Source organism: Nocardia sp. NPDC057440 (genome assembly GCF_042802915.1).
In the GTDB taxonomy this organism is placed as follows: domain Bacteria; phylum Actinomycetota; class Actinomycetes; order Mycobacteriales; family Mycobacteriaceae; genus Nocardia.
Window position 1 is genome coordinate 176,926 of sequence record NZ_JBHVDF010000009.1, and the last position, 54,838, is coordinate 231,763.

At 67.5% G+C, this 54,838-nt stretch carries 54 protein-coding genes (2 of these 54 running past the window's edge); 28 read left to right on the plus strand and 26 right to left on the minus strand.

Annotation, left to right across the window (positions count from 1 at the left end):
• Positions 1 to 1,406 carry the 5' portion of a DEAD/DEAH box helicase gene (locus ACFU4Z_RS20325; protein ID WP_379065135.1) on the minus strand. The gene continues 388 nt to the left of window position 1, outside the view, so 1,406 of the gene's 1,794 nt are visible here — the first part of the coding sequence; its start codon is at positions 1,404 to 1,406; its stop codon lies beyond the left edge, outside the window.
• 62 nt (positions 1,407 to 1,468) lie between these two features.
• Here ACFU4Z_RS20325 and ACFU4Z_RS20330 point away from each other — a divergent pair, with 62 nt between their 5' ends.
• Together ACFU4Z_RS20330 and ACFU4Z_RS20335 are read left to right on the plus strand one after the other, a co-directional pair.
• Entirely contained in the window at positions 1,469 to 2,323 is an 855-nt protein-coding gene (locus ACFU4Z_RS20330) for a carbon-nitrogen hydrolase family protein (RefSeq protein WP_379065137.1), read from the plus strand.
• An 11-nt stretch (positions 2,324 to 2,334) separates the two neighbouring features.
• Positions 2,335 to 2,958, plus strand: a complete 624-nt coding sequence (locus ACFU4Z_RS20335) for a phosphoribosyltransferase (protein WP_379065139.1) — start codon at positions 2,335 to 2,337, stop codon at positions 2,956 to 2,958.
• A 13-nt stretch (positions 2,959 to 2,971) separates the two neighbouring features.
• On the opposite strand, the gene ACFU4Z_RS20340 is transcribed toward ACFU4Z_RS20335, so the two are convergent.
• From ACFU4Z_RS20340 to ACFU4Z_RS20360, 5 genes are read right to left on the minus strand one after another with little or no spacing between them, the layout of a single operon-like run.
• Complete coding sequence (locus ACFU4Z_RS20340; protein WP_379065141.1) at positions 2,972 to 3,496, minus strand: gamma carbonic anhydrase family protein; 525 nt, start codon at positions 3,494 to 3,496, stop codon at positions 2,972 to 2,974.
• Between the two features lie 19 nt (positions 3,497 to 3,515).
• Positions 3,516 to 4,286, minus strand: a complete 771-nt coding sequence (locus ACFU4Z_RS20345; RefSeq protein WP_379065143.1) for an ESX secretion-associated protein EspG — start codon at positions 4,284 to 4,286, stop codon at positions 3,516 to 3,518.
• Positions 4,283 to 5,572 carry a hypothetical protein gene (locus ACFU4Z_RS20350; RefSeq protein ID WP_379065145.1) on the minus strand — a complete coding sequence of 430 codons (1,290 nt, stop codon included), beginning with the start codon at positions 5,570 to 5,572 and terminating at the stop codon, positions 4,283 to 4,285. The genes ACFU4Z_RS20345 and ACFU4Z_RS20350 overlap by 4 nt, the downstream gene beginning before the upstream one ends.
• On the minus strand, positions 5,565 to 5,966 hold the full coding sequence (locus tag ACFU4Z_RS20355) for a hypothetical protein (RefSeq protein WP_379065147.1): 402 nt from the start codon (positions 5,964 to 5,966) through the stop codon (positions 5,565 to 5,567). The genes ACFU4Z_RS20350 and ACFU4Z_RS20355 overlap by 8 nt, the downstream gene beginning before the upstream one ends.
• Before the next feature lie 15 nt (positions 5,967 to 5,981).
• Positions 5,982 to 6,716, minus strand: coding sequence for an alpha/beta hydrolase (locus ACFU4Z_RS20360; protein ID WP_379065148.1), 735 nt, complete (start codon positions 6,714 to 6,716; stop codon positions 5,982 to 5,984).
• A 108-nt stretch (positions 6,717 to 6,824) separates the two neighbouring features.
• On the opposite strand from ACFU4Z_RS20360, the gene ACFU4Z_RS20365 reads away from it, so the two are divergent.
• Positions 6,825 to 7,724, plus strand: a complete 900-nt coding sequence (locus ACFU4Z_RS20365; RefSeq protein WP_379065150.1) for an SMP-30/gluconolactonase/LRE family protein — start codon at positions 6,825 to 6,827, stop codon at positions 7,722 to 7,724.
• A 27-nt stretch (positions 7,725 to 7,751) separates the two neighbouring features.
• On the opposite strand, the gene ACFU4Z_RS20370 is transcribed toward ACFU4Z_RS20365, so the two are convergent.
• Positions 7,752 to 8,240 carry a winged helix-turn-helix transcriptional regulator gene (locus tag ACFU4Z_RS20370; protein WP_379065152.1) on the minus strand — a complete coding sequence of 163 codons (489 nt, stop codon included), beginning with the start codon at positions 8,238 to 8,240 and terminating at the stop codon, positions 7,752 to 7,754.
• Between the two features lie 52 nt (positions 8,241 to 8,292).
• Between ACFU4Z_RS20370 and ACFU4Z_RS20375 the strand changes: the two genes are divergently transcribed.
• Entirely contained in the window at positions 8,293 to 9,684 is a 1,392-nt protein-coding gene (locus ACFU4Z_RS20375; protein WP_379065154.1) for an MFS transporter, read from the plus strand.
• A 196-nt stretch (positions 9,685 to 9,880) separates the two neighbouring features.
• On the opposite strand, the gene ACFU4Z_RS20380 is transcribed toward ACFU4Z_RS20375, so the two are convergent.
• Positions 9,881 to 10,843, minus strand: a complete 963-nt coding sequence (locus ACFU4Z_RS20380) for a helix-turn-helix transcriptional regulator (protein WP_379065156.1) — start codon at positions 10,841 to 10,843, stop codon at positions 9,881 to 9,883.
• A gap of 97 nt (positions 10,844 to 10,940) precedes the next feature.
• Between ACFU4Z_RS20380 and ACFU4Z_RS20385 the strand changes: the two genes are divergently transcribed.
• A complete protein-coding gene (locus ACFU4Z_RS20385; RefSeq protein ID WP_379065158.1) occupies positions 10,941 to 12,092 on the plus strand; it encodes an epoxide hydrolase family protein in 1,152 nt (383 codons plus the stop codon).
• 164 nt (positions 12,093 to 12,256) lie between these two features.
• Here ACFU4Z_RS20385 and ACFU4Z_RS20390 read toward each other — a convergent pair whose 3' ends face one another.
• Positions 12,257 to 12,964: a hypothetical protein gene (locus ACFU4Z_RS20390; protein ID WP_379065160.1), complete on the minus strand. Its 708-nt coding sequence runs from the start codon at positions 12,962 to 12,964 to the stop codon at positions 12,257 to 12,259.
• Between the two features lie 197 nt (positions 12,965 to 13,161).
• Here ACFU4Z_RS20390 and ACFU4Z_RS20395 point away from each other — a divergent pair, with 197 nt between their 5' ends.
• Positions 13,162 to 14,334, plus strand: a complete 1,173-nt coding sequence (locus ACFU4Z_RS20395; RefSeq protein WP_379065162.1) for an acyl-CoA dehydrogenase family protein — start codon at positions 13,162 to 13,164, stop codon at positions 14,332 to 14,334.
• Positions 14,335 to 14,343: 9 nt separating this feature from the next.
• Positions 14,344 to 15,471 carry an acyl-CoA dehydrogenase family protein gene (locus ACFU4Z_RS20400; RefSeq protein WP_379065164.1) on the plus strand — a complete coding sequence of 376 codons (1,128 nt, stop codon included), beginning with the start codon at positions 14,344 to 14,346 and terminating at the stop codon, positions 15,469 to 15,471.
• Between the two features lie 55 nt (positions 15,472 to 15,526).
• Here the strand turns inward: ACFU4Z_RS20400 and ACFU4Z_RS20405 are convergent, their stop codons facing one another.
• The gene (locus ACFU4Z_RS20405) at positions 15,527 to 16,006 is read right to left on the minus strand and encodes a hypothetical protein (RefSeq protein ID WP_379065166.1); all 480 of its coding nucleotides are present in this window, start codon (positions 16,004 to 16,006) and stop codon (positions 15,527 to 15,529) included.
• Positions 16,007 to 16,377: 371 nt separating this feature from the next.
• Here ACFU4Z_RS20405 and ACFU4Z_RS20410 point away from each other — a divergent pair, with 371 nt between their 5' ends.
• The 3 genes from ACFU4Z_RS20410 to ACFU4Z_RS20420 all read left to right on the plus strand — a co-directional run bounded on the left by ACFU4Z_RS20410 (position 16,378) and on the right by ACFU4Z_RS20420 (position 18,391).
• The gene (locus ACFU4Z_RS20410; protein WP_379065168.1) at positions 16,378 to 16,590 is read left to right on the plus strand and encodes a hypothetical protein; all 213 of its coding nucleotides are present in this window, start codon (positions 16,378 to 16,380) and stop codon (positions 16,588 to 16,590) included.
• A gap of 95 nt (positions 16,591 to 16,685) precedes the next feature.
• Positions 16,686 to 17,519 carry a GNAT family N-acetyltransferase gene (locus ACFU4Z_RS20415; protein ID WP_379065170.1) on the plus strand — a complete coding sequence of 278 codons (834 nt, stop codon included), beginning with the start codon at positions 16,686 to 16,688 and terminating at the stop codon, positions 17,517 to 17,519.
• Positions 17,520 to 17,581: 62 nt separating this feature from the next.
• Positions 17,582 to 18,391 (plus strand): hypothetical protein, encoded by an 810-nt coding sequence (locus ACFU4Z_RS20420; RefSeq protein WP_379065172.1) that lies wholly within the window; start codon positions 17,582 to 17,584, stop codon positions 18,389 to 18,391.
• Positions 18,392 to 18,449: 58 nt separating this feature from the next.
• Here the strand turns inward: ACFU4Z_RS20420 and ACFU4Z_RS20425 are convergent, their stop codons facing one another.
• From ACFU4Z_RS20425 to ACFU4Z_RS20435, 3 genes are all read right to left on the minus strand, one after another.
• Positions 18,450 to 18,590: a hypothetical protein gene (locus tag ACFU4Z_RS20425; protein WP_379065174.1), complete on the minus strand. Its 141-nt coding sequence runs from the start codon at positions 18,588 to 18,590 to the stop codon at positions 18,450 to 18,452.
• Between the two features lie 48 nt (positions 18,591 to 18,638).
• The gene (locus ACFU4Z_RS20430) at positions 18,639 to 20,435 is read right to left on the minus strand and encodes a protein kinase (RefSeq protein WP_379065176.1); all 1,797 of its coding nucleotides are present in this window, start codon (positions 20,433 to 20,435) and stop codon (positions 18,639 to 18,641) included.
• Between the two features lie 148 nt (positions 20,436 to 20,583).
• On the minus strand, positions 20,584 to 22,275 hold the full coding sequence (locus ACFU4Z_RS20435; protein ID WP_379065178.1) for a protein kinase: 1,692 nt from the start codon (positions 22,273 to 22,275) through the stop codon (positions 20,584 to 20,586).
• 151 nt (positions 22,276 to 22,426) lie between these two features.
• On the opposite strand from ACFU4Z_RS20435, the gene ACFU4Z_RS20440 reads away from it, so the two are divergent.
• The 4 genes from ACFU4Z_RS20440 (at position 22,427) to ACFU4Z_RS20455 (ending at position 26,977) form a co-directional block, all read left to right on the plus strand.
• A complete protein-coding gene (locus ACFU4Z_RS20440) occupies positions 22,427 to 23,197 on the plus strand; it encodes a deoxyribonuclease IV (RefSeq protein ID WP_379065180.1) in 771 nt (256 codons plus the stop codon).
• Positions 23,198 to 23,326: 129 nt separating this feature from the next.
• On the plus strand, positions 23,327 to 24,259 hold the full coding sequence (locus ACFU4Z_RS20445; protein WP_379065182.1) for a TauD/TfdA dioxygenase family protein: 933 nt from the start codon (positions 23,327 to 23,329) through the stop codon (positions 24,257 to 24,259).
• A 165-nt stretch (positions 24,260 to 24,424) separates the two neighbouring features.
• Complete coding sequence (locus ACFU4Z_RS20450) at positions 24,425 to 25,636, plus strand: CaiB/BaiF CoA transferase family protein (RefSeq protein WP_379065184.1); 1,212 nt, start codon at positions 24,425 to 24,427, stop codon at positions 25,634 to 25,636.
• Positions 25,637 to 26,056: 420 nt separating this feature from the next.
• Complete coding sequence (locus ACFU4Z_RS20455) at positions 26,057 to 26,977, plus strand: hydroxymethylglutaryl-CoA lyase (RefSeq protein WP_379065187.1); 921 nt, start codon at positions 26,057 to 26,059, stop codon at positions 26,975 to 26,977.
• A gap of 109 nt (positions 26,978 to 27,086) precedes the next feature.
• Here the strand turns inward: ACFU4Z_RS20455 and ACFU4Z_RS20460 are convergent, their stop codons facing one another.
• Entirely contained in the window at positions 27,087 to 27,689 is a 603-nt protein-coding gene (locus ACFU4Z_RS20460) for an MlaD family protein (protein ID WP_379065189.1), read from the minus strand.
• A gap of 136 nt (positions 27,690 to 27,825) precedes the next feature.
• Between ACFU4Z_RS20460 and ACFU4Z_RS20465 the strand changes: the two genes are divergently transcribed.
• Entirely contained in the window at positions 27,826 to 29,181 is a 1,356-nt protein-coding gene (locus ACFU4Z_RS20465) for a cytochrome P450 (protein ID WP_379065191.1), read from the plus strand.
• Positions 29,182 to 29,260: 79 nt separating this feature from the next.
• Positions 29,261 to 29,842, plus strand: coding sequence for a TerD family protein (locus ACFU4Z_RS20470; RefSeq protein WP_379065193.1), 582 nt, complete (start codon positions 29,261 to 29,263; stop codon positions 29,840 to 29,842).
• A 62-nt stretch (positions 29,843 to 29,904) separates the two neighbouring features.
• Here the strand turns inward: ACFU4Z_RS20470 and ACFU4Z_RS20475 are convergent, their stop codons facing one another.
• Genes ACFU4Z_RS20475 through ACFU4Z_RS20515 form a run of 9 tightly spaced genes read right to left on the minus strand, consistent with a single transcriptional unit; the run spans position 29,905 to position 37,833 of the window.
• Positions 29,905 to 30,390 carry a glutathione peroxidase gene (locus tag ACFU4Z_RS20475; protein ID WP_379065195.1) on the minus strand — a complete coding sequence of 162 codons (486 nt, stop codon included), beginning with the start codon at positions 30,388 to 30,390 and terminating at the stop codon, positions 29,905 to 29,907.
• On the minus strand, positions 30,387 to 31,619 hold the full coding sequence (locus ACFU4Z_RS20480; RefSeq protein WP_379065198.1) for a cytochrome P450: 1,233 nt from the start codon (positions 31,617 to 31,619) through the stop codon (positions 30,387 to 30,389). The genes ACFU4Z_RS20475 and ACFU4Z_RS20480 overlap by 4 nt, the downstream gene beginning before the upstream one ends.
• A gap of 31 nt (positions 31,620 to 31,650) precedes the next feature.
• The gene (locus ACFU4Z_RS20485; RefSeq protein WP_379065199.1) at positions 31,651 to 33,258 is read right to left on the minus strand and encodes a succinic semialdehyde dehydrogenase; all 1,608 of its coding nucleotides are present in this window, start codon (positions 33,256 to 33,258) and stop codon (positions 31,651 to 31,653) included.
• The gene (locus tag ACFU4Z_RS20490; protein WP_379065201.1) at positions 33,255 to 33,677 is read right to left on the minus strand and encodes a hypothetical protein; all 423 of its coding nucleotides are present in this window, start codon (positions 33,675 to 33,677) and stop codon (positions 33,255 to 33,257) included. Before ACFU4Z_RS20490 ends, ACFU4Z_RS20485 begins: the two co-directional genes overlap by 4 nt.
• Before the next feature lie 8 nt (positions 33,678 to 33,685).
• A complete protein-coding gene (locus tag ACFU4Z_RS20495; protein ID WP_379065203.1) occupies positions 33,686 to 35,032 on the minus strand; it encodes a hypothetical protein in 1,347 nt (448 codons plus the stop codon).
• Positions 35,033 to 35,037: 5 nt separating this feature from the next.
• Positions 35,038 to 35,589, minus strand: coding sequence for a nuclear transport factor 2 family protein (locus tag ACFU4Z_RS20500; RefSeq protein WP_379065204.1), 552 nt, complete (start codon positions 35,587 to 35,589; stop codon positions 35,038 to 35,040).
• Positions 35,589 to 35,813: a ferredoxin gene (locus ACFU4Z_RS20505; RefSeq protein ID WP_379065206.1), complete on the minus strand. Its 225-nt coding sequence runs from the start codon at positions 35,811 to 35,813 to the stop codon at positions 35,589 to 35,591. Before ACFU4Z_RS20505 ends, ACFU4Z_RS20500 begins: the two co-directional genes overlap by 1 nt.
• Positions 35,810 to 36,628 carry an SDR family oxidoreductase gene (locus ACFU4Z_RS20510; RefSeq protein WP_379065208.1) on the minus strand — a complete coding sequence of 273 codons (819 nt, stop codon included), beginning with the start codon at positions 36,626 to 36,628 and terminating at the stop codon, positions 35,810 to 35,812. The genes ACFU4Z_RS20505 and ACFU4Z_RS20510 overlap by 4 nt, the downstream gene beginning before the upstream one ends.
• Positions 36,628 to 37,833: a cytochrome P450 gene (locus tag ACFU4Z_RS20515; protein ID WP_379065210.1), complete on the minus strand. Its 1,206-nt coding sequence runs from the start codon at positions 37,831 to 37,833 to the stop codon at positions 36,628 to 36,630. Before ACFU4Z_RS20515 ends, ACFU4Z_RS20510 begins: the two co-directional genes overlap by 1 nt.
• A gap of 290 nt (positions 37,834 to 38,123) precedes the next feature.
• On the opposite strand from ACFU4Z_RS20515, the gene ACFU4Z_RS20520 reads away from it, so the two are divergent.
• From ACFU4Z_RS20520 to ACFU4Z_RS20545, 6 genes are all read left to right on the plus strand, one after another.
• Positions 38,124 to 39,593: an aldehyde dehydrogenase gene (locus ACFU4Z_RS20520; RefSeq protein ID WP_379065212.1), complete on the plus strand. Its 1,470-nt coding sequence runs from the start codon at positions 38,124 to 38,126 to the stop codon at positions 39,591 to 39,593.
• Positions 39,594 to 39,610: 17 nt separating this feature from the next.
• Positions 39,611 to 40,363, plus strand: a complete 753-nt coding sequence (locus ACFU4Z_RS20525; RefSeq protein ID WP_379065215.1) for an SDR family oxidoreductase — start codon at positions 39,611 to 39,613, stop codon at positions 40,361 to 40,363.
• Positions 40,360 to 41,286: an NAD(P)-dependent oxidoreductase gene (locus ACFU4Z_RS20530; RefSeq protein WP_379065218.1), complete on the plus strand. Its 927-nt coding sequence runs from the start codon at positions 40,360 to 40,362 to the stop codon at positions 41,284 to 41,286. Before ACFU4Z_RS20525 ends, ACFU4Z_RS20530 begins: the two co-directional genes overlap by 4 nt.
• On the plus strand, positions 41,283 to 41,741 hold the full coding sequence (locus ACFU4Z_RS20535) for a carboxymuconolactone decarboxylase family protein (RefSeq protein ID WP_379065220.1): 459 nt from the start codon (positions 41,283 to 41,285) through the stop codon (positions 41,739 to 41,741). The genes ACFU4Z_RS20530 and ACFU4Z_RS20535 overlap by 4 nt, the downstream gene beginning before the upstream one ends.
• 155 nt (positions 41,742 to 41,896) lie before the next feature.
• Positions 41,897 to 43,363 carry an FAD-dependent oxidoreductase gene (locus ACFU4Z_RS20540; protein ID WP_379065222.1) on the plus strand — a complete coding sequence of 489 codons (1,467 nt, stop codon included), beginning with the start codon at positions 41,897 to 41,899 and terminating at the stop codon, positions 43,361 to 43,363.
• A gap of 11 nt (positions 43,364 to 43,374) precedes the next feature.
• Complete coding sequence (locus ACFU4Z_RS20545) at positions 43,375 to 43,953, plus strand: TetR/AcrR family transcriptional regulator (protein ID WP_379065224.1); 579 nt, start codon at positions 43,375 to 43,377, stop codon at positions 43,951 to 43,953.
• A 130-nt stretch (positions 43,954 to 44,083) separates the two neighbouring features.
• Here the strand turns inward: ACFU4Z_RS20545 and ACFU4Z_RS20550 are convergent, their stop codons facing one another.
• Entirely contained in the window at positions 44,084 to 47,179 is a 3,096-nt protein-coding gene (locus ACFU4Z_RS20550; protein WP_379065226.1) for a tetratricopeptide repeat protein, read from the minus strand.
• A gap of 67 nt (positions 47,180 to 47,246) precedes the next feature.
• On the opposite strand from ACFU4Z_RS20550, the gene ACFU4Z_RS20555 reads away from it, so the two are divergent.
• The 3 genes from ACFU4Z_RS20555 to ACFU4Z_RS20565 all read left to right on the plus strand — a co-directional run bounded on the left by ACFU4Z_RS20555 (position 47,247) and on the right by ACFU4Z_RS20565 (position 49,714).
• Positions 47,247 to 47,810: a carboxymuconolactone decarboxylase family protein gene (locus ACFU4Z_RS20555; RefSeq protein ID WP_379065228.1), complete on the plus strand. Its 564-nt coding sequence runs from the start codon at positions 47,247 to 47,249 to the stop codon at positions 47,808 to 47,810.
• Positions 47,811 to 47,861: 51 nt separating this feature from the next.
• Positions 47,862 to 48,503 carry a hemerythrin domain-containing protein gene (locus ACFU4Z_RS20560; protein WP_379065230.1) on the plus strand — a complete coding sequence of 214 codons (642 nt, stop codon included), beginning with the start codon at positions 47,862 to 47,864 and terminating at the stop codon, positions 48,501 to 48,503.
• 143 nt (positions 48,504 to 48,646) lie between these two features.
• Positions 48,647 to 49,714 (plus strand): pyridoxal-phosphate dependent enzyme, encoded by a 1,068-nt coding sequence (locus ACFU4Z_RS20565; protein WP_379065232.1) that lies wholly within the window; start codon positions 48,647 to 48,649, stop codon positions 49,712 to 49,714.
• Here the strand turns inward: ACFU4Z_RS20565 and ACFU4Z_RS20570 are convergent.
• Positions 49,657 to 50,748 (minus strand): substrate-binding domain-containing protein, encoded by a 1,092-nt coding sequence (locus ACFU4Z_RS20570; protein ID WP_379065234.1) that lies wholly within the window; start codon positions 50,746 to 50,748, stop codon positions 49,657 to 49,659. The two genes, ACFU4Z_RS20565 and ACFU4Z_RS20570, sit on opposite strands and share 58 nt — an antisense overlap.
• Before the next feature lie 53 nt (positions 50,749 to 50,801).
• On the opposite strand from ACFU4Z_RS20570, the gene ACFU4Z_RS20575 reads away from it, so the two are divergent.
• The 3 genes from ACFU4Z_RS20575 to ACFU4Z_RS20585 all read left to right on the plus strand — a co-directional run bounded on the left by ACFU4Z_RS20575 (position 50,802) and on the right by ACFU4Z_RS20585 (position 54,689).
• On the plus strand, positions 50,802 to 51,242 hold the full coding sequence (locus ACFU4Z_RS20575; RefSeq protein ID WP_379065236.1) for a MarR family winged helix-turn-helix transcriptional regulator: 441 nt from the start codon (positions 50,802 to 50,804) through the stop codon (positions 51,240 to 51,242).
• Positions 51,243 to 51,334: 92 nt separating this feature from the next.
• Entirely contained in the window at positions 51,335 to 52,111 is a 777-nt protein-coding gene (locus ACFU4Z_RS20580; protein ID WP_379065238.1) for an ABC transporter ATP-binding protein, read from the plus strand.
• Positions 52,112 to 52,160: 49 nt separating this feature from the next.
• Positions 52,161 to 54,689: an ABC transporter permease gene (locus tag ACFU4Z_RS20585; RefSeq protein ID WP_379065240.1), complete on the plus strand. Its 2,529-nt coding sequence runs from the start codon at positions 52,161 to 52,163 to the stop codon at positions 54,687 to 54,689.
• A 61-nt stretch (positions 54,690 to 54,750) separates the two neighbouring features.
• Here the strand turns inward: ACFU4Z_RS20585 and ACFU4Z_RS20590 are convergent, their stop codons facing one another.
• A protein-coding gene (locus ACFU4Z_RS20590) for a hypothetical protein (RefSeq protein WP_379065242.1) crosses the window boundary here: on the minus strand, positions 54,751 to 54,838 show its 3' end. Its footprint extends 125 nt past the window's final position; 88 of the gene's 213 nt are visible here — the last part of the coding sequence; its start codon lies off the right edge, out of view; the stop codon is at positions 54,751 to 54,753.

The following is a 54,838-nucleotide window of genomic DNA, read 5'->3' on the forward strand; positions in this document are numbered from 1 at the left end:
GCGCGCTCGCGCGGTTCGCGGCGCGCGCGTTCGGGCTCCGGCGGTTCCGGCTGCATCAAGAAGTTGTCGCCGTCGCGGGAGAGCACGGCCAGCGCGGCCGCGATATCGACGAGCGGAATATCGTGCTCGCGTTCGTAATCCTCGATGAGCCTGCGGAACAGCTGCAGGTTCGACGAGGTCAGGCTCTCGGTGATGTTGTCACCGAACTTGGCGACGCGCTGGGCGTTCACGTCGTCCACGCTCGGCAGCTGCATTTCGGTCAGCGGATGCCGGGTGGCGCGCTCGATCGACTTGAGCAGGTGCCGTTCTCGCGGTGCGACGAAAAGCAGTGCCTCACCGCTGCGCCCGGCGCGCCCGGTGCGGCCGATGCGGTGCACGTAGGACTCGGTGTCGTGCGGAATGTCGTAGTTGACGACATGCGAGATGCGCTCCACGTCCAGACCGCGCGCGGCGACGTCGGTGGCGACCAGGATGTCCAGCGCACCGGACTTCAGCTGTCCGATGGTGCGCTCACGCTGGTTCTGCGCGATATCACCGTTGATGGCGGCCGCGGAGAAGCCGCGGGAGCGCAGCTTTTCGGCGAGCTCCTCGGTGGCCTGCTTGGTGCGCACGAAGATGATCATCGCCTCGAACGACTCGACCTCGAGGACCCTGGTCAACGCGTCCAGCTTGCGCTGGTGGGACACCTGCACCCAGCGCTGGGTGATGTTGGTCGCGGTCGAAGTCTTCGACTTCACGGTGATCTCGACCGGATCGTTCAGGTACTGCTTGGAGATCTTGCGGATCGCCGCGGGCATGGTCGCGGAGAACAGCGCGACCTGCTTGGTCGACGGGGTGTCCTTGAGGATGCGCTCGACGTCCTCCTGGAAGCCCATCTTCAGCATCTCGTCGGCCTCGTCGAGCACCAGGTACTTCAGCTGCGACAGGTCCAGCGTGCCCTTCTCCAGGTGGTCGATCACCCGGCCCGGCGTGCCGACGACCACGTGTGCGCCGCGGCGCAGGCCCGAGAGCTGGACGCCGTAGGCCTGGCCACCGTAGATCGGCAGCACGTGCAGCCCGGGAATGTGGGTGGCATAGCGGCCGAAGGCCTCGGCCACCTGGATCGCCAGTTCGCGGGTCGGGGCGAGCACCAGGGCCTGCGGAAGTTTGCCGGAGGTTTCGAGACCCATCAGGATCGGGATCGCGAACGCCGCGGTCTTACCGGTGCCGGTCTGGGCGAGGCCGACCACATCGGCGCCGGACAGCAGTGGCGGAATCGTCGCAGCCTGAATCGGCGACGGCGACTCGTAACCGACATCGGCGATGGCCGCGAGGACGCGGTCATCGATCCCGAGATCGGCGAAAGTCGGGCCGTCGTTGTCCCTGTCGTTGTCGCCAGGAACGCTGTCGACCTGATTGGTACTCATTGACCAGGAGTTTACTGCCTCCCGGTAGCCGTCCCGGCCACCGGCCCAATACCGTGAGATCTATGCAACCCGATAGTGCGTCCGTGCATCAGAGCCCGGCGACGTCCGCGCTGGATGTAGCGGTCGTCCAGTTTGCGCCGGGAACCGATCCCGCGGCGAACCTCGCCGCGCTGCGCGAGCACGTTCGCGCGGCTCGGGAACGTGGGGCGAAAGTGGTGATCGCGCCCGAATACTCGATGTTTGCCGTGTCTCGCCTCGACGAGCGCGTTGTGGCCGTCGCCGAACCGTTGACCGGGCCGTTCGTCACCGGCCTCGGTGCGATCGCGCGTGAATTCGGTGTGCATCTGGTGGCCGGAATGGTGGAGCGAGTGGCGGCGGGCGCGGATCGGATCCGCAATACCCTCGTCGCCATGGCGCCCGATGCGAGCCTGGTCGCGAGGTATCGGAAGGTGCACCTCTACGACGCGTTCGGACACCTCGAATCCGACATCGTCGAACCGGGGGAGATCGAGACGCCCGCCACATTCGTCGTCGACGATGTGATGTTCGGCATGCAGACCTGTTTCGATCTCCGATTCCCCGAGGGCAGCCGTCGCGTCGCGGCGGCGGGCGCACAGGTGCTGGCGCTGCCCGCACAGTGGATTCCCGGCCCGTCGAAGGTGGACCAGTGGACGACGCTGCTGCGCGCCCGCGCGATCGAGAACACCGTGTACGTCGCGGCCGCCGATCAGTGCGCGCCACGCGGCGCGGGCGCGTCGATGATCATCGATCCCACCGGCAGCGTGCTCGCCGAACTCGGCGACGAGCCGGGTGTGCTGAGCGCCGGCATCGACCTCGACTACCTGGCGACAGTGCGCACCACGAACCCGAGCCTGGCATTGCGTCGATTCACCATCGCCGAGCGGGTACCGGAGTAGCGTTCTATTGGATGATCTACACCGATCGGGCGTCGGCCGGTCGTGCGCTGGGTGCTGAGTTGGCGCACCTGCGTGCGTCGGACCCGCTGGTGCTCGGGCTGCCAAGGGGCGGTGTTCCGGTGGCCGCCGCGGTGCGGGATGTGATCGGCGGCGATCTCGATATCCTGCTTGTCCGCAAGCTCGGTGTGCCGTGGCAGCCGGAGCTGGCGATGGGCGCCATCGGCGCGGGCGGGGTTCGGGTGCTCAACCGGGATGTCTTGGACCACACGGGGATCACGCCGCAGCAGCTCGCCGAGATCGAGGACGTCGAGCGCGTCGAACTCGAACGCCGCCGCCTGGTGCTGCGCGGTGACGCCGAGCCGATCGCGATGGGCGGGCGCACGGTCGTGATCGTGGACGACGGCATGGCGACCGGAGCCACCGTGGTGGTCGCCTGCCGCATCGTGCGGCAGGAACAGCCCGAGCGGATCGTGGTCGCCGTGCCGGTGTCCTCGGCGGAGGCGCTGCAGCGCGTCGATGTGGAGGCCGACGAGGTGATCTGTCCACTGGTGCCGCGCACGCTCGGCGGGGTCGGCACCGCCTACCGGGACTTCCACCAGCTCGAAGACGAGGAAGTCACGGCACTGCTGTCCTGACCGGCGTGCCCGGTCAGACCTCGGTGATGCCCTTGCGATGACGCTGGGCCAGGTCCGCGTAGAAACCAGGGTTGAGCTTGACCCAGCCCTCGGCCGGGGTGCCCGCGATCGGCTTCTTGACCTGGGCGGGTGCGCCCGCGGCAAGGACGCCCTCGGGGATCTTCGCGTGCGCGGGCACCAGGGAGTGTGCGGCGATCATCGTTCCCGCACCGATCTCGGCCATGTCGAGGACGGTACTGCTGTTGCCGACAATGGCTTCCGCACCGACCGACGCGCCGTGGAACACCACGCTGTGCGCGATCGTCGCGCCGGGGCCGATCTCCATCGGTACGTCCGGCGGGACGTGCAGCACCGCGTTGTCCTGGATGTTGGCGCGTTCCCGGATGATGATCGGGGCCAAATCCGCGCGCAGCACCGCGCCGTACCAGATGGACGCGCCTGCCTCGACCCGTACGTCACCGATGAGCGTCGCGTTGGGCGCGACGAACGCGGTCGGATCGACTCGGGGTCGTTTGCCTTCGAATTCGTAGAGGGGCACGTGCCCACCGTAACGAAGCTCACCAGCGGTCGGCGTAGGCGATCCGGCGTTCGGCCGCGGTGACCATCGGGCTCAATTGCGCGGTGAACACTTCCGCGGTCACCGGCACGATGTCGACATCCGCGCCCGTGCGCACGGCGTATCGGCCGTCGCCGACCACATCGATCCAGCACAACACGCCGAACGGGCGCAGTTCGTCGTCGGCGCGGCGCAGCGAGACCACGATCTGGCCGATGCCGTCGCGGGGCTGGTTGAGCAGTCGCCGCATGCGCGAGGGCGTCGATGGACCGGCGACCGGCATGGTCACCAGGTCGCGGCTGTCCTCTTTGACGCGGGTCTGCGACGCGGTCATCCGGGTGATCGCGCCGGGGGTGTTCTCCGGCAGCATCGAAATTACCCTGGCGGAAAGGTTTTTCGCGGCGCCGACGAACAGCCGGATGTCACCACCGCGGTCCGGTGTCGCGGCGGCGCGCTGGGCGGCGACGACCGCGATCTCACCGGTGGACACGCCGAGCACCCGGACCGGCCGGATCGCGGCGGCTTCGGAACTCCTATCGTCGCGCTCCCCGAACACCTCGACGCGCACGGTCGGCCGGGCCAGTAGCCGCAACGCCGCCTCCAGATCGGCGTCGAGCGCGCGGTCGCCCCAACGGTTCAGTGCGGGCAGTTGCGCCGCCCGCTCGGTGCTGTCGCGGGCCGAGAGCCGGACAGCGAGGGGATAGGGAATCCGATCGCCGTCGGTGCGCGCCCACGCCAGCGCGAACTGGTCGGGCGTGAGCGTCCAGCTCACTCGTACTCGCTCCACTCGCCGAGCACCGGGGGTGTCGTCGGATCCATCGCACCGATCAATTCGCCTGCCTCGTCGGCAGGTTCGAGGAAGGTGAGCTCGTCGTCGACGAAGTGCAGATCGTCGTCGTCCTCGTAGTCCGATTGCGCGGCCCGCTGTGGCGAGCCCGCGGATTGCCTGGGCGTGTCGGCGGCGGCGAGCGCGCCGCCCATCATGCCGCCCATCGCGCCCGCGCCGATCCCGGTGACAGCATCGCTGTTGGACTCCTTGCGGCGCTCCTCGCGCTTGCGTTCGTCGTCGGCGGCCGTCGCGTTGCCGCCGGAGCCGGGCACGGTCGGCGCCGCCGCGGTCGCGGCGACAACCGGTGTGCCGGAAGCTGTTCGAGGAGCTCGATCCGGGGTGATCGCCGCAGGACCCGACGCCGGTTGCTCTGCTGCGGCCGCGACAACTCGTGGCGCGGCAGGTGTCGTGTCGACGCCGCCGGTGGCAGCGGCGGCGCTGCCGAGCGAACCGGCTGCCGGGGAAACCGCGGCGGGGGTCGTCTGGGTGGTTGCCGCCGGTGTGGTCTCCTCGGCCGCCGTCGGCTCCGGAGTCCCGGCCAGGGGAGCGGCCGTCGAGATCTGCTGTGCGGTAAGCGTTCCCATAGTGCTGCCGGCCGCGGGCGCGGGCATCGCCTGCTGCGGTGTCGATGTGCTGCCGGGCTCCTGGGGTGCCGCGTCTGTCGTGTCATCAGGGAAGGCCGGTATTCCGGATCCGCTGGAAATGAACGCACTCGTGTAGATGCTGTCCATCGCCTGCACCACATCTTGACGCGAGTGCTCGGTGGCCTTCTGGGTGGCGGTATTGCTGGTGGCCTGTGCCGGATCGAGGAGTGCGGCAGCGAGATCCGGTGTGGCGCTGGAGGGTTCGACGACCGCGGCGCGCAGGGCCTCCGCGGCGTCGCCTGCCTGACCGAGCCGTTGCGCCACCGTCGACATCACATCGGCGAGCTGCTGCCCGGACTGCTCGAACTCGTGCACGGCTGCTGCGGCCTGCTGCGCGGCGCTCCCGCGCCAGCCGTCGGCGATGGCGGCGCGAATTTCGTTGTGCGCCTGCTCGACCGCCTCGGCGAGCCCGGTCGAGGAACCCTGCCACGCCTGCTTGCCCGCGGACAGCGCCGCGGGGTCGAGCAGCTGGACGCCTGCGTGGATGTCCTGATGCGTCAGGTTGTCGAAGATCTCGACGTTCGGTGCGTAGTCGGGATCGGTGCGGTGAGCTCCGTGCTCGGCGGTGCGCGGCAACTTACGCATGTGCGACCCCCGCCACTTCGGTCCGGTCGACGGCGACCGCGAGTTCGTCGTCGGCTTGCGCGTATGCCGCACCGGCCGCGCGGAAGGTGCGCGCGAGTTCCCTCGCGGCGTCGGCATAATGCTGCAACCGGGTCACCGCGCCGTCGGCCTTGGTCTCGAAGCCGCGGCGCAGCGCGTCACCGGAGCCGAATCCGCCGAACCCGGGAAGTGAGGTCGCCGCGGCGAGCACTTGGATCTGCGCTTCGACCTGATCGGCGAGCTGTTCATAGCGCAGGGCGCACCGTTCCGGCGCGCCCTCGGCGACCAATAGGCCGTCGATCCACAGTTCACCCTCGTCTACCGCGGTGTCGAGGGCTGTCACTTTCGACTGCATCTCGCCGTCCCCCTTCCTCATCGTGCTGCGTTCAGCTCATCGGTGTCGTGCCAACCCCACGACGACACCCTGCACCCACTCCGCGATGTCGGCGGCGACCCGCGCATGCACCGGCTCGTGCAGCAGATCGTGTCCGGTGTCGGCGTATTCGCGTAAATCTACCGATTCGTGGCGTCCAGTCCAGACCCTCATCGCCTCGATCGGCGCGCGCCGATCCTCGACACCGTGCACTGCCAGCACCGGAAGCGACCCGGGCAATGGCGATCCCGGCGCACCGGGTACGCCGCCGCCGAGCGCCCGCTTCGGCACTCCGGACAACACCAGCCCGACCAGCGCGCTCGGCGACAGGCTCGGAGTCCGCGGGTAATCCGCCTCCACCGCGTTCAGGTCGTCGGTCGCCGATGCCCGGTCGGGCACCGCCGCGCCGAGTGCGCCGAGCGCCGTGACGGCCCCGAGCGAATGACCCATCAGGATCAGTGGCGTGCCCGGTAGCTCGGCCCGCACCAGCTCGATCAGCATGGTCGCGTCCGCCACCAGTTCGGCCAGGGTTCCCGGGTTGCTCGGATCGCCTTCGCTCAGCCCGTAGCCCGAGGTGTCCAGCGCCCATGCCTCGATCCCGGCGGCGCGCGCCGTCCGCGCAAAGCGGTGGTAGTGCCCGCTGTGCTGTCCGATACCGGGCAGTAATACGATCACACCCGCTCTGTCGCCGTCGTTTGCGACCGGCCACCGCCGATAGTGCATACGGCCACGAGCGCCGACGAAAAAGGGCATCTACAGATAGTGCCAAATCTTGTGCGAATCAGTCGACTTCATCGCCTAATTCGCACAGTGTCTAAACTGCTGGACGAGCAGTGTTCGTCTCGAGAGCAGAGGTGCCGGGTGCGTCGAATTCATCGTTGCTGGCCGATCGCCGCACTGGTCGCCGTCGCCTGCGGTGGGGTCGCTACCCCTGCTACCGCCGAGCCGATCGCCGCGTGCGCCCCCGCGCGGGCCGCAACCGCGGTGCCCGCAGGTGTTCCGATCCTCGACTGGTCGGAGAACGTGGGCTATGACGCGCAGGGCAACCTGTGGGTGTCGCGCCTCTACCGCAATGAAGTCCAGCGCTACGACAGCTCGGGCGCGCTGACCGCGCGAGTTCCCGTCGAATACCCGGGTGCGGTGCGTCAAGGACCCGACGGACTGCTCTACGTCGTCTACGGCGATTCACCCACCAGCGTGTTGCGACCGGGCGGTGTCGTGCGGTTCGACCCCACCGCTGCCGACCCGAAGCCCGAGACGTTCGTTTCCGGTTTCACCATGCCCAACGGGGCTGCCTTCGATCAGGCGGGCAATCTCTATGTGGCGGCCACCTCCGGTGTGATCCGTGTCCGCAGGGACGGTGTCGTCGATACCGAGTGGACCGCGCGGGCCACCACGGCCACTGCCAACGGCATCGTCGTTCGTGATCGCTCGCTCTATCTGACGTCGAACGGCAATCCACTCGGTCGTGTGCTGCGCATGTCCATCGACGATCCGTCCGTCCGATCCGTCGTCGCCGACCTGTCCTCGACGCTGCCCGGCATTCCCGACTTCGCCGACGACCTGGTCGACCGGGACGGCATCCTGTACGTCACCACCATCTCCGGCCAACTGGTCCGTATCGACCCGGACACGAACGCCGCCTGCACCGTGCTCACCGACCAGCCGATGACCTCGGTCGCGGCCGTGCCCGGTCATCCCGACGAACTGCTTGCCGGCACCGAGGGCGGCGCGATCCTGCGCATCCGGCTCCCGCGCTAGCCGCGAGTACTCGCCGGGGCGGCGAGGTCAGCCGATCGGCGTCCACGGTGGCGCCGGGCTTTTCGCGCCGGGGCCGGGACGGACCTCGATGTCGTGCGGGTGTAGCTCGCCACCGCAGCAATCGCACACCACTTTGGCGTGCGTCACTTCGCCGCAGGTGCGGTGCACCAGTTCTGTGGGGGCGCCGTTGATCAGGCCCGTGTGCTTCTCGCCCCAGGCGAGGATGGCGGCGACGACCGGATAGAGATCCATTCCGGCGGTGGTGAGGTGGTATTCGTGCAGGGCGCGCTGCGGGCCGGAGGCGTAGACGCGGCGTTCCATGATGCCGAAGGCGACCAGGCGGTTGAGCCGTTCGGTCAGGATGTTTCGTGCGATGCCGGTTTTGCGCTGATAGTCCTCGAAGGTGCGGGCGCGGAAATAGGCTGCGCGCAGGATGGCAATCACCCAGCGCTCACCGAGAACCGCTCCGGAGCGTTCGATCGCGCAATTACTCGCCAGCAGATCGTCGTGTTTCATCGCCCCCAGCCTATCCGTTGCAAATTGCAACGACGCCGCTTAGCGTCTACGCATGTTCCAAAGACGCGCGCTGGCGCTAGCGGCCATCTGCGGGAGCGCGTTTCTCGCCTTCCTCGACACCTCGATCGTCAACGTGAGCTTTCCCGACATTGCGGCCTCCTACCCCGCGGCCAGCCGGGCGCAATTGAGCTGGGTGCTCGACGCGTACTTCATCGCCATGGCCGCGTTGCTCGTTCCCGCGGGTGGGCTCGCCGACCGGCTCGGACACAAGCGCGTGCTGCTCTGGGGGATAGGCCTTTTCGTCATCACCTCGATCGCGTGTGCATTGGCGCCGAACTGGCAGCTACTTGTCAGCGCCCGCTCGCTGCAGGGCGTGGCCGCGGCCGTCATCGCGCCGGTCTCGTTGGCGCTGCTGCTGCCCGAGTTCCCCTCGGAGCGGCGGGCCGCGGCCGTCGGGATCTGGGGCGCGGCGGCGGCGCTCGCGGCGGGGGCCGGACCGCCGCTGGGTGGTCTCCTCATCGAGATCGCGGACTGGCGCTGGATCTTCCTGATCAACATTCCGGTTGGGCTGCTGATTCTCGCCGCGGGTCGATCCGGGCTCCGCGAAAGCAAGGACGACAACGCGACCGCCCTGCCCGACCTGATCGGCGCGGTGCTGTCCGCGGCCGGACTCGGGCTGCTCGCGCTGGCGATCATCCAGGGCGACAGCTGGGGTTGGGACAGCCTCGATACGGTGGCCTGCTTCGTCGCCGCGGCGGTGCTGATCGGCTGGCTGGTGCGTCGGTGCCTGGTTCACCCGCAACCGGTGGTCGACCCGGTGCTGATGCGGATACCGAGCTTCGCGATCGGCAACGTCGGCACCTTGTTGTTCGCCGTCGCCTTCTTCTCGATGATCCTCGGCAACATCCTTTTCCTCACCGGTGTCTGGCAATACAGCATTCTGAAGGCGGGTTTGGCGGTGCTGCCCGGCCCGTTGGTGACCACCGTGGTCGCCATCCCCGCGGGCCGCATCGCGGACCGGTACGGCCACCGAGCGGTGATCGTCCCCGGCACCATCGTCTATGCCATCGGCCTACTCGTCCTACGCGGCAGCGGGGCCGAGCCCGACTTCCTCGGCACCTGGCTCCCCGGCCAGTCGCTGGTCGGCATCGGTATCGGGCTGGCCTTCCCAGCCCTCGGCGCCGCCTCGCTAGCCAATGTCCCGGCCGACCGCTACGGCTCCGCCAGCGCGGTCGGCGCCGCCTTCCGCCAGTTCGGCGCAGTGCTCGGCACCGCCATTCTGATCGCCATCATCGGCTCACCGATCACCTTGCAGGCCGCACTGAACGCCTCGCACCGAGCCTTCCTGCTCGGTATCTCCGCGGCGCTCGCCGCAGGCGTCGTCGCGTTGGCGCTGCGTCCGACACGGGTTCAGGAGTCGGTTCCGGCGGCGGTGTCGTCATGACCGCAAGCGCCGAATATCGTGCCGCCACAGCGGAATAAGTGTTGTCCCTGGAAGTCGGGTCTACCGTCACTGTCTGGTGATCAGCTCAGGATCGCGCACTGACGCAAGCCGAATCGTCACATCGAAGCGACGAGGCCGACCATCGGCGCGAGATCAGCCACTGGTGTCGGATGACGACCGCGTAGCCGGGTCCGCATCACTCCGTGATGGCTGTGGTGATCCGGGTGCGGATAGTGCGCAGGTGTGCGACCAAGGCGGGTGGCTCGTGCACCTGGAAGTCGACGCCGAGTCCGATCAGGCGGTGTGCCAACCACTCCGGCGAGTCGTCGCGGGTGGCCTCGAGCAGGCAGGAGTCGCGATCGATCGCGGCTAGGTCGCCCAGGGTGTCGCCCAGTCGGCCCGCGACCTTTCCGGCCGGTGCGTGGATTGTCACGCTGACGCGGTAAGTGGGTGTGCCCCAATCGGTTCGGCGTCCGGCCACATACGCGGCGGGATCGGCGGCGGGAAGTTCGCGTGGGGTGCAGCGCGCGCCGGTGGCCTGTGGGCGTTCGATCCGGTCGAGGCGGAAGACGCGCCAGTCGTCACGTTCCATGTCGTGGGCAACGAGATACCAGCGGCGGCGGGCGGCGACGAGCCCGGCCGGTTCCACATGGCGGCGGGTTGGGGTGCCTGCGCCGCTGCGGTAGGCGAAGCGCACTCGCTCCCTGTTGGCTACGGCCGAGGCCAGTGTCGTCAGCACGTCCGGGTCGACGGAGGGGCCGTCATCGTTCGGCAGCGTCATCGCGGCGCCGAGGACCCGAACTCGCCTGCGCAATTTCGCGGGGAGCACCTGCTCCACCTTGGCCAACGCGCGCACCGACGCCTCCTCGATGCCCGCGACGGCGTATCCGGCGGCGGCGCGCAGTCCGACCGCGATGGCGACCGCTTCGTCGTCGTCCACCAGCAGCGGCGGCATCGCGGTGCCCGCGACCAGCCGGTAGCCGCCGAGCGCGCCCATCGTCGCTTCGACCGGGTAGCCGAGGTCGCGCAACCGCTCGATATCGCGGCGCACGGTGCGATCGGTGACGTTGAGCCGGTCGGCCAATTCGCTGCCCGGCCATTCGCGAGGCGTCTGCAGCAGCGAGAGCAGCCGCAGCAGGCGAGCGGGGGTGTCGTTCATGATTTTCAGGATTCCAGATAACTAGGACATAGATAGTCCTATATGAATCCTACCGTTGATCACGAACCGAACGACTGACCGGCAAGGAGCCCTCCTGATGGAAAACGACCGCACGGCCATTCGCCCCTTCCGCATCGACATCCCGCAGGCGGATGTCGACGACCTGATCGAACGGCTTACGCGCACCCGCTGGTCGGCCCAGCTGCCCGGCGTCGGCCGGGAGCGCGGAGTCCGTGTCGACTACCTGAAGGAACTGGCCGAATACTGGCGCACCGGATTCGATTGGCGGGCACAGGAAGCGGCGCTGAACGAGTTCCCGCAGTTCGTCACCGAAATCGACGGCCTCGACGTGCATTTCCTGCACGTGCGCTCGCCCGAACCCGGGGCGCTCCCGCTGATCCTCACCCACGGCTGGCCGAATTCGTTCGTGGAGTTCACCAAAACTATTGGGCTGCTGACCGATCCGCGCGCACACGACCTCGATCCCGCGCAAGCGTTCCACGTCGTGATCCCCTCCGTCCCTGGTTTCGCCTTCTCCGAAGCGCCGCACGATACCGGCATGACGGTGCGCCGGGTCGCCGAGATGTGGGTGACGCTGATGGACCGCCTCGGTTACCAGCGCTACGGCACGCAGGGCGGTGACCTCGGTGCCTACGTCGCGCCCGAAATGGCGATCGCCGCGCCCGATCGGGTGATCGGGGTGCACATCGACGGCGGCATCGGGATGCCGACCGAGGCCGATGTGCCGACCATGTCCACCGACGAACGCGCCGAATGGGATCAGATGCAGCAGTGGATGTCCGGGGGTATCAACCACCACGTCCTATTGCGCTCGGCCCCACAGACTTTCGCGCACGCCTGGACCGATTCGCCGGTCGGCCTGCTGGCCTGGCTCATGCAGAAGTTCGACGAATTCACCCCGCTGGCAGACCGGGCCGAAGACGTCATGGACCGCGACCATCTGCTGACCAACATCAGCCTGTACTGGTTCACCAACACCGCGGGCACGTCGTCCTGGCCGATGTACAACGGTGTCGACGGCAACGGCGGGTTCACCTGGCCCACCGGTCAGCAGCTGGTCCCCACCGGCGTCTACGCCGGCGGGTCCGCCCTCATGCGCCGACTTGCCGAGCGCGACAACATCATTGCGCACTGGCCGGAAGGCAACACCGGCAACCATTTCATCCCGATGGAACTTCCGGACATGCACGCCGCCGACGTCAGTACCTTCTTCGCGAAGCTGCGCTGAGGGCAATGAATTCGGGTGCGGTCACCGCACGACCGCACCCGAATTGCTACGCGGGCAACGAGATCGGAGTCGGGCGGTTCGCTGATCGACCGTGCCGCGCTCGACTCGATCGACGCTTGTGTGAGCATCGGGACAGCGGCCGCGGCGATGCCTGGGAGCTGGAGTCAGCGGGGGGCGGGCTGCGCAGCGCCCGGGTCCGACGGCGTTTCGCCGGGGGCGGCGGGCGCGGCCGGAGCGGGCGCGGGGGCGTTGGGCACCGTGAACATCCCGACCGTCGGGGTCATCACGCAGTGCGCGCCCGGGTAGTCGATGATGCCCCACATCGAGGCGAGGACAGTGCCCGATCCGCTCGCCACGGCCTTCGACAGTGTCGGCAGGCCGTATTCGGTCCTGTCGTCGAGCATGTCGAGACCGCTGGCGCCGGTATTGATGTTGATCCAGGCCACCGTCAGTCCGGAGGCCAGTGGCGAACCCGAGTGCGCGGGCGTTGCGCTGAACCGGAGGGTGCCCGGGCTGGGGTTCGCGCCCTCGTTCGGGGTGGGCCCGTTGGCGGTGGCCGCGGCGATGATGGTGGTGATGGGGCCGTTGCTGCCGCAGCCGAAGGTCGGCGCCGCGTACGCGAACGGAATGAATGTGCCCGCGACGTGCCGCAGTTCTGCGACGTCGACGAGCTTGGTGTACTGCTGTAGGGCGCCGACACCCGCCTGCGCGGCCGTGTCGGTTCCCGCGGTGCCGCTGAGCTGGGCGAGGCCGATGTCGACCGGCGAGGGCGCGACCGGTTCGGCCGTCGCGGTCCCGGTGAGTGCCAGCACCGCACCGATGCCGAGGGAGGTCACTGCCGCGGCCGCGCGTGCGATGGGTCTGCCGTTCACTCGTTACTCCTAGATACCGATCCCCAGGGTTCCCCAACCCACGCCCAGCAAGGTACCAGCTCGTTGTTTCCGTCGCCGAGCTAGCCGGTGGCGGTGGGCGGGCGAGTGCGTGTCCTCCCGCTGTGACCCAGTAGGCAATGGGAGATTACCGGAGGGTAGGTTTGACTCGGACGTACGAGACACACCGGGAGATGTGTATGAAAATCAGTCTGTCCCCCGACGAGGTGGCCTTTCGCGATGAGCTGCGAAAGTTCTACCGGACCGAGATCCCCGAAGACATCCGTGAGCGCGTGAAATACGGCCGCGAACTGTCCCGCGACGACATCGTCACCGCGCACAAAATCCTCAACGACCATGGCCTCGCCGTGCCGAACTGGCCGGTGGAGTGGGGCGGCAAGGACTGGACGCCGATGCAGCGCCACATCTGGCAGGACGAAATGCAGCTGGCCTCGGTGCCGGAGCCGCTGACGTTCAACGCCCAGATGGTCGGCCCGGTGATCGCGCAGTTCGGATCGCAAGAGGTCAAGCAGCGCTTCCTGCCTGCGACCGCGGCACTGGACATCTGGTGGTGCCAGGGCTTCTCCGAGCCCGACGCGGGTTCGGACCTGGCCTCGCTGCGCACCACCGCGGTGCGCGACGGCGATTCCTACATCGTCAACGGCCAGAAGATCTGGACCACGCTCGCGCAGTACGCGGACTGGATCTTCTGCCTGGTGCGCACCGATCCGAACGCGCCGAAGAAGCAGGCGGGCATTTCTTTCCTGCTGTTCGACGTGAAAAGCCCCGGTGTCACCGTCCGCCCGATCAAGCTCATCGACGGCGGCTACGAGGTGAACGAGGTCTTCTTCGAGAACGTCCGAGTGCCCGCCGATCAGCTGGTCGGCGAGGAGAACATGGGCTGGACCTACGCCAAGTTCCTGCTCGGCAACGAGCGCACCGGCATCACCGGTGTCGGCCGCACCAAGGTCAAGATCGGTGTGGCGAAAGACTATGCGCGCCAGACCAAGTCGGGCTCGGGCACGCTGCTCGAGGACCCGGTCTTCGCGGCGCGGATCGCCGAGCTGGAGAACGAACTGCTCGCGCTGGAGATCACCCAGCTGCGCGTGGTCTCCAACTCCGTCGAGGGCAAGCCGAATCCGGCCTCGTCGGTGCTGAAGCTGCGTGGCTCCGAGCTGCAGCAGGCCGCCACCGAATTGCTGCTCGATATCGCGGGCCAGGACGCGGTGCCGGTCGACGCCGACGACATCGCCTCGCCCGGCTGGGCGCAGCGCAGCGGCCCCGGCTACCTGAACTACCGCAAGACAACCATCTACGGAGGTTCGAGCGAGGTGCAGCGCACCATCATCGCCTCCACGATCCTCGGATTGTGAGGCGACACCATGGATTTCGAACTCACCGATGAACAGGTCATGCTGCGTGACACCGTCCGTGATCTGCTGGCCCGCAACTACGATCCCGAATCCCGGCTCAAGGTCACCGACACCGAACTCGGCTGGAACCGCGATGTGTGGCGTCAGCTCGCCGAGCTCGGCGTGCTCGGCCTGAGCTTCACCGAGGAGGACGGTGGCGTCGGCGCCGGGCCGGTGGAGACCGACCTCGTGCTGGAGGAGATCGGCCGCAGGCTCGCACCGGAGCCGATCCTGGACGCGGTGCTGGTGCCGGGTGGCTTGATCGCCAGGGTCGGCAGTGCCGAGCAACGGCAGCGGATCCTGCCCGAGGTGGTCGAGGGCAATAAGCTGCTCGCCTTCGCGCATGCCGAGCCCGGGGTGCGCTGGCCGTCCACCGAGCTGGGCACGACTGCGACGGCGCAGGGCGATTCCTACGTGCTGACCGGCATCAAAAACCCGGTGCCGCATGGCGACTGCGCCGATGAGCTCGTGGTGAGCGCCGTGCTGCCCGGTGGCGGTGTCGGTCTGTTCCTGGTCGGTCCCGACGCCGCCGGCGTGGTTCGCAAGTCCTACCGGACGGTGGACGGCCGGCGTGGCGCACAGCTCGAGTTCGACAAGGCGCCCGCGGAATTGCTCGGTGACAACCTCGACGCCGCGTCGGCGATCGAGTCGACCACCGTGCACGCCCAGGCCGGGCTGTGTGCGGAGTCCATCGGCGTGATGGAGGAGGCGCTGCGGCTGACCGCCGAATATCTGCGCACGCGTAAGCAGTTCGGTGTCACGCTGTCGAAGTTCCAGACCCTGACCCAGCGGGCGGCGAACATGTACGTCTCGCTCGAGCTCGCGCGCAGTATGAGCCTCTACGCGACGGCATCGCTGGCGGACGGTGGCGATGACGCGGTGGTCGCGTCGCGGGCCCGGTTGCAGGTCGGCCGGGCCGCACGGCACGTCGGTCAGGAAGCGATCCAGATGCACGGCGGCATCGGTGTCACCGCGGAATACCCTGTCGGCCACTATGTTGCCCGGCTCACCGCCATCGAGCGCACGCTCGGCGGCGGCTTCGAGCACTTGCGGGTGCTGACCGCGGGGGTCGGCGAATACGACCTGGCCGAGCTCTAGAAACCGGATGACGGTGCGTGGGCCGTGAGCTCACGCACCGTCACGGGTTATCGGATTACTCGCCGCCGCCCGATGGCTCGGCGGCTGGTGTCGTGGCCAGCGGCGGCGTCGGTTCGGCGGGCGGTGTCGTCGGTGCGACCGTGGGTGGCGGCGCGGTCACCGGTTCGGGGGCCTCGGTCGTGACGATCGGTGGTGGCGGCAGCGGACTGGTGTCGGCCCGCAACGTCGTCGTCCGAGGCGCCCGGGTGGTCGATTCCCCCGGCCCCGCCGTCGGCGGCACGGTGAAAGCCACATCCCTGCGCGGTGCGTTGGGGGCGACCTTCCAGGTCGGTGAGGGCGGAATGAAGACCTTCGGCACCGTCACGCTGGAGCCTTCCCGCATCGTCGGTGCGGCATCGGCGGCAGACTTGATCGGCGGTGGTGGGACATAGGTGTCGTGTTTACCGACACCACAGGCGCCGATCAGGACGAGTCCGAGGGAGACCGCGCCCGCGGCGATCGCCGGACCGGCGATCTTGGTCCTGCTGCTCTCCATCGGTGACACTCCTCGTGCGTATCGAGTCGGGCTCACACTAATCGAGTCCGGGCGGCCCGGCCACAGGTGAGAAATTGCTGGCGATGCGCCGAACACGCGCATCTTAAACATCTGTAATTCAGATATCGAATTGATCTACTTTGCGTGTCGCGGGCACGTGTCGCGGATGAACCACGTCCCGTGGCCTAGCGTGTGATCAAAGTTACGCGTGAGACGCCTGTATCCAGATGAGAGACGCGCGGTGCGATTTGCGCGACAGCAACACTCTGATCGGCGTCATCGAGGAGTAGATGATGGGAGCTTACTCGACAACTCCGCTGCATGCCTCGTCGGCAGCCGCTGAACCAGCGGCCCCGGCAACGGCGCAGCATATGGTGTCGAACCAGCCAGTGCACACCCTGTCCACGACTCTGTCGCGGATATCGGGCTGGCTGATTTTCGTCGGCGGAATCGTCGGGGCTGTCCTCGGCATTGCCGGCTTACATGTCGAAATCACGGTTGCCGGACTGATTCTGGCGTGCACAGCGGGTCTGGTCCTGCTCAAGCTTCGCGCCGAAGGCGCGCGAGTGGGCGAAACCGGCTGAAACCCCGACGTATCGGTATCGGTATCGGTATCGGTGCGGTGTGCGGTCGCGAGAATCGTGAGCGCGCATCACGTTCGGAGCTCTAGCCTGATCCCATGAGGATCGAGATCACCACGGACCCCGCGGAGTTCCGATCGCGGACCGAGACGTTCCTGCGCCGTGACCCCCTGCGGCACACAGTGATCACCACCGGTGCCGTCAACTCCGCCAGTGGTTTGGACGGCTCGAACGCGCCGTCGCGTTTCCTCTCGGCGCACGCCGAGGACGGCACGGTGCTCGGTGTGGCGATGCGCGGTGCGGGTCGCGACCTGTACCTCGGTGAGCTCGCCGACGGCTGCGTGGACGCCGTCGCCGAGGCGCTTGCCGAGATCGCTCCCGACGCAGGCGGAGTCGAAGGGGCCATCTCGACCGCCACCCGGTTCGGCGACCGCTGGAGTGCGATGCTCGGCGTCGGGTATCGGCACGCTTACACCACTCGCCTGTATCGGCTCGGCACGCTCCGGTTCCCCGCGGCCGCCGGTTCGCCGCGCCGCGCGGTCGAATCCGACACCGAACTGTGCCTCGCTTGGTCGGCGGCCATGCAGGTCGAGTCGGGCATGAGCCCAGCGGGGTGGAACGCGACGCTCGTGGGCAAGCGGATCGCGGCGGGGCGGTGGTGGCTATGGGAAAACGAGGGCAGGCCGGTCTCGTTGGCGGCCCATCAGGCGCCCGTGTACGGCTGGTCCCGCATCGGCCCCGTCTACACCCCGCCCGCCGACCGCTGCCATGGTTACGCCGGCATTCTCACCGCTCATGTGGCGCACACGCTGCGCGCCGAGGGCATCGACGTCTGCCTTTTCGCCGATATCGACAACCCCACCTCGAACAAGATCTATCGGGCCATCGGTTTCGAGCCGGCCGGTGAATTCGTGCACTACGCATTCACCTGATAGCGACTGCGCACTAGTCCCCAATCCTGGGGAACCTATTGTTATCGGGTTAACTCGATTGGGTGAGTTGCGATTTCGGGGTAGCCCCGGCCGCCGACGTCGATACCGCCCTCGACGCACTCGAGCGGTACCGGCAGATGTGGGCTCATCCCTACAGCGGTGCCGTCTCGCCTGATGTGTGTGAGTTCGTGGCCGAGGCCAACGGCCGCACCAGTGCCGACGATCTGGTCGTCACCATTGCGGACTCCCGCGGAGCGGTCCTGCGCGCCACCGGGCCCGGCCGCAACCGGCACCTGCACACCGTGCTGGAGCTGACCAAGGATCGCGACCTCGCGGTGCTGGATGTGCAGACCGGGCATCTCTACGACCCACGTGGCCACGTCGACGTCATGGTCACCGTCGGTGACGGGCGGACGCTGCCGTACCTCACCGCCCCGCTGCTGGAAGACCTCGTGGTCGCGGGAACCGATCCGGACGACCCCTTTCTGGTCGTGGCGCGCGACGACGACAACTACATCGGGGCGCGCCGCTACGAGTGGGTCTACGAACTCGAACACCGAGCCGGATCCGAGGCGGAGCATTTCCGGGTGTACACCACCATGCACACGGTGGTCCGTTCCGTCCTGTGGGCGTGGGCCTGCGGCGACCCCTCGTGGTCCATCGCGCTGCCGTGGCGTCGGGTCGACCCGGGATCGCCCGGGATCGAGGTGGCCTCGGGAGCGGAGATTCTGCTGGACGAACTGTCGTCCATGACAACCGGGCTGACCGTCGACAGACTCGCGCTGCTCGATACCTTCCTGTCGATGCGCGCCACCAGGGTGCCGACCCTGGATCCGGAATCGCACCTCCCGGACGACGATGCGGCACAGTAGAAATCGGCCGTGAATGCGGGGAGCCGCAGGAACATCGCGGCTCCCCGCATCGCCACCGCTAGTCGGTGCCGAGCGCCGTGCCCGCACCGACGGTGCGCCCGCCCTCGCGGATGACGAAGCCGAGGCCCGGCCCGAGCGGAACCGAGCGACCCGATCGCATGGTCAGTTCGACCGTGTCGCCCGGGATCGCCGTCCCCACCCCTCACCTGTGCCGAGCAGTAGCCCTCGGATGCGAACGGTTTTCGCGTCAGTTCAGCGGCGCCGTGCGCCACCAGCGCATGGCCTTGTCGATGCTGCCCGCGAGACCGTCGGTGTACATGGCGAATTGGGCGCGATCCTTGTCGCCGGTGAAGACGGTGATGATCTTGGGCCCGTCGTTCGTGTACTTGTAGTTCGTGTACGACATACCGCCGTTGGTGTCGGTCGACTTGGTATTCGTCGGCAGGGCGTCGACCATGGCCTGCACGTCCGCGGCGGATTCGTAGACGAAGATCGTGTAGAAGGGGTCCGAGTTGGCGGTCTCACCGCCGCCGTAGCAATCCCACTCGTAGAGCCATTTGCCGAAATCCGGTGAGCCGGTGGTCGGCGGTGACGGCGAGGTCGAATCGGCCGCGATGCAATGGGCGCCGTTGTAGCCGGTGTCGCCGGACTTGGACGTAGGCACCATGCGCCCGAATTCGGTGCTGATCGCTTCGATGCTCGGGGTCACCGTGCCGCGGTTGCTCGACGTGGACGACGTGGATGTGCTGGTGCTGCTGGTCGACGACGAATCGTCGGTGACCGCTCCGATAATGCCGAGCGCCACCACGATCAGCACCACCACGCCGACGCTGATCCCGATGATGAGTCCGGTGTTGGACTTGTGTCGCGGCGGTTGACCATGTGGGATCGGCCGCACGCCACCACCATTCGGCGGTCCGGGTGGTGCGTGGAATCCGAATGTGGGCTGCTGGTACGGGTTCGGCTGCTGCGGGGCGGGGCCGGTCTGCACAGGCGGCTGCGCGTGCGTGCGCGGTGGGGTGTTGGCGACGGGTGGTCCGGTCAGCGGGTGTGCCCCGCTCGTGCGCGGACCCGGCCCGTTGGCCACCGGAAACGGTGTTCCCGTCACGGGAATCGGCGGTGCGGTCTGCGGGCGAGGTCCGCCGGTCAGCGGAACGGCGGGCCCGGTGATGGGGCGCGGCCCGCCGACCACCGGCATCGACGGCACGCTCGGATTGGTGAGGGCGTGGCGTGCGGCGGCCGCGAACTCCGAACAGGAGGCGTACCTGTCCTCCGGCCGCTTGGCCATAGCCCTGGCGAGCACGCTGTCCAGCGCGTAGGGCAGTCCGGGGCGGGCGCTGCTGAGCGCGGGCGGCGCGGCCTGCAGGTGTCCCTGGATCACCGCGGCCGGGTTGGTCGCGGCGAAGGGGCCGGTGCCGGTGAACAGCCAGAACATTGAGCAGGCCAGCGAATACTGATCCGATCGATGGTCGAGTGTGGCGCCGGTCAGCTGCTCGGGTGAGGCATAGGCGAGCGTCGCGGTGAAGGTGCCGGTCTGGGTGAGATGGCCGGTGTCGTCGCGCAGCCGGGCGATGCCGAAGTCGGTCAGGTACACCCGTTCGCCGCGGCCCGCGCCCGAGCGAGCCAGCAGGATGTTCGCGGGCTTCACGTCGCGGTGCAGCACGCCCATGCCGTGGGCGTAGTCGAGCGCGTCCGCGGTCTCCTTGATGATCTGCACCGCCCGCTCCGGCGGCAGTGTCTTGGGATCCACCGACGCGGCGTCGATGCCGTCGACGTACTGCATCGAGATCCACAGCTGCTCGTCGTCGAGGCCGCGGTCGTACACCGTGACGATATTGGGGTGATCGAGCTGGGCGACCAGATCCGCCTCCCGTTCGAACCGCGCCCGCACCTCCTTGTCGAAGAACATCTCCCTGTTCAACAGCTTCAGCGCCGTCATCCGCGGTAGCCGCGGATGTTTCGCCAGGTAGACCGAACCCATGCCACCGCGACCCAGTTGCCGATCGATGACATAGCCGGCGAAAACGTCACCGCTGGCCAGCATGTCTGCTCCACTTCCCGCCGCACATCGGGACCCACCGATGTGTAGACGTACGGCATAAGTACGCGCGATCGGCCCGACCCGTGCGCGAAAAACATCGAAACCTTAGCAGTTTTCGGGCAGCTCGAGCCGCCCATTCTATAGCGAAAAGCTATGGTGGAGGGGGTGGTTCGGGCGGTTGCCGCCCGCCGCGCCGCGCCGAATCGGGCGGCGTCGACCTGGCCGGTCGCGCCCGAATATCTGGTAGCGCAATGGTTCCCGGACGCGGCTTCCGTCGCGGTGGCAGCGGCATCCGCGGTGCCGCCGCGCTCGGCGGCGTTGCGGCGGATCCGGTCGGCACAGCGTTCCCGGCCCGCCCCTGCTGCTCGGGTGAAACCTCGGTGCTGTGTCGTGCCGATGGGGTGGAGGATGCCAGGGATGGCGGTGTTACCACGGCCTGCGGCGAATTCTCGGTCCGCTGCGGTACCGAATGGTCGTTGGGCGCCGAATTATCTTGTGGAGCCCGGGTTTCGGATGGCATCGGCACAGGTCGGCGCGCGGCAGGAGACGCCGGGCGCGGTGATTCGGACTGCCGGTGCGCGGCGTATGCCGTTGTGGACTGCGGCAGTGTGAATTGCTGCGCGGTAGGAGACGCGGCGTGTGGTGGAACGACTTGTGGGTGCGCCGTATACGGCGTTGTGGCCTGCGGCGGTGTGGGGTGTGGTGGCGTGGATTGCTGTCGCGTGGCAGGAGATGCGGCGTGCGTCGCAGCGGCCTGCGGTTGTGCTGAGGATGCCCATGCAGGTTGTTGCGGAGCGTGGCCTGGTGCGGCGTGGTGCGGCGGCGGCGGGCCATACGGTGCGGCGTGGTGTGATCGCGGGCCGTGCTGGGGTAGGGGGTGTGGCGGCAGGTGGTTGGCCGGCGCGTGGTGTGGCGGCGTCGTACCGACGGGCGGCAGGCCGGGTGCGGGGTGTGCGGTGCGCGGCGATCCGTTCGGGTGGTGCGAGTGTTGCGGCCCGCTGGACGAGAGCGCCCATCGTGCCGCCGCCGCGAACTCCGAGCAGCTGCCGAACCGGTCTGCCGATCGTTTGGCCAGCGCCCGCGTGAGTACCCCGTCGAGTGCGGGTGGAATGCCCGGCCTGGTGTGGCACACGGACGGCACCGGTCCGTGGAGATGGCCGTTGATAACCGCGGCCGGGTTGCCGCCGGAGTACGGGCTGACACCGGTCAGCATCCAGAACAGGGTGCATGCGAGTGCGTATTGATCGGCCCGATCGTCCAGCGGCAGCCCGAGCAGTTGTTCGGGTGCGGCGTAGGCGAGGGTCGCGGTGATCGAGCCCGCCGAGCTCAGCGTGGTGTCGCTGTCGCGCACGCCCGCGATGCCGAAATCGGTGAGCAGCACCCGTTCGGGCTGTCCGATCGGCGCTTTGGCCAGCAGGATGTTGGCCGGTTTCACGTCACGGTGCAGCACGCCGTTGGCATGCGCGAAATCCAGGGCCATGGCGGTGTCGCCCACGATCTGCACCGCTCGGCCCGGCGCGAGCACGTTCACATCCGCGCAGGACGCGTCCGCCCCGGGCACGAACTGCATGGAGATCCACAGCTGCTCGTCTTCCGCGCCGCGGTCGTAGACGGTCACGATATTGGGATGGTCGAGCTGGGCGACCAGGTCGGCCTCGCGCTCGAAGCGGCCGCGGATTTCGGTGTCGCTGTAGAGCTCCGGATTCAGCAGCTTCAACGCGGTCAGCCGCGGCAGCCGCGGATGCTTGGCCAGATAGACGGTGCCCATGCCGCCGTGGCCGAGCACGCGCTGGATGGCATAGCCCGCGAAGACGTCGCCTTTGCGCAACACAGTTGAATTCACCCCCCTCATCGGGTCGAGCACCTGGATCCTACCGATGTATCTCTGTGCGCCGTCGCGATGCAACAGACTCGTTGTGCGGGCATTCGCCCATCGATTCGGCCTATGTATCGGTTGCTCCCGGCTTGTCGGTGCCAGTCGATAAAGTGGCCCCATGCGCATTGGAGCACACGTCCGGCTCGACAGCGATCCGATCGGTTTCGGTGAGAAACTCGGCGCCGATGTCATCCAGCTGTTCGTCGTCGATCCGCAGAGCTGGGACAAGCCGACCCCGCATCCACGGACCGAGGAGATCCTCGCGAGTCCGATCGACGTGGTCGTGCACTCGTCCTATCAAATCAATGTGGCGAGCCTGAACAACCGGCTGCGGATGCCGTCGCGCAACGCGGTGGCGCAGCAGGCGAAGGCCGCGGCGGATCTCGGCGCCTTCGGCCTTGTCGTGCATGGCGGCCACGTCCGATCCGACGCCGAGATCGACACCGGAATCGATAACTGGCGCAAGCTGTTCGAACGCCAGCAGGACAAGGGCGGCTTCGCGGTGCCCATTCTGATCGAGAACACCGCGGGCGGAAACCATGCCATGGCCAGGCATTTCGATTCGATCGCCCGGCTGTGGGACGCGGTCGGCGACTACGGCGCAGGCTTCTGCCTCGACACCTGCCACGCCTGGGCGGGTGGTGAGGAACTCGTCGGCGTCGTCGAACGGATCAAAGCGATTACCGGCCGAATCGACCTCGTGCATGTGAACTCTTCGCGCGACGAGTTCGATTCCGGCGCCGATCGGCACGCCAATTTCGCCGACGGCACCATCGACCCGCAGCTGCTCGCCGAGGTGTGCCGCACCGCCGACGCCCCGGTAATCCTCGAAACCCCCGCAGAAGGTGTCGCCGCCGACCTTGCCTACCTGCGTGAACATGTGAACTGACGCCGCACAAGCGCCTATTGCGCGCGCACTGCAATTGTGATCATGGCGACGGAAACCCTGGTTGGCGCGGCATTTCGAGTGATGTGCTCAACACCGCATCAATCAGTCTCGAACAGCGAAGGTGATCCCATGACGGTCGACTACGCCACTCCCGCTACCACCTCGGTGACCAAGCTCGGCGCCCACATCGGCGCTCAGGTCGACAATGTCCGGCTCGGCGGCGACCTGGACTCGGCGACGGTCGAGGTGATCCGGCGTGCGCTGCTCGAGCACAAGGTGATCTTCTTCCGCGGCCAGGACCACCTGGACGAGGACGGGCAGTACGCGTTCGCGGAGCTGCTCGGCAGCCCGACCACGCCGCACCCGACGGTCACCTCGCACGGCGTCAAGAGCCTGGCCATCGATTCCGAGCACGGCCGCGCCAACAGCTGGCACACCGACGTCACCTTCGTCGACCGGATCCCGAAGGCCTCGATCCTGCGCGCGGTGCACCTGCCGTCCTACGGCGGTTCGACCACCTGGGCCTCGACCGTCGCCGCATACAACTCGCTGCCCGAGCCGCTCAAGCGGTTGGCCGAGAACCTGCGCGCCGTGCACACCAACGTCTACGACTACGCCGCGCGCAACGTCGACAAGTCGACCTCCAATACCGAGGCCTACCGTGCCGAGTTCCAGTCGAGCTACTACGAGACCGAGCACCCGGTGGTGCGGGTGCACCCCGAGACCGGCGAGCGCGCCCTGCTGGTCGGCCACTTCGTGAAGCATTTCGTCGGCCTGTCCAGCACCGAGTCGCAGGCCCTCTTCCGCCTGTTCCAGGACCGGGTGACCCGGCTGGAAAACACCACCCGCTGGAACTGGGCCCCGGGCGACGTCGCCATCTGGGACAACCGCGCCACCCAGCACTACGCCATCGACGACTACGACGACCAGCCCCGCAAGCTGACCCGCATCACCCTGGCCGGCGACATCCCCGTCGGCGTCGACGGCACCGCGAGCACCATCCTCGCCGGCAACGCCGAGCACTACTCGACCATCGACGAGCCGATCCGCCTGGCTTCCTGACCGGCACAACCAGACTCACACCACCCGCTCGCCCGGGTGCCGAGCCGGTGTCGATCGTCGAGTGGCACATCGTTGAGGGGGCCGCTCGACGTTCGGCGCAGCAAGGTGCCGCTCGTGCGGCGGGTGGGCGGGTGGTGGAGATGGGGATAGGCCACACTGGTGGCCATGAGTACTGGGCCGTTGGACGGGGTGCGCGTCCTCGAACTCGGCAATTACATCGCCGCGCCGACCGCCGGGCGCATCCTCGGCGACTTCGGCGCCGAGGTCATCAAGGTGGAGCGGCCGAAGGTCGGGGACGAGTTGCGCAACTGGCGGCTCTACGGCGGCGACACCTCGATGCTGTATCGCACCGTCAATCGCAACAAGAAGTCGATCACCCTTGATCTACGCACCGAGGCGGGGCGTGGCATCGTGCTCGATCTGATCCGCCGGTGCGATGTGCTGCTGGAGAATTTCCGGCCGGGCATGCTCGAGAAGTGGGGTCTCGGGCCCGAGGTGTTGAACGAGGTCAATCCTGATCTGGTGATCACCCGGATCTCCGCATACGGGCAGACCGGGCCGATGGCGTCGCGGCCAGGCTTCGCCGCCGTCGCCGAGGCCGTCGGTGGCCTGCGCGAACTCGTCGGCGACCCGGATCGGCCGCCGGTGCGTACCGGCGTCTCCATCGGTGATTCCATCGCGGGGATCTACGCGGCGTTCGGCACGGTGATGGCGCTTTTCCAGCGCACGCAGCGGGCCGAGTCGATGCCGCTGGGGGAGCGCATCATCGATGTCGCCCTCAACGAGGCGATCCTGTCGGTGATGGAATCGCTGGTACCGGACTACCTCGCCTACGGCATCAACCGGGAACGCGTCGGCGGCCGGATGGAAGGCATCGCACCGAGCAACGCCTACCCGTGCCGCGACGGCGTCAGCATCATTATCGGCGGCAACGGCGACGCCATCTTCCAGCGCTATATGGCCGTGATCGGCCGCCAGGACCTGGCCGCCGACCCTGACCTGCAGGACAACGCGGGCCGCTGGCGCAACCGTGAGCGGCTGGACGCCTCGATCGCCGAGTGGACGCTCACGCATACCCGTGAAGAGGCGCTGAAGCTGCTCGAGGCGGCCGCCATTCCGTGCGGCCCTATCTACACCGCCGCCGATATCGTCGCCGACGAACAGTACAAAGCGCGCAATATGATCCAGCCCTTCCCCGTAGATGTCGGCGCCGCGCAACCGAAAACGGTCGGCTTCACCGGCATCGTCCCGGTGATCGGCGAGCAGTCGCTGCCCATCCGCAATGTCGGCCCCGATCTCGGTGCGCATACCCGCGAGGTGTTGTCGGAACTGCTCGGCATGAGCGACGCCGACATCGATGCGCTGGAGGGGTCATGACCGCCGCACGTCCCGGGTGCGATCCCGTGATGGAAGCCTGGATCGCCGCGCAGGTGCCGCGCGTACAGCCGGCGGATTCGGACGCCGACGTCCGGTTGACGCGCGCTTGCGAGCGCGCCGACCACGCGCGTGCGTGTCTGGAAAGTGAGGCAGAAATGAGACATGGTCACCCGGCGCACGTGCTGCGCGGGAACTCCCGTAAGACACGGGAGGGCGTTGTGAGGGACAATCGCGCAGTGCTTGTACTGGAGGCCTCATGACTCGTCGGGTGTATGGCCGCAGGCGGCCACCAGGGCGTTCGGCATTTGAGCTGCGCGCACCGACACCGCGCCGACCCACCGTGCATCCCAACCCGGCGGTGGGGAACGGGAAGCCGTGCGGTGGCGTGATGTGCGTGCCGCAGGAAGTGCGCGAGAAGAAATGACGGTGCTGACCGAGTCGGTGCTGCGCGACGTGACGCTGCGCGACGGGCTTCAGCTCACCGGCAAGGTGCTGCCCGTGGAGCGCAAGGCCGACATCGTCCGTCGCCTGCTCGGGCTCGGTGTGCCCGCGCTGGAGATCGGCTCCATGGCCCGCCCGGATCTGGTGCCGCCGATGGCCAACACCATGGACCTCATCGCCGTGCTGACTCCCGAAGAGCTGCGACGCTGCTGGGTCTGGGTGGCCACGCCCCGGCACGTCGAAAAAGCGGCGGCCGCCGGCGTGCGCAACTTCCAATACTGCTTCTCCGCCTCGGACGCGCACAACAAGGCCAATATCGGCCGCAGCACCGAGGACAGCGTCGCGGCCATGCCCGACGCGGTCCGCCTCGCCCACGACGCGGGCGGCGAAATCCAACTCTGCCTGGCCACCAGCTTCACCTGCCCCTTCGACGGCCCGGTAGATCCCGAACGGGTCCTCGCCATCGCCAACGACCCGCGTACCGAAGGCGCCACCGACATCGTCATCGCCGACACCCTCGGCCAAGCCGACCCGGCTCAGGTAACCGCCCTCATCTCCGCGATCCGTCACCGCACCCCGCCTCGACGCATCGTCTTCCACGGCCACGACACCTGGGGTATGGGCATCGCCAACACCCTCGCCGCCGTCGCAGCGGGCGCCACCATGGTCGACGGCTCTCTCGGGGGCCTCGGCGGCTGCCCCTTCGCCCCCGGCGCCAGCGGCAACACCTCCACCGAAGACATCCTCTTCGCCACCCGCCCCACCTGGTTCACCCCCACCACCCTGGCCGCCCTGGTCGAACTCTCCCAAGATCTGCTGACAGACCTCGGCGAACCCAACCGCTCCCGCACCGCCGAGGGAGCTCGCTCGAAGGCCGAAGCCTTCGAATGGGTGATCTGAGCAGCGTTCCGCCAACGGCACGCCAGATGCCGTACCCGGCTTTGCTCTTCCGCAGCCCGCGTAAAGCGGTTTTCGCTCTGGCGATACAGCCTGACAGCTGAGCGTCAGGCTAGCGCCCGCCCATGCCGGGCAGCCCGGCGAAGAGCAGCTCGAATACCGGCGGGCTGTTCGGGTGCGGGGTGGTCGACGGTATGAATGGGCGGCCTTCGCCGGTGTCGGTGACGATGTAGTCGGAGTGACTGCCGGGCACCCGGTCATCTACACCGTGGCAATGCGGGCCGCCGGTGGCATTCACTTTCGGCAGGTCGTCTGGGTATTTGTACGGCTCGGCCGCGAACATGAAGCTCGAGTTGAAATATGCGCCAGGGTATCTGCCGCCGAAGATCTCCTCGACGAGACGCAGCAGATCGGGGTCCAGATCCAAACGCAGCCGCACGCGGTCCCCGGCTCGGGCGATCGCCGCCACCCGGCCGATCTCCACGCCGCGAAACTTCACCCTGGCATCGGGGTCGAGTACCAGTCCCGCGCGCGGCGCGTCGACGGTTACCGATGCGGTCGAGATGTACCTGCCCGAATACATCGACAGCACACCGGCAATGACGGCGGCCATCGCGACAACCAGGGCAGCACCGGCAATTTTCAAGCGCAAAGGCCGCCAGATGCTTCGGGCGATTACCCATCGCGGCCCATCGGTCTGTTGCTTCGAACGCATTACTCACCTGCCTGGAGACGGGTGCGTCGTTGCCCCGCTCGCGGTGCCGGATTGCTTGCCCGGCCTTACGTGTCGTAGTACTGTCCAGACACGTGTCCATCGTAGGTCTGGGCAGCTATCCCGGGAGGACTTTCCAATGACCCTGGTCACACCGCGGCGGGTTTCCGGAGGCGAGCACGAACACGGCCACCTCGATGAGTTCCGGGTCGATCCACTGGCTTTGATGCGCCGAGTCCGGGCCGAATGCGGCGATGTCGGGTCGTTCGACCTGGCTGGACGGCGCGTCATCATGCTCTCGGGCGCGCAGGCCAACGAGTTCTTCTTCCGCGCCGGCGACGAGGATCTGGATCAGGGCGCCGCCTACCCCTTCATGAAGCCGATCTTCGGCGCGGGCGTTGTCTTCGACGCCAGCCCCGAGCGGCGCAAGGAGATGCTGCACAACCAGGCGCTACGCGGTGAGCAGATGCGCGGGCACGCCGCGACGATCGAGCGCGAGGTGGAGCGGATGCTCGCGCGCTGGGACGACGCGGGCGAGATCGACCTGCTCGATTTCTTTGCCGAACTGACCATCTACACGTCTTCGGCCTGCCTGATCGGGACCAGATTCCGTGACGAACTCGACGACCGCTTCGCGCGGCTCTACCACGATCTCGAGCGCGGCACCGACGCGCTGGCCTACGTGGACCCCTACGCGCCGATCGAAAGCTTCCGCCGCCGCGACGAGGCGCGTCGCGAACTCGTCGAGCTGGTGCAGGGCATCATGGTCGGCCGCGTCGCGAACCCGCCTGCGCGCAAAGCGGATCGCGACATGCTCGACATCCTGATCACCATCACCGACGAGCACGGCCATCCGCGCTTCAGCGCCAGCGAGATCACCGGCATGTTCATCTCGATGATGTTCGCGGGCCACCACACCACCTCCGGCACCGCGGCCTGGACGGTGATCGAACTACTCCGGCATCCTGACCTGCTGACCAGGGTTGTCGACGAGCTCGGCGAACTGTACGCCGACGGTTCCGACGTCAGTTTCGCCGCGCTGCGCCGGATTCCACAGCTCGAGGCCGTGCTGAAGGAGACACTGCGACTGCATCCGCCGCTGATCATCCTGATGCGCGTCGCCAAGGGCGACTTCGAGGTCTGCGGGCATCGGATCTCGGAAGGCGACCTGGTCGCCGCCACTCCCGCCATCTCCAACCGGATCCCCGAGGATTTCCCGAACCCCGAGAACTTCGACCCGGACCGCTATATCGACACCCAACAGGAAGACATCGTCAACCGATGGACATGGATCCCGTTCGGCGCGGGCAGGCATCGCTGTGTCGGCGCGGCGTTCGCGCTCATGCAGCTGAAGGCCATTTTCTCGATCCTGCTGCGCGACTGGGAGTTCGAAATGGCCCAGCCTTCCGACAGTTACCGCAACGATCACAGCAAGATGGTGGTGCAGTTACAGCAGCCGTGCACCGTCCGCTACCGCAGGCGTCGAACGCCCTAGACAGCACGCACCTCGCGCCGATGTGAGCAGGAACATTCTGCGCCGCACCGGGATACAGATCGCTTGTACTGTGAAACCCATGATCACGCTCAAGAAAGAAGATGGCGCCGCGGACCTCAACGGCATCACCAAACTGACGGTCGGGGTGAGCTGGGATCCGTCGGCGGGCACGAGTGGCGGCGCGATGGGGCTGCTGCGCCGCAAGCGCGGGGTGGACCTGGATCTGATCGCCATTCTCATGCAAGGCTCCGAGCCGGTGCGTTTCGCCGGCCTGGACTCGCTGGACCCGATGGGCAACGGCGCGGTCCAGCACACCGGTGACGAGCAGACCGGCGCCGCCTCCGGTGACGACGAATCGGTGCACGTCACCTTCGCCGATGTGCCCGGCGGTATCGACGCCATCGTGTTCGTGGCCGCTGCCTTCAAGAAGGGCAGCTCGTTCGAGAAGGCCAACAACATTTCGTTCAAGGTGTACGACGCGACCGGCGGCAGCGCCGAACAGGTCGCCGACATCTGGCCGTCGCTGCTGGGCAACGACAACGCCAATGCGGTCGCACGGGCCTTCCGTTCCGGGGCGGGCTGGCAGCTGGAAGTCCTCAACCGCAAGGGCCAGATCAAGCAGGGTGACAAGCAGGCCCTGCTGCGCTTCGCCATGGCATAGACACAACGAAGCCGGAATCGAGCGGTGCGTCACCCTCGATTCCGGCTCGGCCGAAAAGGCGTTTACAGAGCGGCTTCGATGGCATTGATGACGGCCGCGGAGTCCGGTTCGGTCCGTGGCCGGAACCGGCCGACCACCTTGCCGTCCCGATCGATGAGGAACTTCTCGAAGTTCCACTGGATGTCACCGCCGGTGCCGTCCGCGTCCGCGGTTTCGACCAGCTCGCTGTAGAGCGGGTGCCGGTCCTCGCCGTTGACGTCGGTCTTCTCCAGCAGCGGGAAATCCACACCGTAGGTGGTGGAGCAGAATTCCTGGATCTCCTCGGCCGTGCCGGGTTCCTGCCCCATGAACTGGTTGCTCGGCACCCCGATCACGGTGAATCCGCGCGGTCCGTAGGTCTTCTGCAGCTCGACCAGCCCGGAATACTGCGGCGTCAGCCCGCACTTCGAAGCCACGTTGACCAGCAGCACAGCGTGGTCCCCGGCGAGCTCGCCCAGGGTCGTCGCGTCGCCGGACAGCGTGCGCAATGGAATATTTCGAAGGCTCACTCGTATCGCACCTGCCACTTCTTGATTCCGTTGATCCACCCCGAGCGCAACCGTACCGGATCCGACACCTGCGTGATCTTGGGCATCACCTCGGCGATGGCGTTGAACATCAGGTCGATCTCCAGGCGCGCCAGGTTCGCGCCGACGCAGTAGTGCGCGCCGGTGCCGCCGAACCCCACGTGCGGGTTGGGGTTGCGCAGCACATCGAAGGTGAAGGGGTCCTCGAAGGCGTCTTCGTCGAAGTTCGCCGAGCTGTAGAAGATCCCCAGGCGCTGTCCCTTCTTGATCTGGCGGCCCCCGAGCACGGTGTCCTTCATCGCGGTGCGCTGGAAGGCCGTGACGGGGGTGGCCCAGCGGACGATCTCGTCGGGCGCGGTCCGTGGGCGCTGCTGCTGGTAGATCTCCCATTGCTCGGGGTTGTCCACGAATGCCTTCATCCCATGGGTGATGGCATTGCGGGTGGTCTCGTTGCCCGCCACCGCTAGCAGGATCACGAAGAACCCGAACTCGTCGGAGCCGAGGTGCTCGCCGTCGACGTCGGCATTGACCAGTTGGCTGACGATGTCGTCGGCCGGGCAGCCGCGGCGCTGCTCGGCCATGTTCCAGGCGTAACCGAGCAGTTCGGCCGAGGCCATGGTGGAGGCCGAGGTGGTGTCGCCGTACTGCGGGTCGTCGTAGTTGAGGGTCTGATTGGTCCAGTCGAAGAGCTTGCGCCGATCGGCCTCCGGGACGCCGAGCAGTTCCGCGATCGCCTGTAGCGGCAGTTCGACGGCAACCTGCTGGACGAAGTCACCGCCGCCGGATTTCTTGGCCGCGTGCACGATGGCGGCGGCGCGTTCGGTCAACGCCGCCCGCAGGCCCTCCACCGCACGCGGGGTGAATCCTTTCGACACGATCCGCCGAATCTTGGTGTGCTTTGGCGGATCCATATTCACCAGCAGCGCACCGGTCACCGCCATCTGCTCCGGGGTGGTGTCGTTGGGCAGCCGGATGATGGAGCCCTTCTCCTGGGAGGAGAACAGTTCCGGATTCCGCGAGATCTCTTTGACGTCGTCGAGTTTGCTGACCACCCAATACCCGCCGTCGCGGAAGCCGCCCGAGGTGTCGTCGGATTGCGCGTTCCACCACACCGGCGCGGTGCGGCGCAGCCATGCGAATTCGTCGACCGGCCTTCGGTTTTCCCACAGCGCGGGGTCGGTGAAATCGAAGTGTGCCGGCAATGCCGTCATGGTTGCCTCCTCGGGGTGGAACGAGATGCGCTCAGCGCAGCCGGGTCCGGCGCATGAGCCGCAGGGTCGTCAGGGTGATCCTCAGTTGCTTCTCGTAGGGCATGCCCGCCCGGGCGTTGAGCACCTGACGCTTCTGGACGCCGACGTTCACGGTGTCGGTGTACTTGAGCAGGCCTTGATCGCCGTGCCGGGTGCCGACGCCGGACTGCTTCACGCCGCCCGACGGTGTGGCTTTGGCGGCATAGGTGGCCACGAAGCCGTCGTTGATATTGATGTTTCCGGCCTCGAGCTGATCGGCAATGCGGTGGGCGTGGGCCAGGTTTCGGCTCCACACGCTCGCGTTCAGGCCGTAGCTGGTGTCGTTGGCGAGCCTGATCGCCTCCTGCTCGTCGCTGAACCGGTACACGCTGACCACCGGGCCGAAGGTCTCCATGGTCGCGTGCGTCATCTCGGGTGTGACGTCGGTCAGCACGGTCGGCGCGTAGAAGGCGGGCCCGATGTCCGGGCGCGCTCTGCCGCCGGTCAGCACCGTGGCGCCCTTCGCGCGGGCGTCCTCCACATGGGCCGCGACGCGTTCCATGTGCTGGACCGACACCAGCGAGCCGAATTCCGGTGTGTAGTCGTAGGCCGCGCCGATCTTCGAACCCAGTTCTTCCGCCGCCGTGACCAATCGGCGCAAGAATTCGTCGTAGTGGCGATCGTGCACGTAGATCCGCTCGATGTGCATACATGCCTGGCCGGAGTTCGCGAACACCGCGAATGCCGCGCCGGGAACGACGTCGTCGAGATTCGCGTCGTCGAGCACGATCATCGGGTTCTTGCCGCCCAGTTCCAAGCTGCAGCCGATCAGGTTGCGGCCGGCGCCTTCGCCGACGATCCGGCCGGTCGCGGTGGAGCCGGTGAACATCACGAAGTCGGCGTTGTCGATCAGTGTCGGGCCCACCTCGGGGCCTTCGCCGCAGACGACCTGGAACAGTCCGCGCGGCAGCCCGGCGCGATAGAGCAGCTCCACGCCGAACAGCGCGCACAGTGCGGTCTTGTTGTCCGGTTTGAGGACGACGCCGTTGCCCGCCATCAACGCGGGCATCGCGTCCGAGAGCGCGATCGCGAACGGGAAATTCCATGGCGCGATGACCGCGACGACGCCTTTGGGACGGTGTTGTTCAGTGGAGCCGGTCAGCAGTGGCATCGGGCCGCCGCGGCGGACCGGTCGCAGCACCCGCTTTGCGGTCTTGAGGTAATGGCTGATGACCATCGGCACGTCGCAGGATTCCTCGACGGCCATGCGGCGGGTCTTGCCGCAGCCGATCTGGATGAGGTCGGCGATGGTTTCGTGCTCGGCAAGCAGCAGTTCGTGCGCGCGCTCGAAAACGCGCAGTCTGCGCCGCAGCGGCCAGGCCGCCCATTCTTTCTGTGCGGCGCGGGCGGTCGCGTAGGCGGCGGCGACGTCCGCGGGCGTCGACTGCGGTAGTTCGCCGACCACCGATCCGGTGTAGACCTCGATCATCGGGTACGGCGCCGCGGCATCGTCGGCGGCGGCGTCGGCCGCGACCATCCCGGTCAGCCTGCCGATCACCGCCTCGGTGATCCGGGCAGGCAGGGTGCTCGCCGACTCTGTGGTCGTTTCGGTTGTGCTCATCGCATTCTCCCAAGGACAACGGCGGGTACGTCCGAATTAGAACACGTTCTCGTTGTCGCGACCAGGCTGGTCGCCCAGAAGAGCCACATCAATGACCCGCCTGGTAATCGGGCGCGCGATCCGCCGAGTACTCCTTCGCCCAGCGGTAGTCGGGTTTCCCGCTCGGCACGCGCGCGATCATCGGTGACCACCATCCGGGCGCCGTCGACGGTCTTGAACAACCTGGCGGTCTTCTCCTCGTCCTTGTAGTAGCCGATCGGCACCGCCCCGGCCTTGGCCAGCCACCCCGCCGCGCCCGGTTCGACCGGCCGACCGGCATCGTCGACCACGACCGCGCCTCTGCCGCCGAGCACGCGCCACATGTCTTCCTGTCGCCACATGACGCCCTTGGGCGTCCAGGTCGTGCCGTCGGTGTACATCGTGCGCGTCAGAGCACGGTGAGCGGCAGCGGTATGCCGCGGTCGGTGAAGGTGAAGGATGCGCCGGTGCTGTATCGGGTGAGCGTCACCTCGGTCGCCTCACGGAATGGTTGTGGGGCAAGCGCCATTTCAACGGTCCAGCCGTGCGCGTCGGTGGCCACGACGCGGGTGACGAAGCGCGGGTTCACGCCCCTGGCCATGGCGTCCAATGGCGCGAGATGGTCGGGGTCGATCATCGCGGGCCACGCGCGGTCGGCTACCGCGTCGCTCCGGTGCGGAATACGCAGCAGCACGGCGTCGCTGGTCTGGGTGATCTCGACGCCGGTGTAGGGCAGCGGGTTCCAGGCCGGATGCAGCCGCAGCACCTCGGCGAGGGCGGCGGGATCAGCACCGAGCCCGAGCGCGGCACGGATGCGTTCGGAGCTGATGCCCGCGATGCCGGTGAAGTGCTTGCGGCCGAGCCTCATCGCGCCACCGCCTTCGGATGGGCCACCGGCAGCATTACCGCCACCCGTAACCGCGGCAACGCCGCAGGCACCACCGGAGGCGGTGTCAGCAGCCGAAGCCGAAGCGGCGTCGGCACCGAGCCTGGAGCGCACCGCGATCATGAATCCCAGGGTCAGCAGGTGGTGTTGCAGACACACCTCGTCGGCGATGCGCACCAACGCCGATTTCGAGAAATCGGCGAAACGGAGATCGCTGAGCAGCGGACCGCGATAGTCCGCCCGGCCCTCGTCGTCGGTGTCGATCGCGCCGAGTTCGATACCGGCCGCCGCTGAGGCCGCCACCAGCTCCGCATTGCGCGGCGCAGGTGGCGCGGCATTGGCGGGGTCGATGGTGACGGTCCACGCGCACATGGGATGCCGGTCGGCGGGCCTGCGCGGTGGGCGGTGAATCGGCCGAATCCGCGCGTGCGCGTTGGTCGCCAGCGCCGTCGCGTCGAAGGTCGGATCCTCGATGGTGTGGCACATCGCCACCACGAAATCCTCGCCCATCGGCTCGACATCCATCAGCGCACCGCAATGATCCAGCCAGAATTCCCCGTGGTCGCGGTCCTCGACGCGGAATCGGAAGTCCATGAACTGCGGCGGCGCGCCGATATCGAGTTGCAGCCCTTTGAAGATGGTCGCGACATCGTCACCGACGAAGCCGAGCGCCCGCTGCATGCGACGGGTGTAGACGGGGCTGGCGAGCTGCCATTCCTCGATGGCGATCGCCGTCATGCCGTCGCGGCCGAATGCCGCGATGGCGTGCGGCAGACCGGATCTGTCGATCAGTTGGCCGCACAGCAGCAATTCCGGCAGCAGTGCGGCCAGCGCTGCCCTCGACAGGTGGTCGAAGCCGCTGTGCGACATGGCCGTCACCACAGGGGAACCGGCGCTTCGCCGACTTTGTACCAGCCGGGTAGCGGTTTTGCGGACATCGATCGCTGGATCCGCTTCTGCATACCGGGCAACAGCGCATTGCCCGAGATCATCTCCAAGAACAACTGTGAGACATTGCCGAGGTCGAAAAAGTCACGCTGCCAAGACCATTGGTAGTCGCCGCCGTAGCGGAACCAGCTGCCGCCGATGCCCTCCGGGCTGAAGTTGCGCCCATCGGGCCGCTTGGCATCGGCCACCTGCTTCCAGAAGCCGATGACGCTGCCGCTGCGCTCGTCGATCACGAACTCCTGATACGGATAGGACCAGCCTTCCAGCCCGTCCATTTCCTGGCCGAGGGCCAGCGCCCGGATCTCCTCGCGTCCGACCGCCATGAATTCCTGGGTGGGGCCGTAGTTCCAGCCGTAGGTGGCGTCCTCGGTGTACATCTCGGCGAGCGGCTTCCAATCGCCTTTTTCCTCGCAGCGCTGGTTCTCCAGCACCCAGCGCCGGACCATCTCGTCGAGCTCGCCGCGTTCGAAACCTGGCATTACGGTGTTCCTTTCGTGCCTGCTGCGGGCTGGTCCGCAATGATCGACAGTGCCTGTGTCGGGCAGTAGCGGACGGCGCGCTCGACATCTGCGACCGCGTCCGCGCCGGGTGTCGGATCGGTGATTTCCACCTTGCCGCGCTTGGGCACGGTGAAGGTGTCCGGTGCCTCGTCCTGGCAGACGGCGTGCCCTTGGCACAGGTCGAGATCGGCGATGATCCTCAATGCTCGCTCCGGTCTTGCTCGTTCGAGGCGCTGTCCTGGATCGGCCGCAGGGGCGCTTCGGGCTGGACTTCGACGAGCGCCAGGTGTGCGCCACGTGGTGTGGAGACCACCGCAACTACCGCGGCGGCCAGGTCGGCGGCGCGCAGCATGTACCCGTGCCGGGCGAATCCCCAGGTTTTCCAGGCCTCCAGCATCGGCCCGATCACCTCGGGGGTGGAGTTCATGCCCATGCCGGTCAAGGTCGGGCCGGGCCGGACGAGGCAGGCGCGGATTCCGCTGCCCTCCAGTTCCATCCGCAGCTGCCCGACCATGGCTTCGAGTCCGGCTTTCGCCGCACTGTAGGCGCCTGTGTGCGGGCGTGGCTCGACCGCGCAATCGGAGCTGATCACGACGATATCGCCGCGGCGCCGGGCGATCATGCCGGGCAGCACCCGATGCGCAAGCCCGTGTGCGCCGCCGAGGTGTACCTGCACCTGCTGAAGAAACCGGTCCGGCGCCATGTCGTGCACCGGGCCGAATTCGATGTCACCCGCACCGGAGACCAGGATTTCGGTGGGGCCGAGCGCCGCCTCGGCCGCGGTCACGAAGGCATCGATCGAGGTGGGATCGGTGACATCCAGCCGGTGTGCGAAGGCCTCGCCTCCGCTGTCGCGGATCTTCTGCGCCAGCGCCTCGCAGTGGTCGGTGCGGCGCGCACCGAGCGCGACGGGGTGCCCGAGTTCGGCGAGCGCGACCGCGGTGGCGGCGCCGATCCCGGAGGACGCACCGGCGACCAGGGCGGGCCTTCGCACGGGATGGGGTTCGAAACGTGGCACTATCTCGCCTCCACGACGATGGGAAGGTGGGCGAACCCGCGCACGTTCGTCGAGTGCACCCGCGCGATGCCGGAATCGGCGACGTCATAGGACCGGACCCGCGAAGCGAATTCGCGCAGTGCGACTCCCGCTTCCAACCGGGCCAGGTGCGCGCCGAGGCAGAAATGGACGCCTGCGCCGAAGCTGGCGAGTCCGGCCTTGTCGGCGCGGCCGATGCGATAGCTGTCGCCGTCGGTGAACACCTCGCGATCGCGATTCGCGGAGCCGATCAGCAGCAGCACTTTGGCGCCCGCCGGGATAGTGCGGCCGTGCTGGTCGATATCGACGGCGGCACTGCGCGCGACCATCTGACTGGAAGTGTCATAGCGCAGTGTCTCTTCGACCCAGTCGGTGACCAGTTCCGGCTCCGCGACGACCCGCGCGTATTCCGCCGGGTACTTCGCGCCCCAGTACAGTGCGTTCCCGAGCAGTTTGGTCGTGGTCTCGTTGCCCGCGACGACCATCAGGAACATGAACCCGATGATCTCCTCATCCGACAGTGTGTCGCCGTCGATTTCGGCATCCAGGAGCGCCGAGATGAGGTCGGCGCCGGGGGAGCGCCTGCGCGCGGCGACCATGTCGCTGTAATAGCCGATGAGCCGGATCGAGGCCCGCACGGCGGGCATCGGTACGTCCAGCACACCGTCCTCCCGGTGCACGACCAGATCCGCCAGTCTGCGGATCTCGGCGCGATCGGGTTCGGGCACACCCATCAGCTCGGAAATCACGTCCATCGGCAGCTTGCCCGCGACCTCGTCGATCCAATCGAAAGTTCCTGTAGCCAGGGCGGGTTCGAGGTAGGACAGTGTCAGTTCCTTGATGCGGCCGGTCATTTCGGCGACCCGCTTCGGCGTGAAGCCCTTGTAGACGAGCCTGCGCATCCGCATGTGCCGTGGGTCGTCCATCGCCAGGAACGACATCACCCGGTGTGCGTGCGGTCCCCAAGCGGCGGGATCGAGCGACACTCCGTTGGCGCTCGACAACCGGGCGCTGTCGCGGAACGCGCCGGTCACATCGGCATGTCGAGACAGTGCCCAGAAGTCGAGTTCGGCGTTGTAGTACAGCGGCGCTTCGGTGCGCAGCCGCTGATAGGTGGGGTAGGGGTCCTCATGGAATCGGTAGTCGTATGGATCGAACGTCAACGGTTCCCATGAAGCCGCCGTCATCGCGCCGTCCCGAAATTCGATAACGAGTTCTCGTCGATGAAGGATGCCGCTTCACCGTTGAGAGACACATAGCTGGACATGTGTCTGGACGGTACCATCGAGGCCTGTTCCCGACAACGATTCTGCGGGATTTGCCAGTGGTCGTCGGTGTGGATCCCGGATGTATTCGGATGGCCGCCGAGGCCGGGAATCGCTGCGCGAAGGGCGGCATATCTGAAACATGTTCTTGCATCACCTCGGGCGCCGAGACTATATTCCGTACACGTGTCCAGACAGGATCGGAGCCTTTGATGAGCAGCCTCCTGCCCAATGCCGAATCCCGCCTGCTCATCGGCGGCAAACTGGTGGCAGGCGCCGAGGGCGTATTCGACACCGTGAACCCCGCGACCGAGGAAGTCCTCGGCCAGGCCGCTGACGCGGGCGGCGGCGATATGGACGCGGCCGTCGCCGCCGCACGCACCGCGTTCGACGACACCGATTGGTCACGCAATCACGTCTTCCGTGCCCGCTGCCTCGAACAGCTGCGCACGGCGTTGCAGGCTCACGCCGACGAACTGCGGGAGATCACCGTCGCCGAGGCGGGCGCGCCGAGGATGCTGACCAGAGGTCCGCAGTTGGAGGGCCCGGTCGCCGACCTGGGCTACTCCGCGTCGCTCGCCGAAACATACAGCTGGGAAACGGATCTCGGCGTCGCGGAGCCGATGGGCATCAAGACCCGCCGGGTGCTGCGCAGAGAGGCGGTCGGCGTGGTCGGCGCGATCACCCCGTGGAACTTTCCGCACCAGATCAATTTCGCGAAACTCGGACCGGCGCTCGCGGCCGGAAACACGCTGGTGCTCAAGCCCGCTCCCGACACGCCATGGTGCGCGGCGGCCGTCGGTGCGGTGATCGCCGAGCACACCGATATCCCACCGGGCGTCGTCAATATCGTCACCTCCGCCGACCACGCGATCGGCGCGCGACTGACCACCGATCCTCGGGTCGACATGATCAGCTTCACCGGCTCGACACAGACCGGGAAAGCGGTGATGGCAGGGGCGGCGACCACGCTGAAGAAGACCTTCCTCGAGCTCGGCGGCAAGTCGGCGTTCATCGTGCTCGACGACGCGAATATCGCTGCTGCCGTCGGCGTCGCGGCCTTCTCGGTGTGCGTGCACGCCGGACAGGGCTGTGCCATCACCACCCGCCTGCTGGTCCCACGTGCGGCGTATGACGACGCGGTGCAGATCGCGGCGGCGACATTGGGCGGGATCGTGCCCGGTGATCCGGCGGATCCGCGCACGGTCTGCGGCCCGCTGATCTCACAGCGGCAGCGGGCCCGCGTCGAGCGCTATCTGGAGATCGCCGTCGCCGAGGGCGGCCGCATTGTCACCGGCGGCGGGCGGCCCGCGAATCGTGAGCGCGGCTTCTACATCGAGCCGACCCTGATCGCGGACATCGCGAACACCGCGACGGTCGCCCGCGAGGAGATCTTCGGTCCGGTGCTGGTGGTGATTCCCTACGACGGCGACGACGACGCGATCCGGATCGCCAACGATTCCCCGTACGGGCTGTCGGGTTCGGTCTGGGGGAGTGACCAGGACCGGATTCGGCGTGTCACCGACGGGGTTCGGACCGGGACGCTGAGCGTGAACGGCGGCATCTGGTACGCCGCGGACGCCCCGTTCGGCGGGTACAAGCAGTCCGGCATCGGCCGGGAGATGGGCATCGCCGGCTTCGAGGAATACCTGGAAACCAAGCTGATCGCCTACCAAGCCTGACTAGAGGAGCTGACGTCATGGCCCGTTTCGCGGGAAGATCCGTCATCGTCACCGGTGCCGCACAGGGGATCGGCGCGGTGTATGCGCGGGCGCTGGCCGCCGAGGGCGCCGAAGTCGTTGTCGCCGACCGTAATGTGGCAGGCGGAAAGGCGGTCGCGGAGCAGATCGTCGCCGACGGCGGTACCGCGGTGTTCGGCGAGGTCGATGTGTCCGAACCCGAATCCGCCACGGCGCTGGCCGAATTCACCGTCGGCGAGTTCGGCGGCATCAACCACTTGGTCAACAATGCGGCCATCTACGGCGAGATGAAGCTGAATCTGCTGCTGACGGTGCCGTGGGATTACTACAAGAAGTTCATGGGCGTGAACATGGACGGCGCGCTGAACATGACCCGCGCGGTGTGGAAGCCCATGATGGCCGCCGGTGGCGGCTCGATCGTCAACCAATCATCCACGGCCGCATGGACATACTCCAGCTTCTACGGCCTCGCGAAGGTCGGCGTCAATGGTCTGACCCAGCAGCTGGCCTTCGAGCTCGGCGGCTCCAAGATTCGGATCAACGCCATCGCGCCCGGACCGATCGACACCGAGGCCACCAAGGCGGTGACACCGGAGGCGATCGTCACCGACATGGTGAACCGGTTGCCGCTCAAACGGATGGGGACACCCGAGGACCTGGTCGGCGCCTGCCTCTACCTGCTCTCGGACGAGGCGAGCTGGGTGACCGGCCAGATCTTCAATGTCGACGGCGGACAAGTGTTCCGGTCATGAGCACGGGTGCGGGTGCGCAGCGATCCGGGCAAGCGGCCAACGGGTCCGCCGCCGAATTCCGGGTCGGCTTCATCGGTCTCGGCAATATGGGCGCGCCGATGGCGAAGCGGCTGCTGGAGTGGTCCGGCGGGCTCACGGTGTGTGACACGCGGCCGGAGGCGGTCGAGCCGTTCCTCGAGTCGGGAGCGCGGGCGGCAGGCAGCGCGGCACAGGTCGCGCAGCAAGCCGCCGTCATCTCGGTGACGGTGCTGAACGACGAGCAGGTCCGGGCTGTCGTCGCGGGGCCGGCGGGCATCCTGCACACCGCCGTGCCGGGAACCGTGGTCGCCGTGCACTCCACGATCAGCGATCGGACCGCGGTCGAGCTGGCGAGCCAGTGCGCTGAGCGCGGCGTCGAGCTGGTGGACGCACCGGTGAGTGGCGGTGCGCCCGGTGCGCAACGCGGCAGGCTCGCCGTCATGGTCGGCGGCAGCGACACGGCATTCCAGCGGGTTCGTGGCCCCTTCGGCTGTTTCGCCGATCTCGTCGTGCACGCGGGCCCGGTGGGTGCGGGCACCCGAATGAAATTGGCCCGCAACCTACTCCACTTCGTCGCCTTCACCGCCGCCACCGAGGCACAGCGTCTCGCCGAGGCCGCAGAGCTGGACATCACCACACTCGGCAAGGTCGTGCGCCATTCGGATGCCGTCACCGGCGGCCCCGGCGCGATCATGCTGCGCGACCGCACCGCGGCGATCGAGCCGGGCGATTTCTGGCTGCCGATCCTCGGCCACGTCCGCGATCTCGGCGAAAAAGACCTCACCCTCGCCCTCGAATTGGGCGCCCGGCTCGGCGTCGAACTGCCGCTGGCCGAACTGGCCCTCGACCGACTGGGACCAGGACTCGGCGTCGGCGCTGCCGCATCAGAAAAGGAATCCCGATGAGCGATCAACCGTCGAACGGCGCGGCGGCGGAGTCCGTCCGCGCGCGTGGGCTGGCCAAGATGGCCGAGGTCTACGGTACGGAGTTCCAGGACTATCCCGGCGCGCACTTCGCCGTCACCGCCGATCACCTCTTCGCCGATATCTGGTCGCGCCCTGCGCTCACCGTCCGCGACCGCCGATTGATCCTGCTCGGCGCGCTGACCGCCCAGGGCGCGATCGACACCGCGGGCATCCAGATCGGCGCGGCGCTGCGCCTTGCGGAGCTCACCGAGGAACAGTTGCACGAGATCGCACTGTTCCTCTGCCATTACGTCGGCTGGCCCAACGGCACCAAGCTCGATCTGCTGGTGGGGACCATCGTCGGCCAGCAGAAGAAGGCCGCGCGTCAACAGCGGGCGGATGCCGCGGGGCAGTCTGACGCGGCGGACGGGCGATCCGATGCGGCGGCGGAGTAGGGCGATCGAGTTGCCGAGTTCGACCCGCCGGGCGCCCCGAAGCGGCACAGTAGTCGACAGCACAGGACCGTCGGAGCGCCTGCCGCGCGAGCGAGCGGGACAGCTCGGCAACGCACCGCGGTCCGACCGAGCAGAACAGTAAAGGAACACAGAACATGTCTGATGCCGCGACAATTCGGCCACTGCGTGCCAGTGCGATCTCCGGGTGGGACAAGGAGGCCGACGTCGTCGTCGCCGGGTACGGCATTGCGGGGGTGTGCGCGGCGATCGAGTCCGCGCGGGCCGGGGCCGATGTGCTGATCCTGGAACGCACCGGTGGCTGGGGCGGCGCGGCCGCCATGGCGGGCGGGTTCATCTACCTCGGCGGCGGCACCCCGCTGCAGCAGGCACTCGGTTTCGAGGACACGCCGGAGAACATGGAGGCGTTCCTGCTCGCCGCACTCGGCCCCGGCGTCGACAAGGCCAAGATCGCCGACTACTGCCAGGGCAGCGTCGAGCACTACAACTGGCTGGTCTCGTGTGGCGTCCCGTTCCGCGAGGCGTTCTGGGGTCAGCCGGGCTGGGAGCCGCCGCACGACGAGGGGCTGATGTATTCGGGCGGCGAGAATGCCGCGCCCTTCAACGAGATCGCGAAACCCGCACCGCGCGGACATGTTCCGCAGATGGCGGATAAGCGCATCGGGCAGAAGAGCGGCGGCTACATGCTGATGAAGCCGCTCGCCGAGACCGCCGACGGCCTCGGGGTCCACGTCGAATACGACACCAGGATCCGGCGTTTGATCGTCGACGACACCGACCGCGTCGTCGGCGTGCTCGCCACCCAGTTCGGCAAACAGATCGCCATCCGGGCCGAGCGCGGTGTCGTCCTCGCGACCGGCAGTTTCGCCTACCACCAGCAGATGATCGAGGGCTATGCGCCGCGGCTGATCGGCAGGCCCGCCGCCGCGATCGAGGAGCACGACGGCATCGGCATCCGCCTCGCCCAGGCCCTCGGCGCCGAGCTGGCGCACATGGACGCCACCGAGGTCGCGTTCTTCGGCGACCCGCAGATGATGGCGCGCGGCATCCTGGTCAACGGCCGCGGCCAGCGCTACATCCCCGAGGACACCTACCCGGGACGGATCGGGCAGGCCACGCTCATCCAGCAGGACAATCAGGCGTATCTGATCATCGACGAGGAATCGCTCGAGGCGGCGCTGGCCACCGAGACCTCCACTCCCTTCTTCCGGCAGCCACCGACCTGGGCCGCCGAGACGGTCGCCGAGCTCGAGGCGGACATGGGTCTGCCGACGCTGACGCTTCAAGGCACGGTCGCCGCGTACAACCTGCACGCCGCCGACGGCAACGATCCGTTGCTCGGCAAGAAACCCGAGTGGGTGCGCCCGATCGGCGCTCCGCTCGCGGCGTTCGACATGCGCGGTTTCACCGCGGGCTTCACCCTCGGCGGTGTGCGCACCGACCTCGACTCCCGGGTGCTGCACGTGTCGGGTGAGCCGATCGCCGGATTGTTCGCCGCGGGACGCTGCACCTCGGGTCTCTGCGCGGGCGGATACGTCAGTGGCGCGTCCCTCGGCGACGGCAGCTTCTATGGCCGCCGCGCCGGACTCGCCGCCGCCAAGTAGGATCTAGACACATGTCCGAAGGCGAGTCCATCATCCTCGAGGCGACCCGGCGCCGCCTCACCGAGAAGCAGGCCGACACCGTCGACAAGCTCACCAGAGCGGCGGTGGAAGTCCTTGCCCGCGAGGGTTTCGCGGGGATGACAATCCGCATGGTCGCCGCGGCGGCCGGCGTCGGCACCGCCACGGCATATACCTATTTCTCCTCCAAGGAACACCTCGTCGCCGAGATCTTCTGGCGGCGTTTGGTTTCCAGCTCCGCGCCGGTCAGCGCGGACCCGGACCCCACGGTCCGGGTCCTCGCGGAGCTGCGCAATATCGCACTGCTCGTCGCCGACGAACAGGAACTGTCCGGGGCGGTCACCAGCGCGCTGTTGGGCCGTGACCCCGACGTCGCGCATCTGCGTGCTCGCATCGGCGCCGAAATCCGCAAACGCCTGCTGCGCGCCCTCGGTCCCGACGCCGACCCCGACGTCGTCGAATCCTTGGAACTTCTCTACGCGGGCGCACTCGTCCGCGCGGGGATGGGCTATGCCTCCTACTCCGAAATAGCCGACCGCCTGGAGAAGTCGGCGTTGCTCATCCTCGAATAGCGAGACATCCGGCGTACTCGATCGGGTGCCCGTGCTGGTTCGATCGCCCATGCCGTGCTCGCTCCTGAAACGTCGGCGAGGTCGCCGGGACGGCCTGATCCGGAATCGGCACGACGCCGCAACGCCGAATTCAGGGCAAGCAGTCGAGGAAGGCCCGCATGTCATCGGCTTCCGGGACCCCGAGTTCGGTGTAGAGCTCCAGTGCCGCCTTGCCGTGCGTGCGGGCTCGGTCCAGGTTGCCGAGGGCATGGTGGGCGCGGGCCAGCCCGTCGTGGGCGCGGGCCTGTTCGGGGAGGTGGCTTGCCGCGTCGGCGAGTTCGAGCGCGGTGGTGTGATCGGCGACGGCTCGGTTGGGATCGCCGCCGCACCGGGCGGTTTCGCCGAGGCCGTTGACGGCGGCGGCCTCGTCGCTGGGGTTGCCCAACATGCGGTAGAGGTCCCTGGCGCGGCTGTGGTTGGCGAGGGAGAGTTCGAATTGTCCGGTGCCGCGAGCGATGACGCCGAGGTTGTTGAGCAGCAGGGCCTCGCCGCGTTGGTTGCCGAGTTTCTTGTGCAGCGCCAGAGCCCGGTCGAGATGGTCCTCGGCCTCGGTGTAGCGGGCGGCGGCCGCGAAGACCATGCCGAGATTGCCGCGTACATGTGCTTCGCCGACCTGGTTATCGGCCTCGATCGCGAGTTGCAGTGCGTGCTCGAGGTTTCGGCGAGCCAGGTCGTAGTCGCGGCGACGCCAGGCGACATTGCCGAGGGTGTTCAGTGCCCGAGCTTCCTGGAGACGGTCGTCGATCTCGCGGGATACCTCCAGTGCCCGAGTAGATCGGCTGACGGCCTGTTCGAAGTCGCCGTCGCGCCAGTGGGCCCAGCCGAGGTCGGTCAGCGCACGGGCTTCGCCGCTGCGGTCCGACAGTTGCCTGCTGGCGCTGAGGCCGACGGTGTGCAGGCGCGCGGCATCGGTGTGGCGGGAGTGCCCGTCGAGGTAGGGGCGCAGGGTTTCCGCCGCGTCACGCGCGTAGGCGGGCGAGCCGTGTTCGACGGCATAACCTGCTGTGGCAATGAGGTTTTCGCGTTCGGCATCCAACCACCGGGCGGCTGCCGCATTGTCGATGAAGGGAACGATCGGTCCGCTCGGCTCCGGCAGCGGTCGACGGTGTTGCGTGCTGTAGTGGAACAGCAGATCGACGGCTGCGCGCGCCGTGTGCAGGTAATGCTCTAACAGCCGCGTGCGGGCGATGCTTCGGCTGTCGTCGGTTTCTTCTTCGGCCGCGGTGGCGCGGGCGTGCTCGCGCAGTAACTCGTGAAAGGTGTAGCGGCCGAGCTTGTGCTGAGCGATGACGTGCGCGTCCAGCAGATCTTCCAACAGCATTTCGGCATCATCGACGCAGTCATCGGCCAGCGCCGCTGCCGCACCGGCATCGATGTCGCGGCCGGGATGCAGGCCGAGTAGGCGGAACATGCGCCGGTGCGCGGGTTCCAGCTGGCGATACGACAGCGCGAAGGCGGCAGCGACCCCCCTTTCGGCCGTGGACAATTCGGCGAGCCTGCGGCGTTCGCCGCGCAGCCTTCCGGCCAGATACTCGACTGTCCAGCGCGGGCGATGCTGCAGCCGGGCACCCGCGATCCGCACGGCGAGCGGTAGGAAGCCGCACAGTTGCAGCACATCGAGCACCGCAAGTGGTTCGGCGATCGCACGGGCTCCGACGATCCGCTCGAACAGTCCGACGGCATCGTCGGCGGGCAGCAGATCGACCGAAAGTGCTTGCGCGCCATCCAGATCTACGAGGCGCCTGCGGCTGGTGACGAGTAGGAGGCTCGCACCGGTGCTCGGCAGCAGCGGGCGGACATGGTCTGCATCCGCGGCGTTGTCGAACACGACGACCACCCGGCGTCCGGCCAGCTCCGCGCGCCAGAGCGCGCCACGGTCCACCGTCGAGGTCGGGATGCTCTCGTCAGGAATTCCCAACTGGCGCAGAAGAATTTCCAGCGCCGCGTCCGCCGCCACCGGCTCCAGATCGGCCGAATGCGCCTGGAGATCGATGAACAGCTGGCCATCGGGGAAGCGTTGCGCCACTCGATGCGCCACGTGCACCGCCAGCGCGGTCTTGCCGATACCCGCCATGCCGTCGATCGCGCGGATCGTTACCGAGGCGTCGTCGAGGGGGGCGATGAGGCGGTCGAGTTCGGTACTGCGGCCCGCGAAATCCGGTATGTCGTAAGGGAGGAAGTTCGCTCTGGTCGACCTAGCCGCAGCAAGTGCCGGAGCCGGCTCCGGCACCGTGGTCGTCGAACCCGATCGCGGTGCGCCGTGCAGCGCGGGCTCCGATCGCGTCGGTGTGAAGCTCGCCGACGGGGACTGCGCGGGACCGTCCGGTTCCGAATCCGGCGGTGTGATCCCAGCAGCCTCGGAACCGGAGGTCGCAGAATCAGATAGCGCGAGATCGGAAGTCGCGGGTGCGGTCGGCGAACGCGGGAGCGCAGGTGCCCGGGTCGTCGGGTCGTCCCGCAGCACGGCCTGTTCCAGCGCGACGAACGCGCTACTCGGATCGAGCCCCTGCAGTTCGGCGAGCACCGTCCGAAAACTTCGCGCGATCGCGAGTGCGTCGGCCTGCCGTCCCGCTCGGTGCAGGGCGAGCATGAGCTGCGCGGACAGCTTCTCCCGCAAGGGATTCGCCGCGACGTGTGCCCGCAGCTCGTCGAGCAGTTGGTCGTGTTTGCCGAGTGAAAGCTCGATCTCGGCCAGTTGCTCGAAGGCTCCGAGTCGCTTCTCGTCGAGCAGTAGGCGCGCCGAGGCGACGTAGTCGGCATTCAGGCCGGCCAGCGCCTCGCCCTGCCACAGCGACAGCGCTGCCCGCAGTTCGGCTACCGCGGCCGTCGGATCTTGTGCTGTCAGTGTCCGAGCTGTGGCAAGCCGCCGGGTGAACTCATCGAGATCGAGCATCCCGGGTTCGGGCGTCACGACGTATCCGGCGGCTTTGCTCTCCAGTGCCTCGGCGATGCCCGCTTCCCGCAGCACCCTGCGGATCGCGGTCATCGCCGCATGAATTTGCGAGCGCGCCGTGCCGGGCGGCTCCATGCCCCAGACGGCGTCGATCAGTCGCTCGTTGCTGTACACCCGCCCGGCATTGAGCAACAACCAGGCCAAAACGGCACGATGCCGCGGTGCCGCGGGCAATGCGCGACCGTCCACCACGACCTCGACCGGTCCGAGGACCGTGAAACGAACACTGACCAAGCCACCCATAGAACACCCATCTTCGAAGCATCGCCAAAGTATCAACTCGGTCGAAGAAGGTGTTTTCATGCCGCACATCCCCCTGATCGAGCCGGAAGCAACAACAGGTGCGACCCGACGTCTGTTCGCCACAGCGCAACAGCGGTTCGGGATCACGCCGAATGTCGCCAAGGCGATGGCCAACAGTCCTGTCGCGTTGCGCGGCTATCTCGACCTCGCCGCGGCGCTGTGCGACAGCGGGCTGCCCGCGGCGACGCGCGCCCGCATCGGCGTGCTCGTCTCCCAGGAGAACGGCTGCGACTACGGCCTGTCCGCGCACAGCTTCGTCGGCACCCGGCTGAACGGCCTGCGCCGAGACGAGGTCGATCGCGCTCGCGCGGGTACCGCCGCGGACCCGAAGGACGCGGCGGTGCTCGGCTTCGCCGCCGCACTGTTGCGGCGTCGCGGCGCGGTCACCGACGCGGAACTCACGCAGGCGGGCGCGGAGCTGGCGGACGCGGACCTCGTCGACATCATCGCCTGCGTTGCCCTCGCCATCTTCGACAATTACCTCTCCCTCGCGGGCCGGGTGGCCAACGACTGGCCACTCGTCTCGCACACCGACCCCATCGACTCGTCCCAGCTCGACTGACTACGCACCATCGACCCGGCCGCAGCTCACGCTCGACAATCAGGAGTAACCATGAGCGCCTCGCTCGACATGACCACCATGTACGCCATGCACCACGCGCTGCGGCGCGAGCTGGAGCAGATCGCCAAGATCACCAGCCGGATCGACGACGACCCGCGCAAGATCCTCGCGACTGCGGCGGGCTGGCGGTTGTTCACCAAATCCCTGCATATCCACCACACCGCCGAGGACGACGCGCTCTGGCCGGTGATGCGCGAAACGCTGGCCGAGCGTCCTTCGGAGCTGGCGCTGCTCGACGCCATGGAAGCCGAGCACGGCGCCGTCGACCCGCTGATCGAGGCGATCGAGGCGGCCTTCGCCGATCGTGAGAGCGGTGCGCAGCGCCTCGGCGACCTGGTCGATGCGCTGGTCACCGTCCTGGTCGGGCACCTCGAGCACGAAGAAAAGCAGGCGCTGCCGTTGATCCAGGCAACGGTCACGCTGCCGCAGTGGCAGGCGTTCGGTCAGCTGCACGGCAGCAGGATCGGACCGGATGCGCCACAACTGATTCCGTGGCTGCTCGACGGCGCCGACGAGCGGACGGTCGACACGGTCCTCGCGCCGCTGCCGGAGCCGGTCCGCGCCGCCTATTTCCACCAGTGGCAACCCGCCTACATTGCACTGGATCGGTGGAGCGCAGATACTTCCAAATAGTAGGTTCTCACTGTGCTGTCCCCGATCGAAACAGGTCCGGGACGGCTCAGTCTTCGGCAAATTAGGGCAGATGCCCGATACCGCCCGGCGCGCTCCATGTCTAACGTCCCCGATGGGGCCATAGATCGTGAGGAGGCTGCCGGGTGATCGGTATCTGTACCCCGTCCCTGGTGGATGTCGAAGCCGCGGCCGAGCGCATCACCGGACTTGTGCGACCACTCACCGTAGTGGAGGCAGGCCCGGAGTACGCCCCCGGCGCGGAGGTTTTCCTCGGGCTCGAATTCATGCAGCACACCGGCTCGTTCAAGGCGCGGGGTGCGGCCAATCTGCTCGCCGCCATGCTCGCGGCGGGCACGGTGCCCGACGCGGGCATTGTTTCGGCCACCGGCCGCAATGCCGACATCGGATTCGCTTGGGCGGCCAGAATGTTCGGTATTCCCGCCACCGTCTTCCTTGCGGATTCGGCAGCGAAGGCGAGGGTCGATCGGCTGCGGGCGCTGGGCGCCGATGTGCGCGTTTTCGGCCGGACGCAGGAGCAGGCGCAGGACAACGCGGGTCTGTTCATGGCGCGCACCGGCGCGATCGACGCCTACACCTTCGACGACAATCTGACCTCGGCGGGCGCGGGCACGATCCTGCTCGAATGCCTGACCGCCATACCGAAATTGGACACGATCGTGCTCGCGGTCGGTGCGGGCGGCATGTTCTCCGGTGTCGCCGCGGTCGCCGAAGGTCGCGGCATCAGAGTGGTCGGCGCGGAGCCCGAGGGTAGCTGCGCGCTGCATGCGGCACTGGCGGCCGATGCCGTCCTGGACGTGGACATCGACTCGATTGCCGCGGATTCGCTTGGCGCGCCCCGTATTTCCGCCGCTGCCCTCTCCTGGGCCAGGAGCGCGGACGCGCGATCGGTAGTCGTCGACGACGACGCGATCATCCGGGCCCGCCGATCCTTGTGGGAGGGCTACGGTCTCGTGGTCGAGCACGGCTCGGCGACGGCCCTCGCGGCGCTCTCGACCCGCGCGTATCGGCCTGGCCGAGGAGAGCGGGTCGGCGTGATCCTGTGCGGGGCCAACACCGACCCGACCGATCTGCGCGCCGAGATCGGCGCGGTCGGCCACCATCCTGGTCGCACCGAGACCGGGTGCACCCATCGTCAGGAGTTCAGTTCGGCCAGCACGGTGAAGTCGAGGGCGTCCGCGTCGGCGAGGTAGACCGGTTGGGTGGTGTGTGCGCCACGGACTCGGACCTCACCACGCGGTCCGCCGTAACTGACACCGGCGGAACGGCTTTCGATGGCACGCAGATCGAGGCTGCGGGCGGTCTCGGCCAGGGCCGCGAACAACAGCATGCCCTCGTAGCAGGATTCGCCGATATTGTTCAGCGCCGGCGCGAACGCGCCGAACCGCCGGAGATATCGCGCGCCGAAGTCCATGCTCTCGGCGGAGACCACGCTCTCGAAATAGCCACTGGCGGTGTACAAGCCGCGTGTGCTCTCGGGGCCGCTCGCGTATAGCACATCTTCGCCGATCATCATGCTCAGCCGCAGGCGGTGCTCGTCCAGGCCGGCCCTGGCGAACGCCTGGTTGAAGGCGGCACAGTCGGCGCCGACCATGAAGACCAGAACCCCTTGCGCGGGTGAGCGTTCGATCAGGTCGAGCGCGCCGCGGAAGTTGCGTCCGCCGAGCGGGATGTAGCTCTCACCGATTATCTCGATGTCGGTCGTCGCCGCGAATTCCTTTGTAGCTAGCGCAGTTTCGCGAGGCCACACGTAGTCGTTGCCGATCACGCACCAGCGCCGGATGCCGTGTTCCGCGCGCAGCCAGCGCAGGGCGGGGAAGAGTTGCTGGTCAGGGGTCTCGCCGACCATGTAGACGCCGTCGGAATCCTCACCGCCCTCATAGAAGGTCGTGTAGATGTAAGGCACGCGTCCGGCGGTCTGCGGCGTGATCACCTTGCGGGCGTTGGACAGATGCCAGCCGACGACGCCGTCGACGAGTCCCGTGCTGACCATGCGGTCGATCTGCGCGGCCAGTACGGGCAGCGGCGCGCCCGCGTCGACGGCGTGTATCCGGACCCGGCGGTCGAGAATGCCGCCCGCGGCATTGATGTCGTCGACGGCGAGAGTGGCGCAGGCCTCACAGGACGGGCCGAACAAGCCAGCCGGTCCGCTCAGCGGCACCACCAGCGCAATGTCCACGGTGTCGCGACGGCCACGAAAACCCGAGTGCGGCAAGGGAATCACCACCGTATATTTCCATTTGAATCAATACCATACGGCGTTGTCTATATAGTGCTGCGGTGGACGATAGCACTGCCCCCGCCGCCGTGGAGGAGCTGGCGCGACTGGTACGCCGGGCGTCACAGGAATTGGACCGCGCCGTCGCGACCTGTCTCGGCGAAACCTCCGTCGCACGCTGGCACGTGCTGACCGCGGTGGCCGCGGGCACCGGACGTCCGATGGCACACCTCGGCGAGGCGACCCTGCTCACCGGCGCCAGCCTGACCAGGCTCATCGACGCGATGATCACCGAGAACCTGGTCCACCGCAAGGTCGACGACACCGACCGCAGACGCGTCCTCGTCTTTCCTACCCGACGCGGACTGCTGACCCTCCAGACGATGACTCGCGCCATCGCCGAGGCGGGCCTCGATCTGGTCGCCACCGATACCGGCCTACTCACGCGCGCCTTGACCACCATGCTCGACCGACTGCGCGCCACCGAACCGGCGATTTTGTAGGAGCTGTTGCCCCGCGTCGGGCGAATCGATACTCAGGTCATCGGGGTTCTCCCCGATGGCGCGGTGGCGCGATCGCAGACAGACTGGACTGCATGACTTCGCACGCTGTGGCTACCGACACCGCCGAAACCGCGGTTCCGACCGATATCGCGGCCCGTGCCATCGACCTGATGAAGGTGTACGGGTCGGGAGATACGCAGGTCAGGGCGTTGGATGGCGTATCGGTCGAGTTCGCGAAGGGGGAGTTCACCGCGATCATGGGGCCATCGGGCTCCGGCAAGTCGACGCTGATGCACTGCCTGGCAGGTCTGGACGCCGCCAGCTCCGGGACCGTGCGGATCGGCGACACCGATCTGCCCGGGCTGTCGGACAAGCAGATGACGCGGCTGCGGCGCGACCGGATCGGCTTCGTGTTCCAGGCGTTCAACCTGGTGCCGACGCTGACGGCGCTGGAGAACATCACGTTGCCGCTGGACATCGCGGGCCGCAAGCCCGACCAGGACTGGCTGGACACGGTGCTCGAGCGGCTCGGGCTGACCGACCGGCTCACCCACCGGCCCAGCGAGCTGTCGGGCGGACAGCAGCAGCGGGTTGCGTGCGCGCGTGCGCTCGCGGGCAAGCCGGAGATCATCTTCGGTGACGAACCGACCGGCAATCTCGACTCGCGTGCCTCCGAGGAGGTGCTCAACATCCTGCGGGCCGCGGTGGACGAATTCGGGCAGACGGTCGTCATCGTCACCCACGAACCGCACGCCGCGGGCTACGCCGACCGGGTGATCTTCCTCGCCGACGGACGGATCGTCGACGAGCTGCGCGATCCCACCGCGGAATCGGTGCTCGACACGATGAAGGCACTGGAGCAGGCGTGAGTGTGCGACAGTCCTACGCGGTCTCCCACACGAGGCAGGGGCAGCAGTAATGGCCGGTAGTCCGATGCGCAAGGTGGCCTTGCGCAATCTCGCCGCGCACAAGGTGCGGTTGGCGCTGACTGTGCTCTCGGTGGTGCTCGGCACCGCGTTCATCGCGGGCTCGTTCGTGTTCACCGACACCCTGCAGCGCACCTTCGACGGGATCTTCGCCAATCAGGCCAAGGGCGTCGATGTCCGGGTGAGCCCCAAGGAACGGCAGGCCCTCGGCGTGCCACAGAGCGTGGTGGACCAGATCGCGAAGACCGCCGGGGTCCGGGCCGTCGCGCCGAGCGTGAACGGTCCGGTGGTGTTGCTGTATCCGGACGGCAAGAAGGCCGTGCAGACCGGTGGCGCGCCTACCTTCGGGCAGTCGTATCTGCCGCCGGGCAAGGCGGTGGCCGAACCGGACAAGTTCGTCGAGGGCGTCCCGCCCGCGCACGAGGGCGAGATGGCGATCAACACCGGTGGCGCGGAACGCGCCGGGCTGAAGGTGGGGGACAAGACCAAGATCCTCATCCCGTCGCACGGTCCACCCATCGACGTCACGGTGACCGGCATCTACCAGGTGCCCTCCGACACCGGCGGCTTCATCGGGCTGCTGTTCGACGACACACAGGCGCGCAAGCTGTTCACCGACGGCACGCACGTCGCCTATGTCGACATCGCCGCCGCGGGCATTCCGGGCGACCAACTGCGCGACCAGCTTTCGACCACCTTGAAGGACTACAAGGTGCAGAACGGCGAGCAGGTGCGCGCCGATCTGAAGAAGGAAATCTCCAACGCGCTGAACTTCATCAATTACTTCCTGCTCGCCTTCGGTGCGATCGCGCTGATCGTCGGCACGTTCATCATCTACAACACCTTCTCGATGATCGTGGCCCAGCGACTGCGGGAACTGGCACTGCTGCGGGCGGTGGGAGCAAGCAGGCAGCAGGTCGGGCGGTCGGTGGTCGCGGAGGCCTTCGTCATCGGATTGATCGGCAGCGCCATCGGTTTGGCGGGCGGCATCGGTTTGGCGTTCGGACTTTCCGCGGTGCTCAATGCTTTCGATCTCGGGTTGCCGACCGGTTCGATGGCGGTGCGGCCGCGCACGATCGTGGTCGGCATGCTCGTCGGACTGCTGGTCACCTTGGTGAGCGCTTACGCGCCCGCACGACGGGCCGCGAAGATCCCGCCGATCGAGGCGATGCGGGAAGAATTCGCGTCGACCGGTGACTCCTTGCGGGTGCGCACCCTGTGCGGTGCGGTGCTTGCGGTGGCAGGCGTGGTCCTCGTGGTGATCGGTGCGCGATCCACCGGCGGCAATGCCGCGTTGACGGTGGGCATCGGTGCGCTGGCGCTGATCTTGGCCGTGCTGCTCGCCGCGCCCGCGGTGTCGCGGCCGGTGGTCGGGGTGCTCGGCGTGCTGATTCGCCCGTTCGGGCCGATCGGGCGGATGGCGCGCAACAATGCCGCGCGCAATCCGCGCCGAACGGCCGCAACGGCCTTCGCGCTCACCCTCGGACTGATGCTGGTGACCGCGATCGGCATGCTCGGCGCATCGGCGAAGGCGAGTGTGAGCGTGCTGGTCGACAAGGGCGTCAACGCCGACTACGTGCTGGCCGGGCCGCAGTTGATCGGGGTGCCACTCGGCGCGGGCGACGCGGTGCGCAAGTCGGTGCCGCAGGTGGCCGATGTGGTCGGGATTCGTGGCGTCGGGCTGAAGGTCGGCGACGATCAGCTCATCGGCACCTCGCCGGACGGGCCGCTCGACCGAGTGCTGAATTACGACGTGATTCGCGGCACCGACACCCTCGGCGACCACGACATGCTGGTCTCGGAGGACGAGGCCGACGAGCGGGGTTGGAAGGTCGGCAATCAGGTCACCGTGGTCAGTCTGGACGGGAAGAAGATTCAGCTGACCGTGACGGGCATCTACAAGAAGACACCGCTGCTCGGCCCGATGGTGGTGTCGCCCAAGCTGTACGACGAGACCATGCCGATCAACTTCCGCACCAATTTCCTGATGCTGATCAAGGCCAAGCCCGGCGCGGACCTGACCGAGATGCGCGCCGACCTGGAGAAGGCGACCGAGCAATTCGTGGTTGTTCAGGTCCAGGACCCGGAGGAGTTCAAGGGCGCGCAGGGCAAGCAGATCAACACGCTGCTCGCGATCCTCTACGGCCTGCTCGCGCTCGCGGTGGTGATCGCGATCCTCGGCATCGTCAATACCCTGGCTCTGTCGGTGGTGGAGCGACGTCGCGAGATCGGCATGCTGCGCGCGGTCGGAATGCAGCGCGCCCAGGTGCGCAGAACCATCTATCTGGAATCGATGTTGATCGCGGTGTTCGGCGCGATCGTCGGCATGCTGCTCGGCCTCGGCCTCGGCGTCGGATTCCTGCGGACCCTGCGCGACCTGGGCATCGATCAGATCGCGATCCCGTGGAATCAGCTGGTGCTGGTGCTGGTGTGCTCGGCGGTCGTGGGTGTCCTCGCGGCCCTGTGGCCCGGCATCCGAGCCGCGCGCACACCACCACTGGCGGCCATTGCGGATCTGTAGGGCTTTTCGCCCTGACAGCCGGTGTCACTCACTACCGCAATGGCACTCGGTACTGGCAGATCTAACGGCCGGTCGGGCGTAACTCGTGGACAACGGCGGCCGTCGCGGTGGCGGTGACGTTGTCGACCCAGTCCGGAATGGGCATCGCG

What these genes read in the sequence shown, in the direction of transcription:
- ACFU4Z_RS20380 (WP_379065156.1), bottom strand. Translation starts at nt 10,843, where the DNA reads ATGAACGACACCCCCGCTCGCCTGCTGCGGCTGCTCTCGCTGCTGCAG.
- ACFU4Z_RS20580 (WP_379065238.1), top strand. Translation starts at nt 51,335, where the DNA reads ATGACTTCGCACGCTGTGGCTACCGACACCGCCGAAACCGCGGTTCCG.
- ACFU4Z_RS20350 (WP_379065145.1), bottom strand. Translation starts at nt 5,572, where the DNA reads ATGCGTAAGTTGCCGCGCACCGCCGAGCACGGAGCTCACCGCACCGAT.
- ACFU4Z_RS20410 (WP_379065168.1), top strand. Translation starts at nt 16,378, where the DNA reads ATGGTGTCGAACCAGCCAGTGCACACCCTGTCCACGACTCTGTCGCGG.
- ACFU4Z_RS20330 (WP_379065137.1), top strand. Translation starts at nt 1,469, where the DNA reads ATGCAACCCGATAGTGCGTCCGTGCATCAGAGCCCGGCGACGTCCGCG.
- ACFU4Z_RS20465 (WP_379065191.1), top strand. Translation starts at nt 27,826, where the DNA reads ATGACCCTGGTCACACCGCGGCGGGTTTCCGGAGGCGAGCACGAACAC.
- ACFU4Z_RS20375 (WP_379065154.1), top strand. Translation starts at nt 8,293, where the DNA reads ATGTTCCAAAGACGCGCGCTGGCGCTAGCGGCCATCTGCGGGAGCGCG.
- ACFU4Z_RS20455 (WP_379065187.1), top strand. Translation starts at nt 26,057, where the DNA reads ATGACGGTGCTGACCGAGTCGGTGCTGCGCGACGTGACGCTGCGCGAC.
- ACFU4Z_RS20540 (WP_379065222.1), top strand. Translation starts at nt 41,897, where the DNA reads ATGTCTGATGCCGCGACAATTCGGCCACTGCGTGCCAGTGCGATCTCC.
- ACFU4Z_RS20355 (WP_379065147.1), bottom strand. Translation starts at nt 5,966, where the DNA reads ATGAGGAAGGGGGACGGCGAGATGCAGTCGAAAGTGACAGCCCTCGAC.
- ACFU4Z_RS20415 (WP_379065170.1), top strand. Translation starts at nt 16,686, where the DNA reads ATGAGGATCGAGATCACCACGGACCCCGCGGAGTTCCGATCGCGGACC.
- ACFU4Z_RS20360 (WP_379065148.1), bottom strand. Translation starts at nt 6,716, where the DNA reads ATGCCCTTTTTCGTCGGCGCTCGTGGCCGTATGCACTATCGGCGGTGG.
- ACFU4Z_RS20405 (WP_379065166.1), bottom strand. Translation starts at nt 16,006, where the DNA reads ATGGAGAGCAGCAGGACCAAGATCGCCGGTCCGGCGATCGCCGCGGGC.
- ACFU4Z_RS20515 (WP_379065210.1), bottom strand. Translation starts at nt 37,833, where the DNA reads ATGACGGCGGCTTCATGGGAACCGTTGACGTTCGATCCATACGACTAC.
- ACFU4Z_RS20470 (WP_379065193.1), top strand. Translation starts at nt 29,261, where the DNA reads ATGATCACGCTCAAGAAAGAAGATGGCGCCGCGGACCTCAACGGCATC.
- ACFU4Z_RS20450 (WP_379065184.1), top strand. Translation starts at nt 24,425, where the DNA reads ATGAGTACTGGGCCGTTGGACGGGGTGCGCGTCCTCGAACTCGGCAAT.
- ACFU4Z_RS20545 (WP_379065224.1), top strand. Translation starts at nt 43,375, where the DNA reads ATGTCCGAAGGCGAGTCCATCATCCTCGAGGCGACCCGGCGCCGCCTC.
- ACFU4Z_RS20500 (WP_379065204.1), bottom strand. Translation starts at nt 35,589, where the DNA reads ATGCCAGGTTTCGAACGCGGCGAGCTCGACGAGATGGTCCGGCGCTGG.
- ACFU4Z_RS20555 (WP_379065228.1), top strand. Translation starts at nt 47,247, where the DNA reads ATGCCGCACATCCCCCTGATCGAGCCGGAAGCAACAACAGGTGCGACC.
- ACFU4Z_RS20480 (WP_379065198.1), bottom strand. Translation starts at nt 31,619, where the DNA reads ATGACGGCATTGCCGGCACACTTCGATTTCACCGACCCCGCGCTGTGG.
- ACFU4Z_RS20385 (WP_379065158.1), top strand. Translation starts at nt 10,941, where the DNA reads ATGGAAAACGACCGCACGGCCATTCGCCCCTTCCGCATCGACATCCCG.
- ACFU4Z_RS20495 (WP_379065203.1), bottom strand. Translation starts at nt 35,032, where the DNA reads ATGTCGCACAGCGGCTTCGACCACCTGTCGAGGGCAGCGCTGGCCGCA.
- ACFU4Z_RS20440 (WP_379065180.1), top strand. Translation starts at nt 22,427, where the DNA reads ATGCGCATTGGAGCACACGTCCGGCTCGACAGCGATCCGATCGGTTTC.
- ACFU4Z_RS20370 (WP_379065152.1), bottom strand. Translation starts at nt 8,240, where the DNA reads ATGAAACACGACGATCTGCTGGCGAGTAATTGCGCGATCGAACGCTCC.
- ACFU4Z_RS20585 (WP_379065240.1), top strand. Translation starts at nt 52,161, where the DNA reads ATGGCCGGTAGTCCGATGCGCAAGGTGGCCTTGCGCAATCTCGCCGCG.
- ACFU4Z_RS20525 (WP_379065215.1), top strand. Translation starts at nt 39,611, where the DNA reads ATGGCCCGTTTCGCGGGAAGATCCGTCATCGTCACCGGTGCCGCACAG.
- ACFU4Z_RS20560 (WP_379065230.1), top strand. Translation starts at nt 47,862, where the DNA reads ATGAGCGCCTCGCTCGACATGACCACCATGTACGCCATGCACCACGCG.
- ACFU4Z_RS20460 (WP_379065189.1), bottom strand. Translation starts at nt 27,689, where the DNA reads ATGCGTTCGAAGCAACAGACCGATGGGCCGCGATGGGTAATCGCCCGA.
- ACFU4Z_RS20485 (WP_379065199.1), bottom strand. Translation starts at nt 33,258, where the DNA reads ATGAGCACAACCGAAACGACCACAGAGTCGGCGAGCACCCTGCCTGCC.
- ACFU4Z_RS20395 (WP_379065162.1), top strand. Translation starts at nt 13,162, where the DNA reads ATGAAAATCAGTCTGTCCCCCGACGAGGTGGCCTTTCGCGATGAGCTG.
- ACFU4Z_RS20520 (WP_379065212.1), top strand. Translation starts at nt 38,124, where the DNA reads ATGAGCAGCCTCCTGCCCAATGCCGAATCCCGCCTGCTCATCGGCGGC.
- ACFU4Z_RS20400 (WP_379065164.1), top strand. Translation starts at nt 14,344, where the DNA reads ATGGATTTCGAACTCACCGATGAACAGGTCATGCTGCGTGACACCGTC.
- ACFU4Z_RS20335 (WP_379065139.1), top strand. Translation starts at nt 2,335, where the DNA reads ATGATCTACACCGATCGGGCGTCGGCCGGTCGTGCGCTGGGTGCTGAG.
- ACFU4Z_RS20445 (WP_379065182.1), top strand. Translation starts at nt 23,327, where the DNA reads ATGACGGTCGACTACGCCACTCCCGCTACCACCTCGGTGACCAAGCTC.
- ACFU4Z_RS20490 (WP_379065201.1), bottom strand. Translation starts at nt 33,677, where the DNA reads ATGTACACCGACGGCACGACCTGGACGCCCAAGGGCGTCATGTGGCGA.
- ACFU4Z_RS20530 (WP_379065218.1), top strand. Translation starts at nt 40,360, where the DNA reads ATGAGCACGGGTGCGGGTGCGCAGCGATCCGGGCAAGCGGCCAACGGG.
- ACFU4Z_RS20535 (WP_379065220.1), top strand. Translation starts at nt 41,283, where the DNA reads ATGAGCGATCAACCGTCGAACGGCGCGGCGGCGGAGTCCGTCCGCGCG.
- ACFU4Z_RS20430 (WP_379065176.1), bottom strand. Translation starts at nt 20,435, where the DNA reads ATGCTGGCCAGCGGTGACGTTTTCGCCGGCTATGTCATCGATCGGCAA.